This is a genomic window from Shinella sp. SUS2, assembly GCF_001262505.1.
In the GTDB taxonomy this organism is placed as follows: domain Bacteria; phylum Pseudomonadota; class Alphaproteobacteria; order Rhizobiales; family Rhizobiaceae; genus Shinella.
This window is the reverse complement of the sequence record NZ_KQ410737.1, coordinates 1-54,008: the sequence shown is the minus strand read 5'-3', so window position 1 is coordinate 54,008 and position 54,008 is coordinate 1. Positions and strand designations below refer to the sequence as shown.

The window sequence follows — 54,008 nt, the reverse complement described above, 5'->3', positions numbered from 1 at the left end:
CTGCAGCAGGAACTCGATTTCCTGTCGAACCGCGTCATGGAGCCGAACGTCTTCTTCACGGGGCGCTTTCTCGCTCCTGCCATGCCGCGCCTTGAGGATCGCACCGTGCGCCTTTCCGTGTTGCGCGACGAGGGCGCCGGACGCAGCCGCATGCGCTTCCTCATGCCCTTTTCCGTCGAGAAGCCGGGCTTTTCCATCGGCTCGAGCATCCTGCGCGCCTGGGCAAATCCGTTCGGGCCGCTCGGGACGCCCCTCGTCGATGCTGAGGATGCCGCCGAAACGCTGGACAACGTGCTGGAAGCCCTTGGCGGTGCCGGCAGCGGCCTGCCAGGCATCCTCGTCCTGCCGGACCTGCGCCTCAACGGTGCCTTCGCGCAGCTGATGCGTGCCGTCGCCATCGGCCGGAACCTTCCCGTCACCGTCACCGATACCTATCGCCGCCCGATGCTGGAGAGCCTGCTCGACGGTCAGACCTATCTGCAGCACGCCATCTCGCCGGAGCACTTCCGCGAGTTGCGCCGGCAATGGCGCAAGCTCGATGCGATGGGCGCACTTTTCTACAACGTCGCCCGCCAACCCGCCGACATCCGGTTGCGCATGGAGGAATTCCTGCTGCTCGAAGCCTCGGGCTGGAAGGGGCGCGGCCGCACGGCGATGATCAACGATCGTTACCGTGCCGCCTTTGCCCGCGAGGCGATCAGCAACCTTGCCGAGACCGACGGCGTGCGCATCCACACGCTCGACCTCGACGGCCGGGCCATCGCCTCGATGATCGTCTTCATGATGGGCGGGGAGGCCTATACGTGGAAGACCGCCTATGACGAGGAGTTCGCCAAGTTCTCGCCCGGCAAGCTGCTGGTGGCGGAACTGACGGAGTGGCATCTCGACGACGCCAATATCGCCCGGTCGGATTCCTGCGCGGTGCCGGATCACCCGGTCATGAGCCGCTTCTGGGAAGAGCGAGAGGACATGGGCACGCTCGTCGTCGGCCTGCAGCAGAATCGCGACCGTGACGTGCGCCAGGTGGCGACGCAGCTTCACCTCTATCGCAACACGCGCAATGTCGCGCGGCTGCTCCGCGAGAAGATTCGTGCGCTCGCGCGCCGCTGAGGCCTTTCCGGTCCAGTCGGCGGCTTGACGTTCCGAGCCTCTGAAAAACTAGGCGGCGAAGGGTGTTTCTTCCGCTGCGCGCTTGCGCAGGATATGGCGGATGACCTTGCCCGAGGTCGTCAGCGGCAGGGCATCGACGAAGTCCACCTCGCGCGGGTATTCGTGCATGGAAAGACGCGATTTCACCCAGTCGCGGATATCGTTTGCAAGGGCGTCCGACGGCGCGTTTCCGGGGCGCAGCATCACATAGGCCTTGACGATTTCCGTGCGCACCGGATCAGGCTTGCCCACGGCAGCGGCGAGCTGCACGGCCGGATGTCCGGCAAGGCAATCCTCGATCTCGCTCGGCCCGATGCGGTAGCCGGAGGAGGTGATGACGTCATCGTCGCGGCCGAAGAAGGTGACGTAACCCTCTTCGTCCATGCGGCCGAGGTCGCCGGTCGTCATCCAGCCGCCAATGAATTTTTCCGTCGTTGCCTTCTCGTTCTTCCAGTAGCCGAGGAACATGACGGGATCGGGTCGCCTTACCGCGACCTGGCCGACGGTGCCGCGCGGCGCTTCCCGGCCGTTCGCATCGATGATGGCAACGACATGGCCGGGCACCGGCTTGCCGATCGGCCCGGGTCGCGACACGTCGAGCTTGCCGATCGAGCCGAGCACAATGTTGCACTCCGTCTGGCCGTAGAACTCGTTGACGGTGATGCCGAGCGTGTCGCGGACCCATTCCCAGGTCTCGCGGCCGAGCGATTCACCGGCCGAGCCGATGGTGCGCAGGTTCAGCCGGTACTTTTCGTGCGGATTGGCGACTGTTTTCATCAGCCGCAGCGCCGTCGGTGGGATGAACGCATTGCGTACATTCATGTCCTGCATGATGCGGTAGGCCATGTCGGGGTCGAATTTCTGGCCCGGCGAGGAGACGACGGGCACGCCGAGCAGCAGCGCCGGCAGGAGCACGTTGAGAAGTCCGCCTGCCCAGGCCCAGTCCGATGGCGTCCAGATGCGGTCGCCCGGCTGCGGCAGGAACTCGTGATGCATCTGAAAACCCGGCACATGACCGAGCAGCACGCGATGGCCGTGCAGCGCCCCCTTCGGTGGCCCCGTCGTGCCAGACGTGTAGATCATCATCGCCGGGTCGTCCGGGCCGCTGTCGACGGCTGCGAAAGGGCCGGCATGGCGGGCGATGAGCTCTTCGAACGATTTTGCCGAGGCGTCCTTGCCCGGCTCGGTGGTGATCACCAGATCCAGCGTCGGCAGCTCGGCCCGGATCGGCTTCAGGCGTTCCAGGCCGAAGCGATTGGTGACGATTGCCTTTGCCTCGGCATTCTTCAGACGGAAGGACAGCGCATCGGCGCCGAAGAGAAGGGCGAGCGGCAGGGCGATGGCGCCGAGCTTGTAGATTGCCAGATGCGCTATGACCGTCTCGAAACCCTGCGGCAGCAGGATGGCGACACGATCCCCGACCGTTACCCCTTCTGCCGCTAGGGCGACGGCAAAGGCGTCAGACCGCGCGGCCAGTTCACCGTAGGTTAGAGAGAGTGGTGGGGCGTCGGGCAGGAAGTGCTCAAGGCAGACCCGGTCGGGGGCATGCGCCGCCCACGCATTGGAAACCGCGGTGCCTATATTGAAGCGCCCGGGGATCTGCCAGCGGAAATCCCGGTAAAGCGCATCATAGGTCGGTCTCTCGGCGAGCATCCGGCGTCACTCCAGTTTGCTGCATTGCACCTAGCATTCCGGAGGGGCCGCCGGCAATGGCGGCTTTTCGCGTATGTCAGAGCCAGGAGAGGCGGTTGTCCACTTCACTGACCTCCTTGACGGCGGCGGCAATCGCGACGGCCCTGCCCGCCTCTTCCGCGGAGCCGATGCTGCCGGAAAGAATGATGCGCGTGCCCTTGCAGGTCACGGTGACGTCGGAGGCATCCACGTCGCCCGCGATGGACAGTGCGTCCGCTACCGCCGTCTCCAGCCAGGCCGGGTGGGGACCATCGAAATGTTCGGGCGGTTCGCCCTTGAAGGTACCTTCCTTGAAGACCATGTCGCACTCCTCTTGCTCGGCGTCTGCATGAAAACGCGGGATGAACCTGTTTGTTCTTTGCGGCTGAAGGAAGGATGGGCCTTGCTCGCTATCGGCGGCCTTGCCCCCAAAATGGTTGAGACCCAAGAGCGTGCACATCGCTCTCGGGTCCCCCTCCGCAACCACATCCGGGGGTGTCTGTCGTTGCACGGGGTAAATGCGGTTCTGCAAAATTTGTTCCCGCTAAAAAGCAAATTTTTTGAAGGACTAGATGCAAACCTGATTCTATCGATTGCGCACAGCTAGATGTTGAAGGCGGTGGATATCTCGTGCTCCTCGCCGATGCAGGGCGGCAGAACGCCTTCTGCCGGCATTCGTCGGCCGCCTCTTGGTCGAGCCCCCAGGCCAGCACATCCAGGGGGCGCGGCCGGATCGTGGCTATCGGGCTTTGGCGTAGATCATGAGCGCGAAGCCCGCACCCATGCCGATGTAGCAGATCCAGGTCAGGATTTCCTGCCAGCGCTTCGGGCGCAGGCGATCGATCTCCTCCTCGCCCGGCCCGCCATGGCGTGTCTGAAGCCCGAACAGGCCGAGCGTACGATGCGTCGCCTCATGGTCGATCCGGGTGTTTCGTATTGTGCCACCCAGGATGCGTCCCAGGAGGTAGCGCTTCATGCCCACGACGAATGAGCCGAAGAAGAACGTGTTCAGGGTGAAGGAGAACGCCAGGACGATGGCAAGCCCTATGATGAACAAGGTCCAGTCGCCCATATACCCTCCATTCCGCGCGGTTGTCGGGCCTGAACGTGCGAAAATCCTCGCGCGTTCCTTCCCGGTTGTCTAAGGAACACGGCTGATCCAGTCGGCCTATTCACTGGCACCAGGTACTTTCTTCCCGGAATAGGAGGCGACCTTGAGCCACGGTGTGTACCCGTATGCGTTGAGGTCATTAGACTTTATCAACGAGACGAAGCAACGTTGCTTGTCGGGGCGTGCCCCGTGTGATTTCCTTCTCCAATCTGAACGGGGAGGGGACGATGCCGGTACCGGACGATCTTGACAACGATCATCACAAGCTCATTTCCACGATTCGCCAGGACATCGCCGTCAATCAGGGGCAGGCAAACCGGCGGCAGGCGGTCAGCAAAAATTTTCACGTCTACCTGGAACTCTATTTTCAAGGGAAACACGATCAGGCCGTGCGCGCCTATTGCGCTTCTAAGCGCATCGAGACCCGCCGGTCTGACGGGTCGCAGGTCGATCCGAGAAATGGCAATTCCGACGATCCCTGCATCTATTACCAAGAACATGCAGCCACCATGGTGAATGAAGTCTGCGGGCAGATGCGGCAGCGCTGGCAACGCAACAACAACAACAATACCGTCTTCATCGCTGGGCATCAGAATATGGCGAACATCCAGGGAAGGCGCATCGACGGATATTCGTATGAGATGTCCTATTGGTACGACTATGGCGACATCTACATCGCCTTCCATTGTTATCCCAACTAGTTGGAGCGGGGGGCTGCATCCGCCAGGGCTCTGAAAGGTACCGGTGGCGGATATCGCCAGACCGACATTCGCAAGGACGGCACGGGCCTGTGGGGCGGTCTGTGATGTTTTCACGGGGATGACGGCGGAGATAAACGGGGACCCGCAAGACGGGCTGGGAATAGAGCGGGCCGATAGCCTGGTTCACCTGTTGAACGCCGAATATAGTGCTACGCACAAGGGGACGAGACATTGAGGAACATCATTGCCATCGCCTGCATCTTGATTGCCACCGCGTCACTTGCGAGCTGCGCTGGGCGCCAATGCAGCGATTGGCCGGGGACGTGCATCATTCAGTGATGGTAGCCTTAAGGGCACGACATGCTGAGTGGCTAGGCGGCTGTGCATGAAAGACTTCTTCAAGTGGATACCTGAGAGCGGCTTGGAGCCGTGGTTTGAAACGGCTCCCTATCAACCCAGGCGCCTGGTGCCGGTTGCTTCTGAGGGGGCGTCCGCTTGTTGTTCCATAACGTTCGCAGCAGGAGAGGTGATGAGCTCGTCGTTAGCTCACCGGTCACCGCCAAACGTTCTCCGACGAATCTGTCTTTCTTTTGGTCTTCGTTGTGGCGTCAGTGGAGGCACGACGGTAAGGCCGGCACTCCAGAGCAAAGTGCGTCACGGGCGATGCAGGGCAATATCTGGTCTTATGAGTGCGCACTGCATTGAGCATCTTGTCTTCCTCAACCAGATGCTCATAGGTCTCCATGATTGCATTTTCAGGACGGGCATCAAATTTCATGAATGACAAAACCCGCGATGCCTTAACCGGCATGTACTTCACGGTCGATGATCTCGACGGGACCTATGGTACCGGACAAGTCGTTCGGCTTGCCGCCGATGGCATCTATTTCGTACGCTTTGACGGCAACGAGGTGACCTTGCCCTTGGAACTCGCGTCTCTTGGCGAGATGCTGGAAACAACGGATGAGGGCTACAAACTCTGGCGGTTCTTCGACACAATCGATGAACGAGGAAAATGGATTGAGTGGCTGGACGCGCCGTCGAAGCCGAGAGTGGTTTCGCTTGTGAAGCCCGTTAAAGATTAAGCGGTGAGCCCATAGATGCGAATATCCGGGGCGAGCCGGTTTGTGCGTAGCCCTTAAGTGGACACCTAGCCATCGGCGTTGCACAAAAACGCGGCCATCGCGCCACGCTTGCCCTTCAATTTGGAGGCATCCGATACGTCATGCCGCCATGCTTCGCCTTGTACTTGTAGAAGGTTGCATCCGAGATGTCGTGCTTGCGGCATACATCGACCGTCTTCGCGCCCGCCTCCTGCGCCTTCAATATCCCGATGATCTGTTCTTCCGCGAAGCATGAACGCTTCATTCGTTCGTCTCCTCGTTGTGACGAACGAGGCTGCCACAATGCAGCGCTCACGGCCTGCGGAAGGTTGCAGCAACTCGATTGGCGAGGAGTGCCATTGGCATGCTGACGAAACCGGCTGATTCGCTCGACGATGAAGACGAAACCGAGAACAAAAGTGTCCAAGAAAATCGGCTGAGGGATTCTCTCGGGTGTCTAGGCCAACTTTATATAGGAAAAACAATGCAAAAAAATGCTTATGGTGCCCCATGCCGGAATCGAACCAGCACTCCTTTCGGAACTCGATTTTGAGTCGAGCGCGTCTACCAGTTCCGCCAATGGGGCACGGCACTTGCAGCCATCGCCGTTTACACGAAGCGCTCGCGGGCGGCAACCGGCAAATCCCCGTATGCGGACAATCACTTGTTTGTGCGGGTGATTTACAAAGCCGCCTCACCTGATAGAACTCGGCGCCGTTTCGCCGGTACCCCGCTGGCCCGATTGGACGACCCTGATGACGGCATCTCTCGACCTTTCCCGCAAGGCATCCGCAGGCCTCCTGACGCTCGGCATGGCGGCGACCGTCGGCGGTGCGCTCGCTTTCGAGCATATCGGTGGCTATATTCCCTGTGCGCTCTGCCTGCTGCAGCGTGATCCCTACTACTACGGTATCCCCGTTGCGGTCGCCGCCCTCCTGTCGGCCCTCTTCGGTGGCCCGGCCTGGCTGACGCGGCTGCTGCTCGCGATCGCCGGTATCATGATGCTCGTCGGCGCGGGCATGGGTGTCTATCACGCGGGCGTCGAATGGGGATTCTGGGAGGGGCCTGCGACCTGCGCGACCTCCGCGCAGGGCGTTACGCAGAATGCCGGCGATCTCCTCTCCGATCTCAACGCCAAGCATGGGCCGTCCTGCACGGAAGCCTCCTTCCGGCTCCTCGGCCTCTCCTTTGCCGGGTGGAATGTGATCGCAAGCCTCATCCTCGCCGCGATCGCCTTTTCAGGCGTGCGGTCGGCGAAAGCGTGATATCCCCGCAGCCCGGGCGCAAATGCCTGTTGGTGCCGCAAAAACGCCAGGCGTTTCTGCGGTTTCGGCATCAGGGCTGCAGTTCGACGTCCCAGTAGAGATAGTCCATCCAGCTTTCGTGCAGATAGTTGGGTGGAAACAGTCGCCCGTTGTTGTGCAGATCCTGAACCGTCGGCTGGTAGGGCTTCTGATGCGGGTGCATGCCCGCCTGCTTCGGCAGCTTGCTGCCTTTTCTCAGATTACACGGGGAGCAGGCCGCGACCACGTTGCACCAGGTCGTCTCGCCGCCATGGGCACGCGGGATGACATGGTCGAAGGTCAGGTCGTCCGGCGACCCGCAGTACTGGCATTCGAACCTGTCGCGCAGGAACACGTTGAACCGGGTGAAGGCCGGATGACGTGACGGCTGCACGTATGTTTTCAGGCACACGACGCTTGGCAGGCGCATCGTGAAACTCGGGGACGACACCGAATGCTCGTATTCGGCGATGATGTTTACGCGGTCAAGAAACACGGCCTTGATCGCGTCCTGCCAGGACCAGAGCGACAAGGGGTAATAACTCAGCGGCCTGTAGTCAGCATTCAGTACAAGGGCTGGCAGGGCCTGTGGTGAAACAGAAATCGTCAAGGGCTTCTCCTGATCGATTCGGCATCTGCCCTTCTATATTAGGCCCGTTGTTACAGCATTGTGAAGCGGGAAAGGAAAAGCGAAAACAAGCAATTTCGTGACGGCTCAGCCTTCGAGCACCGGAGCCGCCTCACGCCGCATCTCCCGGGAATAATAGGCCCAGAACAGCCGGGCCGAGACGCCGCGCCAGGGCGACCAGCTTTCTGCGATCCGGTCGAGTTCCTGCGGGCTCGGGCGTACCGCGAGGCCGAGCGCATGGGCGACCGCATTCTGCAGAGCGATATCGCCGGAGGGGAAGATATCCGGATGGCCGCCGCAGAAGAGCAGGTAGACATCCGCCGTCCAGCGCCCGATGCCCTTGATCGCGGTCAGCTTCCGGGCCGCCGAAGTTGCCTCCATATGGCAGATCGCATCGAGGTCGAGTTCGGCGCGATCGACGGCATCAGCGGCGCGGCGCAGTGTCTCCGCCTTGGCGCGCGACAGGCCCACGGTGCGACAGTCCTCGTCGGAAAGGCCGAGGATGTGATGGGGGGTGATGTCGCCGGCCGTCTCCTCGAGCCGGCGCCAGATGGCATCGGCGCTGGCGCGCGAGACCATCTGCGCGACGATGATGCCGGCAAGGCCGCGATAGCCGGGCGAAAGGCGGCGAAGCGGCACGGGGCCGGCCTTGTCGATGACGGTGAAAAGACGTGCATCGAGCAAAGCGAGATCGACGAGACCCGCCGCGACATCCGCATCCGTCCTGATCATGTGCAACTGCATTTTCTTAAGAGGCCTCGATCCTTGCTGCCACCGCGGCCTTGGCGGTTTGGGTCCTCAATTGTCCGCGTAGCCCTGCCGTAGAACGCTGCGCAGCTTTGCCCGGCATGCCTTGGTGGCGTAACGCACTTCTTCGTGCCAGAAGACCCCATGCAAACTGCTTTGTCAAAACGTCGTGTCTTCCGATTTGCGCCGAGCCCGAATGGCCTTCTGCATCTCGGTCATGCGCTGTCGGCGATCCTCAACCATGACCTGGCTGCGGCCTGCGGCGGGCGCTTCCTCCTGCGCATCGAAGACATCGATCCCGCCCGGTCGCGGCCCGAATTCGAGGCGGCGATCTATCGCGACCTCGCTTGGCTGGACCTTGACTGGGAAAGGCCGGTGCGGCGCCAGTCGGAGCACCTTGCCTTCTATGGTGAGGCGCTGGAACGGCTGAAGGCCATGGGCGTGCTCTATCCGGGCTTCCTCAGCCGTGGCGAGGTGAAGGCGCGGGTTCTGGCGCAGGAGGCTGAGGGCGGGACATGGCCGCGCGATCCGGACGGTGCGCCGCTCTACCCGACGGACGAGCGTTCGCTCGATCGGGATCAGGCGCTTGGCTGGATTGCGGCGGGTCGCCAGCACGCCTGGAGGCTCGATATGGGCAAGGCGCTGGCGCTCGTGCCGGAGGCGTTGACCTGGTCGGAGGCGGGTGAGGGGCCGGAGGGAGAGACCGGTATCGTTACGGCGAGGCCGGAACGCTGGGGCGATGTCATCCTCTCGCGGCCGGATGCTCCGGCGAGCTACCATCTTGCCGTGGTGCTCGACGATGCGGTGCAGGGTATCACCGACGTGGTGCGCGGGCAGGATCTCTTTCATGCGACGGCGGTGCATCGCCTCCTGCAAAGCCTGCTCGGCCTGCAGGCGCCCTCCTACCGGCATCATGGGCTGGTGCCGGGGCCGGATGGACGGAAACTGTCCAAGAGCAATGAGGATACCGGCCTTGCGGCCTACCGGGAACGGGGCATCTCACCTGCCGGCATTCGCGCCCTGCTCGCGGGCTATGGCTTCGTCCTCCATTGAATCCTCCTCGGGCTGCGGTGGCTTGCGGACGCCGCGGACCTTGTCGAGGATCAGGTGCTTCACCCGGTACTTCATCAGGGCCGCGTTGATTTCAGCACCGATGATGAAGATCGCCCCGACGATGTAGAGGAAGACCAGCGCGATCATGATCGAGGCGAGACCGGCATAGGTCGAGACGTAATTGGCGAAGGTGGTGAGGTAGGAGGCGAAGGCATAGGCGCCGATGCCCCAGGCGATGAGTGTCACCAGGATGCCGGGCAGCACGTCGGCGATCTTGCGCCGGCCGGCGGGCAGCCACAGATGGGCGATCAGAAGGCCGGAGAGCAGCACCAGGATGGTGCCGAACAGTCCCCAGCTTTCCACCCAGGAATAGACGTAGGTCAGCCAGGGCAGCCAGTCGCCCGTCGCCCGCACGGCAAGGGGCGCCGCGACGAGCACGATGCTGAGGACCGCCAGCGCCAGAACGCCGGCGATGACGAAGCCGAGACTGGCAAGGCGCGTCACGTACCAGTAGCGCGTCTCGGCTACCCGGTACGCGCGGTTGAGCGAGACGCGCAGCGCCTCCACGCCGTTCGAGGCGAAGTAGGCGGCGGCGAGCACGGAGACCGTGAGCAGGCCGCCGCGCGGGATCGTGAGCACCGCGACGACCTCGCGTGAGATCGGTGCGGCGATCGATTCCGGCCAGGTATCGAAGATGAGATGCACGGCGGTTTCGGCGAACTGGTCGGCGCCGAGGAAGGAGCCGAGCGCCGTGCCGAAGATCAGGAAGGGGAAGATCGCCAGCAGCGTCGACAGCGCGACATGGCTCGCCATCGCCCAGCCGTCGTCCTCGGAAAAATGCCAGATCGCGTCGAAGACGACCTTGTAGGCAAGACGGATGGCGGTCGGCATCGGCAATCTCAGGTCCTCGTGGCCGTCTTCGGCCGTCTCTCTCATTGTTTGCCCGGGTATAACCCCTTACACCGGGGTCGGTTCAAGGGCGGCCCGGATTCAATGGCTTGCCACGCCGGCGCGGGATGGCGATGGCGGTGCGCTGGTGGTGAATATGGGAAACACGAGCAGATTTGTACAGGAAACCGACATGCCTTCTTCGAATGCGACAACGCCGCCGAGCATCATCGTGACGGGATGCTCCTCGGGCATCGGTGCTTATTGCGCCCGGGCGCTGAAGGCGGAGGGCTGGCGGGTCTTTGCGACGGTACGCCGGCAGGAAGACCTCGCAGGCCTAGAGGCCGACGGCATTGAGGCTCTCCTGATGGACTATACGCAGCCGGAGTCGATCGCTGCGCTCGTCGAGACCGTGCTGGCACGCACCGGCGGCCGGCTCGACGCGCTCTTCAACAACGGTGCCTATGGCCAGGCCGGTGCCGTCGAGGACCTGCCGGTCGAGGCGCTGCGCCTACAGTTCGAGACCAATGTCTTCGGCTGGCACGATCTGACGCGGCGGGTGATTCCCGTCATGCGCGGGCAGGGGGGCGGGCGCATCGTGCAGTGCTCGTCGATCCTCGGCATCGTGCCCTATCGCTGGCGCGGCGCCTACAATGCCTCGAAATTCGCGCTCGAAGCGCTGTCGCTGACGCTGCGCATGGAGCTTGCGGGCTCGGGCGTGCATGTCAGTCTCATTGAGCCGGGGCCGATCACCTCGCGCTTCACGGCCAATGCACTAGTCCACATCGAGCGCAACATCGATCTCGAAAACTCTGTACATGCGGACGAGTATCGCCGCCAGTTGCAGCGGCTGCGCGGCGAGGCAAAGCCGGCGCGCGGAAAGCTTGGACCTGAGGCAGTGCATGCGGTGCTGCGCCATGCGCTGACGGCAAAAGCACCGCGGCCGCACTACATCGTGACGACGCCGGCCAAGCAGGGCGCTCTTCTGAAGAAGCTGCTGCCGGCCGCGCTCTTCTACCGGATCATCGGCAGGCTCGGCTGACGCGTCGCGGCGTCGCAGGGGGCTCGCCAGCAAAAAGCGTGCACTTTGTGCGAAATGCCCTATTTGAATAGGGCTGACGGAAATCAAATCGGATCGTTGGCATGTCTTCCTTCCTCACCTTCATGACCCTGCTCGTCATGGGCCTCGTCGCCATCGTGCTGGTGCGCGGTCTCGTCAACATGGCCAAGGGCGGCAGCGGCAACACCTCGAACAAGCTGATGCAGCTTCGCGTGCTCTTGCAGGCGATCGCGATCGTCCTCATCATGCTGACGCTCTGGATCACGGGCGGCGGGCGCTGAGGGGGATCATGGTCAAGCTCAACAAGATCTACACGCGCACGGGCGACGACGGCACGACCGGCCTCGTTGCCGGGCCACGCCGCAAGAAGCACGACTTGCGGGTCGAATCCTATGGCGAGGTTGACGAGGCGAATTCCTGCATCGGCCTCGTGCGCCAGCATCTGGCAGACCATCCGGATCTCGACGCGATGCTGATGCGCATCCAGAACGATCTCTTCGATCTCGGCGCTGACCTTGCGACGCCGGAGACCGGGAAAAAACTCGACTATGAGCCGCTGCGCATCGCGCAGGTGCAGGTGGACCGGCTGGAGACGGAAATCGACCTGCTCAATGCCGATCTCGAGCCGCTGCGCTCCTTCGTCCTGCCGGGCGGCACGCCGGCCGCGGCGGCGCTGCATCTTGCGCGCACCGTCGCGCGGCGGGCCGAACGGCGCGTCGTTGCCCTGCAGGATATCGAGGGCGAGGCGGTCTCGGCCGCGGCTGCAGCCTATATCAACCGGCTCTCCGACTTCCTCTTCGTTGCGGCGCGCTGGGTCAACGAGAAGGGCCGGACGGACATATTGTGGGTTCCGGGCAAGAACAGGTAAGCTCGCTTCCAGCAAGCCTTGGGAAGGGGATCCATGTTCATACCGCTGCACGACGCGAACGCCCTCAAATACATCAAGGTGCAGTATGTCACGATCAGCCTGATCGTGATCAATGTCGTCGTCTGGCTGGTGACGGGGCTTGCCTCCACGCAGGCCTTTTCGGATGCGACGGTCGTCAGCCTCGGTTATATCCCGGCTGTCGTCTTCGATTTCGCCGATCTGGAGCCAAGCCTGGTGCTGGTTCCGGAGGACGCGACCTACATCACCTATGCGTTCCTGCACGGTGATTTCATGCATCTTGCCTCGAACATGCTGTTCCTCTGGGTGTTCGGCGACAATGTCGAGGATGCGCTCGGACACTTCCGCTTCCTGCTCTTCTACCTGCTCTGCGCGGCGGCGGGAGCGCTTGTGCACGGTCTGGTGCAACCGGATTCGGAGGCGCCGCTGATCGGTGCTTCGGGTGCGATATCCGGTGTGGTGGCGGCCTATTTCCTGCTGCATCCGAAAGTGCGCGTCTGGGTGCTTGTGTTCTTCCGTATTCCCCTGCCGCTGCCGGCAGTCATTCCGCTTGCCTTCTGGATCGCCCAGCAGTTTTACATGCTGGTGGTTGACGGCGACAGCGGTGTTTCCTGGGGCGCCCATGTCGGCGGCATCCTCGCCGGCGCGCTTCTGGTGCTCGTGCTGCGGCGGCGGGGTGTGCCGCTGTTCGACCGCACCATCGTCACGCCAAAGGCGGTGCGGCATGTCGAGGCGACGCCCGTTGCTGCCGAGGAAACTGCCGTGCGCCCCTCCGTGCCGCCGACCCATTGGGGACGGTGAGCATGTCGTTCTGAGAAAATTGACGTGAACGTAAAGGCAATTTATAACCCGCCCGTTTTCACGCCGGGAGGGGCCGTGGCGCATTGTAATTGGGAAAAAAACGCGTATCGATGTCGCCAACCGACAATCAGGGCGCCTTTGAAAGGCGCATTTTCCCTCGCGGGCATTTGAAGGAAGGAAGCCATGAAGATCTTGGTCCCTGTAAAGCGGGTCGTTGATTACAACGTGAAGATTCGCGTGAAGTCGGACGGCTCGGGTGTCGAGCTTGCCAATGTGAAGATGTCGATGAACCCGTTCGACGAAATCTCCGTGGAAGAGGCTTTGCGGCTGAAGGAAGCCGGCAAGGCCGAGGAAGTGGTCGTCGTTTCGATCGGCCCGGCCAAGGCCGAGGAAACGCTGCGCACCGCGCTCGCCATGGGCGCGGACCGCGCCGTGCTGGTCGAGACGGAAGATGCCGTCGAGCCGCTCGCCGTCGCCAAGATCCTCAAGGGGGTTGCCGAAGCCGAACAGCCCGGCCTCGTCATCGTCGGCAAGCAGGCGATCGACGACGATTCGAACCAGACCGGCCAGATGCTGTCGGCCCTGCTCGGCTGGGCACAGGCGACCTTCGCCTCCAAGGTCGAGATCGGCAACGGCTCGGCGCAGGTCACCCGTGAAGTCGACGGCGGTCTCCAGACGATCGAAGTCAAGCTTCCAGCCGTCGTGACCACCGACCTTCGCCTCAACGAGCCGCGTTATGCCTCGCTGCCGAACATCATGAAGGCGAAGAAGAAGCCGCTCGACAAGAAGACGCCGGCCGATTTCGGCGTCGATACCGCCCCGCGCCTGAAGGTGCTGAAGACCGAGGAACCGTCGGGCCGCAAGGCCGGCGTCAAGGTCAAGTCGGTCGCCGAGCTGGTCGAAAAGCTCAAGACCGAAGCCGGCGTGCTCTAAGGCAGGAAAGGGAGAACATTACCATGGCCATTCTTCTTCTGGCAGATCACGACAATGCACATCTTTCCGACCAGACCGCCAAGGCGCTGACAGCAGCCTCCAAGATCGGCTCCGACGTGCATGTGCTCGTCGCCGGTTCCGGCGCCAAGGCTGCGGCCGAACAGGCTGCAAAGCTCTCTGGCGTTTCCAAGGTCCTGCTCGCCGACGACCAGAACCTTGCCAACAACCTGGCAGAGCCGCTGGCAGCGCTCATCGTCTCGCTTGCCGGTAACTATGAGGCCATCGTCTCGGCCGCCACCTCGGTCGGCAAGAACGTTCTGCCGCGCGTTGCCGCCCTGCTCGACGTCGCACAGGTCTCCGAGATCGTCGAGGTCGTCTCGTCTGACACGTTCAAGCGTCCGATCTATGCGGGCAATGCCATCCAGACGGTTCAGTCCACCGATGCCAAGAAGGTGATCACGGTCCGCACCGCATCCTTCGCCGCTGCGGGTGAGGGTGGAAGCGCCTCTGTCGAGACGGTCTCGGCCGCATCGAACCCGGGCCTTTCGACCCACGTCAAGGATGCCCTGTCCTCGTCGGATCGTCCGGAGCTGACCTCGGCCAAGATCATCATCTCGGGCGGGCGTGCGCTCGGTTCGTCGGAAAAGTTCCAGGAAGTCATTCTTCCGGTTGCCGACAAGCTTGGTGCGGCTGTCGGTGCCTCGCGCGCGGCCGTCGATGCGGGCTATGCGCCCAACGACTGGCAGGTCGGGCAGACGGGCAAGGTGGTTGCGCCGCAGCTCTACATCGCCTGCGGCATCTCGGGCGCCATCCAGCACCTTGCCGGCATGAAGGATTCGAAGGTCATCGTCGCCATCAACAAGGACGAGGAAGCGCCGATCTTCCAGGTCGCGGACTACGGCCTCGTCGCCGATCTCTTCGAAGCTCTGCCCGAACTCGAAAAGGCGCTTTGAGCCAGCTTCGACCCGGCTGTTTGCGACGATGATTTCACTGGAAAAATGCGTCGCGGCGCTTTATCACTTCACCGGGCCGGCTTGACCGGCCCGGTGTTTTTTTGCCTGCGCCTAGGGGCGCAGACGGTGTGATGGGGCGATTGGCGCTATGATCAAGAACGTCGGTATTGTCGGTGCGGGCCAGATGGGATGCGGTATCGCGCACGTCTCTGCCATGGCCGGATACAAGGTCCACATCTACGACCTGTCGCCGGAGCGTGTCGAAACCGGGCTTGCCACGATCAACGGCAATCTTGCCCGCCAGGTCTCCTCCGGCAAGATGACCGACGAGGAGCGCAAGGACGCACTCGCCCTGATCAAGGGATCCTCCGATATCAACGACCTCTCCGACGCCGATCTCGTCATCGAGGCGGCGACAGAGGACGAGACCGTCAAGCGCAAGATCTACGGCCAGGTCTGTTCCGTCCTGAAGCCGGAAGCGATCCTCGCCACCAACACCTCTTCGCTGTCGATCACGCGGCTCGCGTCTGCCACCGACCGTCCGGAGCGCTTCATGGGTATCCACTTCATGAATCCGGTTCCGGTCATGAAGCTGGTCGAGCTCGTGCGCGGCATTGCGACCGAAGAGGGCACGTTCTCCGCCGCAAAGGAATTTGTCGCCAAGCTCGACAAGACGATCACCGTCGCGGAGGATTTCCCGGCCTTCATCGTCAACCGCATCCTGTTGCCGATGATCAATGAGGCGATCTATACGCTTTACGAAGGCGTCGGTTCGGTGGAAGCCATCGATACCGCGATGAGGCTCGGCGCCAACCATCCGATGGGTCCGCTGCAGCTTGCCGATTTCATCGGCCTCGACACGTGCCTGTCGATCATGCAGGTGCTGCATGACGGCCTCGCCGATTCGAAGTACCGCCCCTGCCCGCTGCTGGTGAAGTATGTCGAGGCCGGCTGGCTCGGCCGCAAGTCCGGACGCGGCTTCTACGATTATCGCGGCGAAGTCCCTGTCCCGACGCGCTGAGCAGCGGGACATTTCCCAAGCTTGCCCTTTCAGGGAAAAATGTTTCGTCTGCCGCAAGTGCTGCGGCAGGCCATACCTCGGATCGGGAGCGGCCGGTCGCTATTGTCTGCCCGAATTCAGGTTCCATTCGGGGTTTTTCAGATGAAACGTTTGCTCCTTCTCGGCGTGGCTCTCCTTGGCCTTGCCGCTCCGTTCTCCGCGCAGGCCGCCGACAAGCTGCTCAACGCCTCCTATGACGTGGCGCGTGAGCTTTTCGCTGCCGAGAACGAAGCCTTCGTGAAGGGGCATCCGGGTGTCACCGTCGACCAGTCGCATGGCGGCACCTCCAAGCAGGCGCGCGCCATCGTCGAAGGTCTGGAGGCGGATGTCGTGACCTTCAACCAGGTGACGGATATCGACTTCCTCGTGAAGAACGGCTTTGTCGCCGAAGGCTGGCAGCAGAAATTCCCGAACAACGCTTCGCCCTTCTACTCTTTCCCGTCCTTCCTCGTTCGCGCCGGCAACCCGAAGAACATCAAGGACTGGTCGGACCTTGCCCGTGACGACGTGAAGGTCATCTTCCCGAACCCGAAGACCTCGGGCAATGCGCGCTACACCTATCTTGCAGCGACCGCCTATGCCAAGGAAGCCTTCAACAACGATCCGGCCAAGGTCGAGGAGTTCGTCACCAAGATCTTCGACAACGTTCCGGTCTTCGACACGGGCGGCCGCGCGGCGACGACGACCTTCGTCGAGCGCGAAATCGGCGATGTCATCATCACCTTCGAGGCGGAAACCAAGTCGATCGCCAAGCAATATGGCGAGGACAAGTTCCAGAGCGTCGTACCCTCCGTCTCGCTGCTTGCCGAGTTCCCGGTCGCCATCGTCGACAAGGTGGCCGACGCCAAGGGCAGCCGTGAGCTTGCAAAGTCCTACCTCGATTTCCTTTATGCGCCAGAGGGCCAGAAGATCGCTGCCGAATTCGGCCATCGCGTCCATGACCAGACGGTCGCTGCCGAGTTCAAGGGCCAGTTCCCGGAAATCCGCCTCGTGAATGTCGATGACGTCTTCGGCGGCTGGAAGAAGATCTCCGAGGAGCACTTCGCCGAAGGCGGCGTGCTGGACAAGATCTACGGCAGCCGTTGATCCATCGACCTTCGTTTTATCGCAACCGGCGGCCGAAAGTCCGCCGGTTGTGGCATGAAAAGTGTTCGCACAAATCCGGCCGGATGATCGCGCTCCGCACTTTTCCTGGATCAGCTTGAGAAAGGAAGCGCCTCTTGAGACGGCGTGTACTGCCCGGATTGCCGCTCGCGCTCGGCATAACTCTCGTCTATGTGGCGATCATCGTCGTGCTGCCGCTGGCTGCGCTCGTCTTCAAGGCGGCCAGCCTTGGGCCGGAGGACTACTGGCGCATCATCTCGTCGGACCGCGCTTTTGCGAGCTACCGGGTCACGGTGCTCTGCGCGCTGGCAGCAACCGCGTTCAACCTCGTCTTCGGCCTATCGCTCGCCTGGGTGCTGGTGCGTTACCGCTTTCCCGGTCGCCGGCTGGTCGATGCGCTTGTCGATCTGCCGTTCGCGCTGCCCACCGCCGTTGCGGGTATCGCGCTTACCACGCTCTTCGCGACCAACGGCTGGTTCGGCGGACCGCTCTCGCTTCTCGGTATCAAGGTCGCCTATACGCCGCTCGGCATCATCGTCGCCATGAGCTTCACCAGCATTCCCTTCATCGTGCGCACGGTGCAGCCGGTGCTGGAGGAACTGGATCCGGCGCTGGAGGAGGCGGGGCAGACGCTCGGGGCGAGCGACCTGTCGATCTTCACCGGCGTCATCCTGCCGCTCCTCACGCCGGCGCTTCTGGCCGGTGTCTCGCTCTCCTTCGCCCGCAGCCTTGGGGAATTCGGGGCCATCATCTTCATTGCCGGCAACCAGCCGTTCTCAACGGAGATCACCGCGCTGCTCGCTTTCATCCGGCTTGAGGAATACGACTATCCGGCCTCGGCCGCCATCGCCTCCGTCATGCTGCTGACGGCCTTCGTCATGCTGGCGATCACCAACCTCATGCAGGCCCGCGCCCTGCGCTATACGGCAAGGGGCTGACCATGGTGCACCCTGGAAAAGGCACGCCGCCCCGCGTCGGTGACAATCCGGTCTTCCGCCGCTCGCTCCTCGCCTTCGTGCTCGTGTTGGTCGCGCTGATGATCGTCGCGCCGCTCGTCGTCATCGCCGTCGAGGCTTTTTCACGCGGTGTCGGTTATTTTGCCGCCTCGATTGCCGATCCGGACACGCGGCACGCCATCCTGCTGACGGTCGTCACAGCGCTGATCGCGGTGCCGATCAACACGGCTTTCGGCGTTGCGGCGGCATGGGCCATCACCAAGCACGATTTCCGCGGCAAGCGGCTGCTCACTGTCGTTATCGAACTGCCCTTCTCCGTATCGCCCATCGTTGCGGGCGTCTCCTATCTCTTCGTCTATGGTCTGCAGGGCCTGTTCGGACCGGCTCTGCAATCGATGGAGATCAAGATCCTCTTCGCGCTGCCGGGCATCGTGCTGGCCAGCATGTTCGTGACCGCGCCCTTCGTGGCGCGCGAACTGATCCCGCTGATGCAGGCGCAGGGCCGCGACCTAGAGGAGGCGGCGACGTCACTGGGGGCAAGCGGCTGGCGCACATTCTTCTCCGTCACACTGCCGAACATCAAGTGGGCGCTGCTCTATGGTGTCGTGCTTTGCAATTCGCGCGTGATGGGCGAGTTCGGTGCCGTTTCCGTCGTCTCGGGCAACATCCGCGGCCAGACGAACACGCTGCCGCTGCACATCGAGCTGCTCTATCACGACTACAACGCGGCCGGTTCCTTTGCCGCCGCATCCATTCTCGCCGGCCTTGCCATCGTTACGCTCGTCGCCAAGGTGGCGCTGGAGCGGCAGGGCGCAGGCCGCGTGCAGCGCCCCTCTCAGCTGGCCGGCGCCGACAGCATCACCCCGGAGGTAAAACCGTGAAGATCCGCCTTACCAATGTGGTCAAGGAGTTCCAGACCTTTCGCGCCGTGCACGGCGTGTCGCTCGATATCGAAAGCGGCGAGCTGGTGGCGCTACTCGGCCCGTCCGGCTCCGGCAAGACGACGATCCTGCGCATGGTTGCCGGCCTCGAATATGCCGATGGCGGTGCGATCTATTTCGGCGATGAGAATGCGACGGACATTCCGGTGCGCGAGCGCGGCGTCGGTTTCGTCTTCCAGCACTATGCCCTCTTCCCGCATATGACCGTCGGCGAGAACATCGCCTTCGGCATGAAGGTCTCCAAGGTCAAGCGCTCGCCCGACGCGATCGCCAAACGTGTTGCGGAACTGCTCGATCTCGTGCAGCTCGGTGGCCTCAAGGACCGTTTCCCCGGCCAGATCTCCGGTGGCCAGCGCCAGCGTGTGGCGCTCGCCCGGGCGCTCGCCGTCGATCCCCGCGTTTTGCTGCTCGACGAGCCATTTGGTGCGCTTGATGCCAATGTGCGGCGGGACCTGCGCCGCTGGCTTCGGAAAATCCATGACGAACTGGGCATCACCACGCTCTTCGTCACACACGATCAGGAAGAGGCGCTCGACCTTGCCGACCGGGTCGTCATCCTGAACAAGGGCAAGATCGTGCAGGAGGGCACGCCCGAGGCGGTCTGCCGCAACCCGGCCGATGCCTTCGTGATGAATTTCCTCGGCGATGCGAACCGGCTCGATGCGGAGATCCGCGGCGGCAAGGCCTATGTCGGCGACGTGGCCTTCGAGGCGGGCGGTGTGGCCGATGGCAGCGGCCAGATCCTGTTCCGCCCGGCCGACGTCACCTGGCGTGAGGATGGGCAGGGCATCGCTGCGAAGATCGTGCGGGTCATCGACCGGCCGGACTCACGCCGCGTGCTGGCGCTGACGGGCAGTGGTCAGCCGGTCGAGTTTGATACGGCGCCGGAATTCCCGCACCGCAAGGGCGAAGCGGGTTTCCTCGACATCCGCCGGTCGCGCGCCTATCCAGCGGCGTGAGCGAAACCTTCTCGCGATGCCTCAGCTTTTCGGCGCAGCAAGCGCGGCTTTGATCAAGGCCTTGGCGTCGTCGCTGTCCCAGGCGGCGGGGCCGTTCATTGCCGAGATCAAGCAGCCCTTGTCATCCATCAGCAGTGTGACCGGCAGGCCGAAGGCGAGGCCTTCCTTCTTCAGGGTGTTGAACACGCCCATCGAGGCATCACGATAATAGCCGAGGTCGTTGACGCCTGTTTCGGTGAGGAAGGTTTTCGGCTTTTCGTCATCGCCCGTGTCGATGTTGATCGCCACGACCTCGAACTTGTCGCTGCCGAGCTCCTTTTCGAGCGCGTTGAGTGCCGGCATTTCCTCACGGCACGGCACGCACCAGGTGGCCCAGAGGTTGACGAGCAGGGTCTTGCCGGAAAAATCGGCGATCGTCTTCTTCTTGCCGTCGGGGCCGTCGAACACGAGATCGGGCAGCGCGCGATGCTCGTCGACCGTGCGCATGGCGGCGACCTGTCCCTTGGAAAAGGGTGTCAGGGCTTCGGCCTTCGCTGCGGTGGCCGTGCAGGCGGCGGGATCGGCGGAAGCGACCGCGCCATTGCCAGACAGGCTTTCCTTCACGTATATCGCTGCACCACCGGCGAGAAGTCCGGCGAGCCCGGCAATGGCGATCAGTTTTCCTGCCGGCAGGCCGAGTTTCTTCTTCACTGTCATTTCACTCTCCAGGACGGGACCCATGGCTGACGGCACTTCCGAGACGAAATCCTCGAACCAGATGTGGGGCGGCCGTTTCGCCTCGGGACCGGATGCAATCATGGAGGAGATAAATGCCTCCATCGGCTTCGACAAGAAGCTTTACGCTCAGGACATCCGCGGCTCAAAGGCGCATGCCGAAATGCTTAGCCACCAGGGCATCATTTCGGCGGACGATAAGGAAAAGATCGTTCACGGTCTCGACACGATCTTGTCAGAGATCGAAAGCGGCAATTTCGAGTTCTCGCGCCGCCTGGAAGACATTCACATGAATGTCGAGGCGCGGCTGGCGACGCTGATCGGTCCCGCCGCCGGACGCCTCCACACCGCCCGCTCGCGCAACGACCAGGTGGCGCTCGATTTCCGTCTGTGGGTGAAGGAAGAGCTGCAGAAGACGGAGAAGGCGCTGACGGGCCTCATCGCGGCCTTCCTCGACCGTGCCGAGGAGCACGCCGAAACCGTCATGCCTGGCTTCACCCACCTTCAGACCGCCCAACCCGTTACCTTCGGCCATCATTGCATGGCCTATGTCGAGATGTTCGGCCGCGACCGCCAGCGGGTGCGCCACGCCATCGAGCACCTCGATGAAAGCCCGATCGGTGCCGCCGCGCTTGCCGGCACGGGCTACAATATCGACCGACACATGACGGCGAAGGCGCTCGGCTTCCGCGAGCCGACCCGCAATTCCATCGATACCGTGTCGGACCGCGATTTCGCCCTGGAGTTCCTGTCGATTGCGGCGATTGCCGGCGTTCATCTGTCACGCCTCGCCGAAGAGATCGTCATCTGGTCGACGCCGCAGTTCGGTTTCATCCGCCTGTCGGATGCCTTCTCCACCGGCTCCTCGATCATGCCGCAGAAGAAGAACCCGGATGCCGCCGAGCTGGTGCGTGCCAAGACCGGCCGCATCAACGGTTCGCTGATCGCACTCCTGACCGTCATGAAGGGTCTGCCGCTCGCCTATTCCAAGGACATGCAGGAAGACAAGGAACAGGTCTTCGACGCTGCCGAGAGCATCGAGCTGGCCATTGCCGCGATGACCGGCATGGTGCGCGACATGACCATTCGTACCGACAGGATGAAGGCGGCGGCCGGCTCCGGTTATTCCACTGCCACCGATCTTGCCGACTGGCTGGTGCGGGAAGCGGGACTTCCCTTCCGCGATGCCCATCATGTGACGGGCCGCGCCGTGGCGCTGGCCGAGAGCAAGGGCTGCGACCTTTCCGACCTGTCGCTCGAGGAGCTGCAGGCGATCCATGCCGCCATCACCGCTGACATCTTCAACGTCTTGACGGTCGAGGCCTCGGTCGCCAGCCGCAAGAGTTTTGGTGGTACCGCCCCTCTGGAGGTCCGCAAGCAGATCGCCTGGTGGCGGCAGCGCAACTGATCAGATTGCTTGCAGGACTCATCAGTAGATTAAGGGTGCACAAGGGCGGGCGAATTCGCTAAGGATGATGCCCACCCGATCACCGGCATTTCCAGGGAACGCTTCATGACACGCATCGACATCGGCAGGCTGGCTCTCGCGCTCTGCCTTTCCGCGGCGGTTCTGACCGCCTGTGGTCGCAAGGGCGATCTCGACCTGCCGGGCGGGGCTCAACCGGTCGTGAAGACCGTCGATGGCAAGAAGGTCGAGCAGGTCGAAGACAAGCCTTTCATCCTCGACCCCCTTCTCTAGTTTTGACGCAGTTCCCAACGCAAGGCCGCCGCGCGGTTTTGCCGGAACTGCCCCTGTTTAACGGACGAGACCTGTGAACCATTTCGAGCATCGCGACGGCATCCTCCATGCGGAGGACGTGCCGGTTCCGGAAATCGCCAAGACGGTCGGCACGCCCTTCTACGTCTATTCGACGGCGACGCTGGAGCGTCACTACAAGGTCTTCGCCAAGGCCTTCGACGGTGTCGATGCCATGGTGTGCTACGCTATGAAGGCGAACTCGAACCAGGCGGTGCTGAAAACGCTTGCCCGGCTTGGCGCCGGCATCGACGTGGTCTCGGAAGGCGAACTGCGCCGGGCGCTGGCCGCCGGCGTTCCTGCCTCGCGCATCATGTTCTCCGGCGTCGGCAAGACGCCGCGCGAGATGGATCTGGCGCTTGAGGTCGGCATCTACTGCTTCAACGTCGAATCCGAGCCCGAGCTTGAGGTGCTGAATGCCCGCGCCGTGAAGGCCGGCAAGGTTGCGCACGTCTCCTTCCGCATCAATCCAGACGTCGACGCCCGCACGCATGCCAAGATCTCGACGGGCAAGAAGGAAAACAAGTTCGGCATTTCCTGGGAACGCGCCCGCGCCGTCTATGCCCGCGCCGCCAGCCTGCCGGGCATCAAGGTGACCGGTATCGACATGCATATCGGCAGCCAGATCACCGAGTTGCAACCCTTCGAAGATGCCTTCAAGCTCCTGCGCGAACTCGTCGATACGCTGCGCGCCGACGGACACACGATCGATCACGTCGATGTCGGCGGTGGTCTCGGGATTCCCTACAAGACGGACAATGCGCCGCCGCCGCTTCCGGATGCCTATGCCGAAATCGTCAAGAACCAGCTCAAGGGCCTGAACTGCAAGATCGTCACCGAGCCTGGCCGGTTGATAGTCGGCAATGCCGGCATCCTCGTCACCGAGGTGATCTACGTGAAGGATGGCGGCGAGAAGACTTTCGTCATCGTCGATGCGGCCATGAACGACCTCATCCGCCCGACGCTCTACGAGGCCTGGCACGAGATCCAGCCGGTCGTCATTTCGGCGGCCAGCGCGCCGCGCATCCGGGCGGACGTGGTGGGTCCAGTCTGCGAGACCGGTGACTATCTGGCGCAGGACCGAGAGATGGCGCAGCCGAAGCCCGGCGATCTCATTGCCGTCGGGTCCGCCGGTGCCTATGGCGCCGTGCAGGCGGGCACCTATAACAGCCGTCTGCTGGTACCGGAAGTGCTGGTCAACGGGGCCGAGTTCCATGTCGTGCGGCCACGCCTCAGCTATGACGACCTGATCGGCCTCGATTCGCTTCCGGACTGGCTCGCCTGACCTTCGCAAGTGCTAAACCAGGCTGCGCGCGCGATCACGATTTTGCGTGCGCCCTCGTCTTCGCCACAAAGCATGTTATCTTTTGGCGGTGACAACCTGCAGCGGAGAGCGGCGATCGATGGCGATTGACACGCAAGGACAGCGCGAGACGGAAGCGGCCGGCAACCCGGTGGCCCGACGGCTTGCGGGCAAACGCCTTGCCGCCCAGACCATCCTCTATCTGGAGGCGCTCGCCCCGCGGGTGCTGCCGATCCTGCTTCTCGTCGCGGCGTTTCTCGCGCTGACCTGGTTCGGCTATTTTCGCCATGTTCCCACCTGGCTGCATCTTGCGACGCTGGCCGGCTTCGCGCTTGGTCTTGCCGGTCTGCTCATTCGCCTGCGCGGTATCGGCTGGCCTTCGATTGACAGGGCCTATCGCATGCTGGAGGCGCGCAATGCGCTGGCTCACCAGGCGATCCGGGTGCAGGAAGATCGGCCGGCCGGTGGCGGTGCCGTTGCCGAAGCGCTGTGGCGCGAGCACCAGAGCCGTATGGCACGGATGATCGGCGCGCTCAGGACCGGTGCGCCTGAGCCGGACATTGCCCGTCATGACCGCCATGCCCTGCGCGCCGTGCCGCTGCTCCTTGTCGCCATCGCCTTTGCCTTCTCCTATTCCAATCGCGGTGGTCTTCTGGCGGATGTGGTTACCCTTCGCGCGCCTGCCGAGACCGCGCCGGATGTGCGCATCGACGCCTGGGTGACGCCGCCGGCGCACACGTCGCGTGCACCCATTTTCCTGACCGGCAGCACGCAGGGCCAGCCGGGCGAGGCTGCCACGGGCGAGATTCGCATTCCGCAGTTCAGCGAATTGACCGTGCGCGTTACGGGTGGCGGCGGCGATGAGCCGGTGAGCTACCAGGTGACGGGCGAGGCCACGGCGACGGCCATACGCCCGGAGGCGGAAAAGCCGAAGGATGAAAAGGCCGAGGGCCCGAAGGCCGAAGCGAAGGTGCCGGTTGCTGCGGCCAATGGCGCCAAGACCATGCGCTACAAAATTCTGAAGGACGGCACGCTCTCGGTCGCCGGCCAGACCTGGGCGTTTGCGGTCATTCCGGACCGCGTTCCGGAAATCGCCTTCGATGGTATTCCGAAAAAGACCGTCGCGTCGGCGCTGGAGATTAGCTTCGTCGCCAAGGACGACTACGGAATCCAGGAGGCTCATGCGGAGATCGTGCCGGTCGAGCAGCCGAAGGATGCACGTCCGCTCTATACGCTGCCGGAGTACCGCCTTGACCTGCCGCGCCGCGCCGCGCGCGCCGCCAAGGGCACGACAAGCCGCAACCTGTCCGAACATCCGCTCTCCGGCAAGCGCGTGAAGATCACGCTTGTTGCCAGGGATGCCGCCGGGCAGGAAGGGCGCAGTCAGCCCGTGGAGATGATCCTGCCGGCCAGGAATTTCTTCGAGCCGCTGGCCGGGGCCGTCGCCGAACAGCGGCAGGTCTTCGCACTTGATGCGAACCAGCTGCCGCATGCCATCGCGCTCAACGAGGCGCTGACGATCCGGCCGGAAGAGACGATCCCCAACCTCACGCATTACCTGCTGCTGCAATCGGCCAATGCGCGCATGAAGCTTTCCCGCACGGACGACCAGATGCGCGAGACGGCGGACTATCTCTGGGAAATCGCCCTTGGCATCGAGGACGGGAACTTGTCTTTGGCTGATCGCCGGCTGCGCGAGGCGCAGAAGGCGCTCTCCGAGGCGCTGGAGCGCAATGCCTCCGACGAGGAGATCGCTGCGCTCATGAAGGAGCTGCGTGAGGCGATGCAGGCCTATATGGAGGAGCTTGCCCGCCAGGCGGCCAAGAATGGCCAGATGCAGCAGAACGCCCAGCAGCAGGGCCAGATCCTGCGGCAGCAGGATTTGCAGCGCATGATGGATCAGATCGAGAATCTGGCCCGGTCCGGCGCGCGTGACCAGGCCCAGCAGATGCTCTCCGAACTGCAGCGCATGATGAACAACCTGCAGGCCGGTCGGCCGCAGCAGGGTCAGCAAGGCCAGCAGAACGACGCGATGCGCCAGCAGATGGACAAGCTCGGCCAGCTGATGCAGCAGCAGCAGAAATTGATGGAGCAGACCTTCCAGTTCGATCAGGCGTTGCGCGACCGCCAGCAGCGCGGCGATCCGATGCCGGGCGAGGGCGAGGAAGGCCAGCAGCAACAGCAGCCGGGCGACAATGGCGCCGGTCAGCAGTCGACCGACCAGATGACGGCCGATCAGCTTCGTGAGGCGCTGAAGAAGCTTCAGGAGCAGCAGGATGGGCTCGGCAAGCAGCTCGGGGAGATCCAGGAGGCGCTGAAGGGCATGGGGCTTGAACCTGGCGAAGGCTTTGGTCAGGCCGGTCGTGAGATGAAGGGTGCTTCCGAAGCGCTGGGCGAGGGGCAGGGCGAATCGGCCGTTGGTAGCCAGGGCCGTGCACTGGAGGCACTCCGCCAGGGCGCGCAGAACATGATGAGCCAGATGCAGGCCATGGGGCAAGGGCAAGGCCAGGGGCCGGGCGAAGGCATACCGCAGGCCGGGCGCAACGGCCGCGACCCGCTGGGCCGAGAGCGCGCACTCAACGGACAGGGCCCCGACTTCGGCGGGCCGACCAAGGTTCCGGAAGAAATCGATATCCAGCGGGCGCGTGAAATTCTGGAAGAGATCCGTCGCCGTCTGGGTACCGGATCTGCGCCCGGTTTTGAACGGGATTATCTGGAGCGGCTGCTCGGAATCCGTTGAGGCGTGGTCAGGCGGCGAGTGCCGTTGCCACGGCGCGGCGGATGTCGGGCAGGCTGAATGGCTTGCTCACCACATCGACGATCTTCGAGGCAAGGTCGTCTGCCCGCTCGCGCTGTTCGGCATAGCCGGTCATCAGCAGGATTTTCAGCGCCGGATGGGCGGCTGACGCCTTGTGGGCGAGTTCGATGCCGTCCATCACAGGCATGCGGATATCGGACAGGAGGAGATCGAAACCGCCATCCGTCAGGGCGTCGAGCCCGGCTGCACCGTCCGGCGCTTCGACGGTCTCGTGGCCGTCCATGCGCAACGCCCGCGCCACGAAGGTGCGGAGCGAATCCTCGTCTTCGGTGATCAGGATCTTGGCCATCGGTTCCCCTTTCGGTCCGTTCATCCGGCCTTGTTCCGAGGGAACGGTAGGCCGGAGCGGTGCGCCGATTTCCGGTGCCGCTCCTTGAGTGAAAAGACCAGACTTTCCTTGTCGATCGGTAAACGGCCGATGGGGGAATCTGCGGTCAGGACAGCCTCAGGCGTCCGCGTCGCCCGTCACGATGCCGACGAAGGGCAGTTCGCGGAAGGCATAGGCGACGTCCATGCCGTAGCCGACGACGAAATGATCCGGGCATTCGAAACCGACATAATCGGCTTCGAGGTCGGTCTTGCGCTTCTCGCGCTTGTCGAGCAACACGGCGATGGTGACGTTCTTGGCGCCGCGCTCGTACATCAGTTCCTTGGCGAAGCTGAGCGTGCGGCCGGATTCGAGGATATCGTCGATCAGGAGGATGTCACGGCCGTGTACGTCGCTATCGATGTCCTTGATGACCTTCACGCCCTGCGAAACGGTGCCGGCGCCGTAGCTCGACAGCGTGATGAACTCGACTTCCGGGGCAAGGCCGGCGGCGTGGAGGGCACGGGTGAGGTCGGCTGCGAAGATGAACGAGCCCTTGAGGACGGCGATGACGAGAAGGTCTTTCGTCGGCCCGCTGGCGATATCTGCCGCCAGTTCTTCGTTGCGCTTGGCGATCGTAGCGGCGTCGTAGAGCGTTTCGATCTTCTTTCCGCGGACAATCTGCATCGCGAGGCGGCTCCTTGGTCGTAGGCAGATCCGGCAAACCCGATGGTTTTGCGTGCGGAACTGGGAGAAACAAAGGAGCCGATTAGCACAGTCAGCGAGCGGGCGCACCCTCGGCGGCAAGCGAAACCAAGACTTTCGGTACTTTTCCGCCACTGTGCGGAATGCGCAACGCGAAGGTCTCGCTGGCACCTGGGGCGAGTGCGGCAGTTTCGAGCGAGAGACGGTGGCGGAGCGTCTTGCCAGCGCCTTCGAAGACGATGTCGACCGGCGGGACGGCGGCAGTGGTGTTGCCGCCATTGGTGAGGCGGCCATAGACGGCAAGCACCTTCATGCCGTTGCGGTCGTCGACTGTCGTGATGACGTCGGCTATGCGCAGGGTCTCGCCCGGCTCGTTCTCAGGGAGTGCGGCCTTCAGGGCGGAGAGCCCGCCGGCATAGGCAAAGACGAAGATGAAGGCTGTCGCCACGAGGCCGGCAAAGGCACGGCCCGGAAGAAACTGCAGGCCAGCCTCGCACAGCCGGGCACTGGCCGTGGCGATGCGGAGCAGCAGGTGATGTGGCTGTTCGGCAGATGGTGCAGGGCGGGCGGCGCGGCGATTGTCGTTGCTGGTGCGGGTGGCAGTGCTGCGAATGACGACGAAATCGGCGTCGACCACTTCGAGACGTGCCGGAAACGGCTTTGCATTCCTGCGGGCTGGTGTCTTCGGTTCTGGCGGCAGAAGGTCGATCCGGCCCTTCGCCTTGCGTCTTGCCCTGAAGGCGTTCATCGCGACCTCCTCGTTCCGCCTGCGCCCTTCCGCGCAAAATCATCGGCGAAAAGTCGGGCATTGAATGAAATCCTTACCAAACGTAAACCATACTGGTTAATGCTTCGGAAACCCGACCGTGAAAGAGCCGTTTTCCTGTGCGACCTCGCCAGCGAACCTGCTTCGGCGGGCAAGGGTAACCCGCTTCTAGAACCGGATTGATCATTGATTCACTTCGAGAATGTCGGACTGCGCTATGGGATGGGCCCGGAAATTCTCCGCGACCTGACCTTCGATATTCCGCGCCGGTCTTTCCAGTTTCTCACGGGGCCTTCCGGCGCCGGCAAGACGACGCTGCTGCGTCTTCTCTTCCTCTCCCTGCAGCCGACGCGCGGTATCATTCGCACCTTCGACCGGGAGATTTCCACCATTCCGCGCGACGAGCTGCCGATGTTGCGTCGGCGTATCGGCATCGTCTTTCAGGATTTTCGCCTGCTCGATCATCTCACGACCTATGAGAATGTCGCCCTTCCGCTGCGCGTGCGTGGCAAGGAGGAGGCGAGTTATCGCGCCGACGTGCTGGAACTCTTGAAATGGGTCGGGCTCGGGGAGCGAATCAACGTGCTGCCGCCGGTGTTGTCGGGCGGGGAAAAGCAGCGCGCGGCCATTGCCCGCGCCCTCATCGACCGGCCGGAACTGCTGCTTGCCGACGAGCCGACCGGCAATGTCGATCCGCCGATGGCCCGCCGGCTGCTGAGCCTCTTCCTTGAGTTGAACCGTCTCGGCACCGCCGTGGTGATCGCCACGCACGACCTGTCGCTGATGGACCAGGTGGAGGCCCGGCGCATGATCCTCTCGCAGGGACGGCTCGATATCTATGACTGACGCGCCGCACGATACCGCCCAGGACGCCCAGCCGGCGCGCCGGCCGGAAATGAAAGTGCGCCCGACGGCACCCATCGTGCCGCAGGCGAACGTGTCCGGCAACGCGCTGATGCTCGTCATCGCCATCATGGCCTTTCTGGCCTGCCTCACCTTTGGCGCGGTCAGCATGGTGCGGGCGACGGCGGCGAGCTGGCAGAGCCAGATCTCCCGCGAGATCACCATCCAGATCAAGCCCGACGACAATCTCGACATGGAGAAGGCGCTGACGGATGCGCGTGACCTCGCGCTGACCTTCTCCGGCACGCGCGACGGCACGATCGTCGACAAGACGGCGACGGCGCGGCTGCTCGAACCCTGGCTTGGGGAAGGGCTGAACATCGACGAACTGCCGGTGCCGCGTCTCGTCATCGTGACCATCGATGAGCAGAGCCCGCCGGATTTCATGGCAATGCGGGCAGCACTGGCGCAGAAGATCCCGACGGCCTTCCTCGACGACCACCGTACCTGGGTCGATCGCCTCGTCGCCATGGCGCGCACGACGGCCTTCATCGGTACCGGCGTGCTGGTGCTGGTCTTTTCCGCCATGGTGTTGACCGTTATCTTCGCAACGCGTGGCGCGCTTTCCGGTAACCGGCACATTGTCGAAGTGCTGCATTTCGTCGGCGCGGAGGCAAGCTTTGTCGCGTCCGAGTTCCAGAAGCATTTCCTGAAGATCAGCCTGAAGGGTTCGGTGGCCGGCGGGTTCCTGGCAGCCTTGTTCTTTGCCGTCGCCGGCTTCTGGCAGGGGCGCTCCATCGCGACCCCCCAGAGCGACCAGGCGACGGCCCTGTTCGGCACCTTCTCCATGGGGTTCACGGGTTATCTCGGCATTGCCGGCACGATTGTCGTCATCGCGCTGCTGACGACGCTGACGGCCCGTTTCACCGTCATGCGGACCATCCACGAGATCGACCAGATCCGTTCCGACCCATCTCGCACCGACCAACTGCCCGACCCATGAGCCGGCCCAGACGAACCGCTGCCGCGAAACGGACCATCGGTTGCCGCAATCACGTTCTATGGACGGAATCATGAACGCGCTTGAACGGGCAAAACCGGGTCTGCCGCAGGGCGTCCGGTCGGAGGGGGAGGGGCGGCGGCGCAAGGGCCCCGTCCGCCTTGCCGTGCGTGCGCTGCTCGCACTCATCCTGCTTGCCGCCGTGGCGGGTACCGGCGGCTTCCTCTATTTTGCCGAAACCGTCGCTGCGCTGGAAGCGCCGAGCGATCCGAAGGCCGATGCCATCGTGGTGTTGACCGGCGGCTACCAGCGTATCGATCGGGCAATCGGCCTGCTCAAGCAGGGAGCCGGGCAGCGGCTGCTGATCTCCGGCGTCAACCCCGCCACCAGCGGCAACCAGATCCGCAAACTCACCCAGAGCTCGTCGGCGCTTTTCGAATGCTGCGTCGACATGGGCTACGAGGCGGTGGATACGATCGGCAACGCCAACGAGACGGCGCGCTGGATCAGCGATCACCAGTTCCGCCGCGTGCTCGTCGTCACCAACAACTACCATATGCCGCGCAGCCTGCTGGAGTTGAAGGTCATCGATCCCCGAACGGAGTTCATCGCCTATCCGGTCGTCAATTCGGACCTGAAGAACGGCAACTGGCTGCGCCAGCCGGGCGTCGTGAAGGCGATGTTGTCGGAGTACCTCAAGTACAGCCTCGCGCATATCCGTGCCTTTGCAGGGGCGGGCAACTGGTCCGGCCTTCGTGGTGACATGGCGGGCCTTTCCGGTGGTTGAGATCGCTGCAACGGGAGTTTCCCCGTCCTTGAATATCGTGTAGGGCGAAGGAACGCGTCCCGCTGACAGGCTGCCCGATGATCGCTTTCCGTTCCGTCCTCTTCAATACCCTCTTCTACCTGAACCTCATCTTACAGATGATCATCATGACGCCGGCCTATTTCCTGCTGCCGCGCAAAAAGGCCTATGGCGTCGCCAAGAACTGGGCGAGGAGCAATCACTGGCTCTTCGACAAGGTCGTCGGTACGACGTTCGAGATCGAAGGATTGGAGAATATCCCGGCCGATGGCGGTTACATCTTCGCACCGAAGCACCAGTCCTTCTGGGATGCCTATGCGCTGCTGCCCTGGCTCGACGATCCCTTCTACATCCTCAAGCGCGAGCTGACCTGGATTCCGCTCTTTGGCTGGTATCTGAAGAAGCAGCGCATGGTGCCGGTCGATCGCAGTGCGCGTGGCAAGGTCATGGCCGCCGTCATGCAGCGCACCAAGGAAGAGATGAATTCCGGCCGCCAGCTCATCATCTATCCGGAAGGCACCCGTCGCCCACCGGGCGCGACACCGGAATACAAATACGGCATCGCTCGCCTCTACCGGGATCTGCAGGTGCCTGTCGTGCCCGTCGTCATGCATCCGGGCCTGTTCTGGCCGCGCCGCAAGTTCGTCCGTTATCCCGGCCACTTCAAGGTGCGTATCCTGCCGGCGATCGCGCCGGGCATGGATCCCGATGCCTTTCTCGCCCATCTCGTCGAGGTGATGGAGACGGCGAGCGATCGGCTGCTGGTGGAAACCGTCGCGGAAAATCCTAACCTGCCTCTGCCGCCGACGGCAGAGCAGCGGCTGGCGGAGCTGAAGGCGCACACCGCCTGATCAGGCGAGGCCTTGCGTGTGGAGGTTTTCCGCGGTGCGGCCGACGTCCTCCAGCCAATGGTCGCGGATACCCATGGCGCGCAGATGCGTCAGCGTGTTGCGCACATAGTCGATGTTGTGGCCGGACTTGCCGATGGCAGCGCTGACGGTCGTCGCCGCCTCCTCAATGGAGAGCGAGCCGGCGAACTGGTGATGGGCACGGTCGCAGATGTAAGCGAGCGTCGAGACGCGCCGGCCGTCGCCCAGCGTCGCGGCAAGCGTGCGCTCCTTGTAGACATGGGTCACCAGTTCCCGCTCGCGCAGGTAGTCGACCACGGCCTCCTGGCTTGCGGGGGCGATGCGGAAGGCAACGCCGCGGCAGGAGCCGCCGCGATCGAGGCCCAGCACGAGGCCGGGCTTGGTCTCGGTACCGCGATGGACCCAGGAGCGCACGCAGAGCGAACGGCGGAAGCCGAAGAGATGGGCCGGCTGCTGTTCCTCGAATTCGAAGCCCGGATTCCACATCAGCGAACCGTAGCCAAAAACCCAGAATTCGTTCATATCCACCGTCACCTGGACCATCTCTCAAAAAGCCGCCGCAATTGCCGGCTTTGACGCGCTTGCGGGCAAATCATGTCCGCCACCATTGGAGAACAGCATGGCATCGTCAAGCCACGCCGGCACATCCGGCGTCACGCGCAAACTCGTCCGGCTCGCCGTTGCCGTCGTTCTCGTCGTCGCGCTCTATACGGGCGGATGGTTCTACGCCGCAAGCTGGTTGAAGGACACGCTGGATCGGCAGCTCACTGCATCCGCACAGGGCATGCATTCGGCCTCGTGCAGCAACCTTTCCGTCCGCGGCTTCCCGTTCCGCATCGGCCTGTTCTGCGACGCGGTCGGTATCGACGATCGCCCGGCGGGTCTTTCGGCGTCCTTCGGCGCACTTCGCTCGGCTGCGCAGGTCTATCGCCCCGGCCATGCGGTCGTCGAGCTCGACGGGCCGGCGCAGGTGCGCGTGACGCCCGATCTCGTCTTCGACGCAAACTGGGACCTCATGCGGGCAAGCGGCACTGCCTGGACGAACGGGCTCGATCGCGCCTCGGTCGCATATGACGGGCTGAAGGGCCGGCTCAACGTGCCCTCGGAGGCCGTGTCGCTTGGCGTGACGGCTGCCCACGGCGAAAAGCACATCCGCCAGTCGGGCGGTGCGCTCGATGTCGCCGCCTCCTTCGACGCGCTCTCGCTCGATCTTGGCGACAGGGTGCTGCCGCCGCTTGATGTTGCGGCCGACATGACGATTGCCGATGCGGCGACATGGATTTCCGCCGAAGGGCCGCCGGCTGGTGCGCCGCTCGGCGCGAATGTGGAGCTGCGCCGCCTGTCGCTCGACCTCGGTGACGGCAAGGTGGCGAGCCTTTCCGGCCCGCTCAGGGTGGGCGACGATGGGTATCTCTCGGGTACGCTCGATCTCGACATTGCCGGCATCACGGTCTGGCGCGACCGGATTTCCGAGGCCTTTCCGGAGATCGCGGAAACGGCGACGCAGGTCGCACAGGTGATCGAAGGCCTCTCGAAGGGTGGCGACCGGGCCGTGGTAAAACTCAATGTGCAGGAAGGGACCGTTTATCTTGGCCTCTTCCCGATCGCCTTCATCCCGCCGGTCTGACGCCTCGTTCCGGCGGGATCCCGCGGAAAATGCTCAGCCCTTCTTGTCGGCGACCGGCCGGCCGAAGTTCGGTGCGGATGTGTCCTGACCCGCATCGATGATCGAGCGGCGGATGGCGCGGGTGCGCGTGAACAGGTCGAAGAGCTTTTCGCCGTCGCCCCAGCGAATGGCGCGCTGCAGATAGGCGAGGTCCTCGGAAAAACGCGCCAGCATTTCAAGGATCGCGTCCTTGTTATGCAGGCAGACGTCCCGCCACATGGTCGGATCCGAGGCGGCGAGGCGGGTGAAATCGCGGAAGCCCGAGGCCGAGTATTTGATGACTTCCGATTCCGTCACGGTCTCGAGGTCGTCGGCTGTGCCGACGATGTTGTAGGCGATGATATGCGGCAGGTGCGAGACGATGGCGAGCACCTTGTCGTGATGCTCCGTATCCATTTCATCGACCTTCGAGCCGAGGGCTTCCCAGAAGGCGGCGAGCCGGCGCTTGGCTTCCTTGTCTGTGCCGTGCACGGGCGTGAGGATGCACCAGCGGTTCTGGAAGAGTTCGGCAAAGCCGGCGTCCGGACCGGAATGCTCGGTGCCTGCCAGCGGGTGGCCGGGGATAAAATGTACGTTCTTCGGCATATGCGGCAGCATCTGTGCGACGACCGAGGCCTTGGTGGAGCCGACATCGGTGACGATGGCGCCGGACTTCAGGTGAGGAGCGATGTCCTCCGCGACCTTGCCGGAGGCGCCGACGGGCACCGACACGATGACGAGATCGGCGTCTTCGACGGCTTTGCCGGCGTCGTGGACGTAATCGGTGCCGAGCTCGAGTTCGCGGGCGCGGTCGAGCGTCTCCTGGCTGCGGCTCGAAATGGTGACGGTCTTGGCAAGGCCCTTCGCCTTGACGGCGCGGGCGATGGAAGAGCCGATGAGGCCGATGCCGATCAGCGCGATCTTGTCGAAATGTCCGTCCGTCATGCCCTTCGCCCTTCGTTTCCGCGTGGGCCCGCTCTAGCGGGCGGGCCGGCATTTGTCGAGGGGATCAGCGTTGGGCGCGCTCGCGCGTCGTCGGCACGCCGTGTGGGGCGAGTACGGGCACGAAGACGCGGCGTGAGGCGCGTGCGGCAACGGGCAAGCCCTGGTAGAGTCGCTTCTGGGCCTCGACGATGATGACGCCGGAAAACATCGGCCAGAGCGTTCGGCCTAGCCGCTCGAAGGCGCCTCGTAGTTTCTGCACGCTGCGCAGTTTGGAAGGCGGAAAGAACAGCGCCTCGGCCGAGGCGCCGGGTGTGAAGTTGGTCTCGCGCAACAGCGCGGTCAGCTGGCGGCGCGAATAGGGCCGGCCGGAGCCGAAGGGCGTGTGCTCCATGCGTGCCCAGACGCCGCGCCGGTTCGGCACGACGATGACGAGCCGCCCGCCGGGGGCCAGCACGCGCCAGAGTTCCTTCATCGTCTCGCGCGGGTTTTCCGCAAACTCCAGCGAATGCACCATCAGAACACGATCGACCGAAGCGTCCGGTAGTGGCAGTTCTTCGTCGAAGACCAGGGCCGTGGAGGAGAGCTCACTCGGCGGCCAGTTCACCGCACCCTGGCCCGCCGGCATGAAGGCGAAGGTACGCTCCGTATCGGCGCGGAACCGTTCCAGATAGGGCACGGCATAGCCGAGCCCGACCAGCCGTTCGTCCGGCAGGCGCGCCCAGAGCGAAGCGAGTGCCATCGCGATCGAATGATCGGCGAGGCGCCCGAGCGGCGAGTGGTAGAATTCGCGAAGGTCGACAATATCGGCATGCATGACCTGAATGTGCGCGATGGGCCGGTGGACTTCAAGGCCGATTGCCTTACATTCCCGCCGACCGCTCAGCCAATGCGATGAGGAATGCATCATGATCCCGCTGGAAATAGACCTCTTTCCCTGCCGCAGCGACAATTTCGGCGTGCTGCTGCATGATCCGGCAACGGGGGCAACCGCGAGCATCGACGCACCGGAGGAAAAGCCGATCCTCGACGCGCTCGCCCGCCGCGGCTGGGCGCTCAGCCACATTTTTACGACGCACCATCACAACGACCATGTCGAGGCCAATCTTGCGCTGAAGGAGCGTTTCGGTGTGACGATCATCGGTCCGGTGCGCGAGACGATCCCGGGTATCGATCGCAAGGTGGATGGTGGCGACAGTTTTGACTTCGCCGGCCGGCGGGTCGAGGTCATCCTGACGCCGGGGCATACGGCAGGACATATCTGTTTCCATCTGCCGGCGGAAAAGCTGCTCTTTGCGGCTGACACGCTTTTCGCGCTCGGCTGCGGCCGGCTCTTCGAGGGCACGCCGGCGCAGATGTGGGAGTCGCTGTCCAAGCTCGCCGTGCTGCCGGACGAAACGACCGTCTATTTCGGCCATGAATACACGCTCTCCAATGCGCGTTTTGCCAGGACCGTCGATCCGGACAATGCCGTGCTTGCAAGCCGCGTGGCGGAAATCGAGGCGATCAGGGCGGCTGGCGGCTTTACCGCGCCGACGACCATCGGCCTCGAAAAGGCAACCAATCCCTTCCTGAGGGCTGCCGAACCCTCGATCCGCCGCCATCTCGGCATGGCGGAAGCGCGTGACGCCGAGGTCTTTGCGGAAATCCGTGCGCGCAAGGACCGGTTCTGATGACGCCGCAGGATATCATTGCCCGGCTCGGTATGGAGCGCCACCCGGAAGGCGGCTGGTATGTGCAGACCTTTCGCGACACAGCGGGTGGCACGCGCGGGCATTCGACGGCGATCTACTACCTCCTGGAGCGGGGTGAACGCTCGCACTGGCATCGGGTGGTGGATGCGGTCGAGGTCTGGCACCATTATGCCGGTGGGCCGCTGGCGCTTTCGGTGAGCGACGGTATGGAGCGGGCGGAGGCTCAGGTGCTCGGGCCGGATCTTGCGGCCGGTGAGCGGCCGCAGATCATCGTGCCGGCGAACTGGTGGCAATCGGCCGAGCCGCTCGGCGATTGGACGCTGGTTGGCTGCACGGTCTCGCCGGGCTTCCTCTTCTCATCCTTTGAGATCGCGCCTCCCGGCTGGGAGCCGGGTGCCTGATCAGGCCAGGCTTGCTGCGGTCTTGCGGAAGATCATGTCCTTGGCGGCGAGGATGGCACCGCCCGTCACCAGCAGGCAGGCAAGGCCGATGCGCCAGGATGGTTCGGCAAAGCCGCTGAGAATCAGCACGAGCGTCGAGAGCAGCGGTGCGGCATAGCTTGCGGCCCCGAGGATCTGGATGTCGCCGTTCTTGACGCCGAAATCCCAGGCATAGAAGGCAGCGCCGACCGGCAGCAGGCCGAGCCCGGCGATGGCGAGCCATTCGAAGCCCGTCTGCGGCCAGACGGTGGTTTCCAGCATCAGGTGGCAGGCAAGCGAAAGAAGGGCGGTTGCGAGGCAGAAGCCGGTTACCACATCCGTCGAGACCGCCTCGAAGCGGCGGGTGAGCAGCGAGTAGCCCGACCAGGTGAAGGCACAGAGAAAGGCTGCTCCATAGCCGATGAGGTAGGCCTCGTCGAAGGCGAAGCCGTTGCGGCCGACGATGAGCACCGTGCCGCCGAGGCCGAGAAACGCGCCGACGACATGGTTCCACTTCAGCTTTTCACCCGGCAGCAGCGCCGAGCCGACGACGATGAGGAGCGGCCAGAGATAGGCGATGAGGCCGGCTTCCACGGCTGGCGCGTTGCGCAGCGCGGTGAAATATAGGAAGTGATAGCCGAAGAGGCCGAGGATGCCCGTGATCCAGACCTTCGCCGGCTGCCGAAGCAGCCTGGCGCGCTCCGGCCGGGCGATGAGCACGAGCATGCCGGGCAGGCTTCCGATGAGGAAGCAGACGGCCGAGAGCTGGAAAGGTGGCATCTTGCCGGAGGCCGCGGTGAAGAGCGCGAGCAGCGACCACATCAGGATCGCCGAAAAGCCAATCAGGGTTGCACGCGTCTTCAAGGCCGATCACTCCGGTCGTCCGACCGGAGCCATGTGTCAACCGCCGAAGCGCGTGGCCGAGACGGTGACAGGGCCGAGCTTGGTCGGAATCTGCACATAGACCGGAGCATATACCTTCGCTCCCTCGGCCTTGGCAAACCAGATTTCCATCGTCTTCAGCTTGCGCAGATATTCCACGTCGTCACGGCCTTTCTTGTAGCCGGATTTCGGGACGAAGCGGATGCCGCAGACGACGACCTCCCCCTCGAAGCCCTTGGTGGAATAGGGCTTGGTGCCCTTGGAGCTCAGCTTCAGGTCGAGGCGGCTTTCGCCGTCGAAGATCGGCAACGTCTTCGGGCAGATACGGCTTCCTTCCGGGATGATGAGGCCGGAGATCGGGTCGAGCACGGCGCGCATGTCGGCGGTGGAGACGGGCACCCAGTTCTTCGGCTTGCGCCGCGGCGGCGTCATGCTGGCGGCGATGACATTGCCGTTGTGGAAGGTCACGTCGATGGCGCGGCTGCGCTTGCCGCTCTTGTAGTTCACCGAATAGTTCGTGGCGTGCAGCCGGCCGCGGCTGACGGTGCCGGAAACCGATGTCGTACCCTTGGTGCTCGAGAAGATATCGGCAAGGCCGGCCGATTGCATGCTGCCGGAAATCGTGTAGCGGTTGCCGTTGAAGGCCGAGCGGAAGGTGGCGGTGGCCACAGGCAGGCCGGACAAGCGGATGCTGTAATCCGTGCGGTGCTCGATTTCCGCCGACGAAAGCGGCGTCGCGCCACCCGCCAGGGCAACCGACATGACTGCGCCTGCAACCCAAACCCGCCCGTTCATCTTCACGACTCCCATTGAGACGCTCCGCCTAGTCTGCCATTGCGGCGATTCTACGCCGTGGCAAAAGCCCGATCCATTTGCTCTTGCCTGCAAATCATGGCCCTTGGCAACTGAATTCCCGATGAACGGCAGGTTTGGCTTGACGTCGGCGTCGCGTGTGACTATAGAACCGCAACTTTCCAAAAAGGCCAGACGGACTGCGGCCGGTTTCGGTGCCGGAAACGTATTGTCCTGAACCAAGAAAAATAGGTGTACCATGTCCCGTAGTTGCGAATTGACCGGCAAGGGCGTCCAGTCGGGCAACAATGTGAGCCACGCAAACAACAAGACGAAGCGCAAGTTCCTGCCGAACCTGTGCAATGTCACGCTGATTTCCGATGCCCTCGGCCAGCGTTTCCGTCTTCGCGTTTCCGCTGCTGCCCTCCGCTCGGTCGAGCACCGCGGTGGCCTCGACGCCTTCCTTCTGAAGGCTGAAGAGAACGAACTGTCGATGCGCGCTCGCCTGCTGCGCCGCCAGATCGCCAAGAAGACCGCTGCTGCTGTCGCTGCCTGATTTCAGGCCCTAAGCTGCGCTGCTTTTATTGAGGCTTGACCGGGTTCCGGCCAGGCCTCAATGCTGTGTGCATAGCGTGGCGCAAAAAGCGCAATTCCGGGCGCAACTCCTGGAATTGCTTCATCCACTCCAGCTGGTGGCATCACCCAGGGTAAAAAAATGCAAGCGAACCGCATTACGATTCTCTATGTCCTCCTGATGACGGCCGTCGTCGTCGCGTCAAACGTGCTCGTGCAATACCCGCTCTCAGGCGAACTGTTCGGCATCGCCCTCGGCGATCTCCTGACCTATGGCGCCTTCACCTATCCGGTCGCCTTCCTCATCACGGACCTCACCAACCGCCAGTTCGGGCCGCGTGTCGCGCGCCGTGTCGTTGCGGCCGGTTTCCTCGTGGCAGTGGTGTTCTCCTTCGCGGTCGCCTCGCCGCGTATCGCGATCGCGTCCGGCTCGGCTTTCCTGTTCGGCCAGTTGCTCGACATCTCCGTCTTCAACCAGCTCCGCCGGCAGGCCTGGTGGCGCGCGCCGCTGATCGCCTCGCTGATCGGCTCGCTGCTGGATACGATCCTGTTCTTTTCCCTCGCCTTCGCGCCGGCCTTTTCCATCTTCGGACCGAACGATGCCTTTGCCATCGAATGGGCGCCGGTACTGGGTGTTCTCACCGCGGAAGCTCCGCGCTGGGTATCCTGGGCGTTCGGGGACTTTACGGTAAAGATGCTGGTCGGTATCGCCATGCTGCTGCCCTATGGCGCGCTGATGAGCAGGCTGAAGCCGATGCCGGGTGTTGAAAAGACCACTTGAGACGAGTGGAAATGGTGAATGAAGAAGAGCCGTCCGGCGTTTGCAGGGCGGCTCTTTACTTTTCCGGAAGCAGGCGGAACTCCAGCATGAGGTTGCGCTGGAGAATGGAGTGGTTGTCGTCGGAAACGACGATGAGGCGGATGTCGTCATCCGCCATGGCGACGACGTCCAGTCCTTCCATGTTGTCGATCTGGTGGCTGAGATCGACGTCGATCAGCACGTCGCCATCGACCACGGCGCCGGGGCGGATCTTTTGACCCTCGATCCGGCGGATGCGCATGCCGATGCCGTCAGAGAGGCGGAAGCGGCGCTCCAGCAACAGGAGGTCGCCATTCGGCAGGAAGGCGCCGTCGGTGATGTCCCACGGGTCGTTGCGGGTGACCGCGAAGATACCGGCGCGCGGGCCGCCGAGTACGGCGGCGAAGACGTTCCCATCGGCGTCGAGGCTGCGTTCCGTGACGGTGACCGGTACCGCACCGAGCGGCCCCGCCTCCGGCGACATTGCCAGCGTCTCCATGCCGCGGTTGCTGCGCAGCTCGCGCAGGGGAAAGGGCAGGGCGAGGCGGCGTGCAGGCCTTTCCTCCATGAAGCCCGGATCGGGGTAGGTATCTATACGGTGGAGGTTCTCGAAGCTCACCAGTACCTCACCCTTGCCGAGGGCAAGGCCTTCGGCGTCCATCTGGTACTTAACGTTCTCGTCCTGGCCCTTGTCGTTGAGCATCGAACGGGCCTTGAGATCGGCAAGACCGCTCAGCCGGCCTTCAGCGTCCCGCTCGATGCGGCCGGTGAGCCAGTGGCCGGTATCAAGCACGGCGACGAAATCCTGGCGGTCGGGGCGAAAGCGGATCGCCGAGACCGCGCCAAGCAGGGGATTGCTGGACGAATAGCTGATGCCGCCGAGGAATTCGAGCTTGCCGAAGGTGCGTTGGTCAGAGCTGAAGGTGAAATGTGTGATGGTGTTGCTGGTGACCGGTAGCTCGACGGCCTCCCCCGTTGCAGCCTTCGGCAACGGCAGCGAAAGCGCGATGGTGGCGGAGAGGAGCTGGAGACCTCGCAAAAGGCCTCCGTTACGCCGCTGCGCCGCTGCTTCAGCCGGCACGGCGGCGGCCGGCAGGGCGTCGGCTGGTGGCCTCGTCGGCGAAGAGCGAGGCGAGCTGTTCCGTCATGGCGCCAGCCAGTTCGTCGGCATCGACGATCGTCACGGCGCGGCGATAGTAGCGTGTCACGTCGTGGCCGATGCCGATGGCGAGAAGTTCGACCGGCGAGCGGGTCTCGATCTGGTCGATGACGGCGCGCAGGTGCCGCTCCAGATAATTGCCGGGGTTCACTGAAAGTGTCGAATCATCGACCGGCGCACCATCCGAGATCATCATCAGGATACGGCGCTGCTCCGGGCGGGCGAGTAGGCGGTCGTGTGCCCAGATCAGCGCCTCGCCGTCGATGTTTTCCTTCAGCAGGCCTTCGCGCATCATCAGGCCGAGATTGCGCCTTGCACGGCGCCACGGGGCGTCGGCGCCCTTGTAGACGATGTGGCGCAGGTCGTTGAGGCGGCCGGGCGATTGCGGCTTGCCGCTGCCGAGCCATTTCTCGCGTGACTGGCCGCCCTTCCACGCCTTGGTGGTGAAGCCGAGGATCTCGACCTTCACGCCGCAGCGCTCCAGCGTGCGGGCCAGGATGTCGGCGCAGGTGGCAGCGACGGTGATCGGCCGGCCGCGCATCGAGCCGGAATTGTCGATGAGGAGCGTCACGACCGTATCGCGGAAGGTGGTGTCCTTCTCACGCTTGAACGAGAGCGGCTGCATCGGATCGATGATGATGCGTTGCAGGCGGGCGCTGTCGAGGTAGCCCTCCTCGAGGTCGAACTCCCAGGCGCGGTTCTGCTGCGCCATCAAGCGGCGCTGCAGGCGGTTGGCGAGGCGGCCGACCGCGCCCTGAAGGTGGGCAAGCTGTTTGTCGAGGAAGGCGCGCAGGCGGTCGAGTTCGGCCTCGTCGCAGAGTTCCTCCGCGGTGATCGTCTCGTCGAATTCCTGTGTGAAGACCGAATAGTCGACCTTCTCGTTGAAGTCGGTAAAGGGATGGTTCGGGCGGCGGACCTCGCCCGGCGTTTCGCTGTCGTCGCCGTCGTCATCGACGAGGTCGTCGTCGGAGATTTCCGCGCCGTCCATCTCGCCTTCGTCCATCTGCTCGTCGGACGTCTCGTTCTCGTCGGCAGGTGCGGCGTCGTCGCCAGCGTCTTCCTGGCTCTCGTTGTCTTCCTGTTCGTCGCTGCGCGGCTGATTCTCGTCCTCGGGCGTCTCCGAATCGTCAGGCTCGGTTTCGTCCTCGCCATACTGTTCTGCGACGTTCATCGAGGCGAGCATATTGCGCACCACGCGGGAAAAGGCCTGCTGGTCGTTGATGGCGGCGGTCAGGCCGTCCATGTCCTTGCCGGCCTTGTCGGTGATGAAGTCGCGCCAGAGGTCCAGCACCTTGCCGGCGGAGGCAGGCGGGGCCTGGCCCGTGAGTTTTTCACGCACAATGAGCGCGACGGCCTCTTCGAGGGGCGCATCTGCCTGACGGGTGATCGCGCCGAAATTCGCCTTGGCGTATTTCTCCGTCAGCATGGTGGTGAGGTTCTGCGCCATGCCCGGCATGCGGTTGGAGCCGATGGCCTCGACGCGTGCCTGTTCGACCGCGTCGAAGATCGCGCGGGCGTCGGCACCCTGCGGCGACATGGTGGCGTGGATGCGAGCGTCGTGGCAGGCCTTGCGCAGCGCCATCGAATCACCGAGGCCGCGGGTGATCGCGACTTCGGTGGGCGAGGGACGCTTCGTCAGTTCCGGCAGGCGAATGCGCTCGCCAGTCATTCCGGGCCGCTCGTTGGCGAAGGTGACCTCCACCTCGCCATCGCCGGAGACGGCGCGGACGCAACCGCTCACGGCGCGGCGGAACGGCTCCATGTCGACCACGCCGCCGGGCCTCGGCTTCGAATTGTCTCCGCGAGCTGCCATGCGCTTCTACCGGGCCCTAGGCCGTCGCCTCCAGCACGATGTTGGCGGCACTTTCCTTCAGCTCCACACCGAAGGCGCGCTGATAGAGTTCCGCGACCAGCGTCCGTTCCAGCTCGTCACATTTGTTGAGGAAGGTGACACGGAAGGCAAAGGCGAGATCACCGAAGATCTCGGCGTTTTCACCCCAGGTGATGACCGTACGCGGGCTCATCACAGTCGAGAGGTCGCCGTTGATGAAGGCGGCGCGGGTGAGATCGGCAACGCGAACCATGCGCGAGATCGTGTCACGGCCGTCCTTGCCGGAGGCCAGGCGCTTCACCTTGGCGGCGACGATGCTGACTTCGTGATCGTGCGGCAGGTAGTTCAGCGTGGTGACGATCGACCAGCGGTCCATCTGTGCCTGGTTGATCTGCTGCGTGCCGTGATAGAGGCCCGTCGTATCGCCGAGGCCGACCGTGTTGGCCGTCGCGAACAGGCGGAAGGCGGGGTGCGGGCGGATGACGCGGCTCTGGTCGAGCAGGGTCAGGCGGCCGGCGGATTCCAGCACGCGCTGGATGACGAACATCACATCCGGGCGGCCGGCGTCGTATTCGTCGAAGACGAGCGCGACATTGTGCTGGTAGGCCCAGGGCAGGATGCCGTCCTTGAATTCGGTGACCTGCAAGCCGTCCTTGACGACGATCGCGTCCTTACCGACGAGGTCGATACGGCTGACATGGCTGTCGAGGTTGACGCGCACGCACGGCCAGTTGAGGCGCGCGGCGACCTGCTCGATATGGGTCGACTTGCCCGTGCCGTGGTAGCCGGAGACCATGACGCGGCGATTGTGCGCAAAGCCCGCGAGAATGGCGAGGGTGGTTTCCCGGTCGAACAGGTAGTCCGGGTCGAGGTCCGGTACGTAAGCGTCCGCCTTGGAGTAGGCCGGGACCTTGAGGTCCGTATCAATGCCGAAAACCTCCCGAACGGATACCGTGGTATCGGGGAGGTTGGAAATATCGAGATCCATCTTGCTCATCACGTCTCCGCGGGCGGTGGGTTTGCCTCCACCCCAATATCCTAGTGCACGCCGACTGCGCCTTTGCCTGATAGCATCGTGCGAAACCGGGCGATTCCGTCCGGCCGCAAAATGCTCTAGCAGAAGCCGGCCTGCTTTAACAATTGATATGCTTGGATGACCGCGCGAAAACGCTCTTCCGAGCCTCTATCTCCGCCATTTGCATCGGGGTGATGCTTTTTGACAAGGGCTTTGTAGGCGGTCTTGATATCCTGTGCTGTCGCATCGGCGGAAAGACCGAGTGTATCATAGGCCTTCGCCTCCAGCGTTTTCAGCTTTCTCGCGCGCGGCTCCATCTGCGGCCGGCGGCCTTTGCCTTCGGGGAAAAAGCCGAAGGGGTCGCGGATGCGCTGATTTGCCCCGGCGGAACCCGAGCGTGCCGTGCCCTGCGCGGGGCCGTTCTTGGCGGCCTTGTTGACGCCGATCGTCCAGGTCGGACGGTGACCGGTGATCGCCTCCTTCTGGTAGCGGGCGATCTCGCCGTCGGAGAGGCCGGAGAAGTAATTGTAACCCTTGTTGTATTCCTTGACGTGCTCGAAGCAGAACATGAAATACTGGCCTTCGGCATTGCGGCCGACGGGCGCGCGATGCACGGCATTCTCTTCGCAGCCATCCCACTGACAGGTCGGCGCGGAACGTTCCGGACGCTCCATGCGCCGCTTCGTGCGGATGCGGTCGAAGTATTTGGAATCGAGTTTCATGGCCCCATTATGGGGTTCAGGATGGCCTGCAACAAGAATTGACAAAGCGGATTGTTGCTGGCTTTGTGGAACCATTTTGTGCATTGCGGCGCACGGTTTCCGCCGCCGAAGGTCTGCCATGTCCATGAAGTCCAGCATCACCGAAAAGCTGACCGCGGCCTTCGCGCCGGAGCGGCTCGATGTCCTCAACGAGAGTCACCTGCATGCCGGCCATCAACCGGATTTTAACGGCGAGGGGGAAACGCATATGCGCGTGCGCATCGTCGCTTCCGCCTTTGCCGGCATGAGCCGCGTGGCGCGCCACCGGGCGATCAACGATCTGGTGAAGGCGGAGTTCGATGCGGGCCTGCATGCCCTGGCCGTCGAGGCGGCGGCACCTGGGGAGGCAACCCGCTGGTGATCAGGTCCGCGGCGCTTCCGGCTCGACCGGACGGACGCGCAGCTTGGTGATGCGGTTCTTCACCCGCTTCATGACGATGAAGCGCTTGCCGTAGAAGGTGAAGGCCTGGCGCTCTTCCGGGATCGATTTCGATTCGTGAATGACGAGGCCGGCAATGGTCGTTGCTTCCTCGTCGGGGAGGTTCCAGTCGAAGGCGCGGTTGAGGTCGCGGATCGTCACGCCGCCGTCGACGACGAGCGAACCGTCCGCCTCCTGCCGCACGCCCTGCATGTCGACATCCTTCTCGTCGGAGATATCGCCGACAATTTCCTTCAGAATGTCTTGCAGGGTGACGAGGCCCTGCACCTCGCCATATTCGTCGACCACGGTCGCGAAATGCTCCTTGCGGCGCAGGAATGCGGCAAGCTGCTCCTTGAGCGTCGTGGTGTCGGGCACGAACCAGGGTTTTTGCGCCACCCGGGTGATGTCGAGGTTCTTCGGCTCAATACCCGGCTCCGCCAGCGCGCGCAAAAGATCCTTGGCGTGCACGACGCCGACGATGTTGTCGACGGAGCCCGCCCAGAGCGGCATGCGCGTATAAGGGCTTTCCAGCACGGCCTTGACGATCTCCTCTGGTGGATCGCCGGCGTTCAGCGCCCGCATCGTCGTGCGATGGACCATGATGTCGGAGACCTCGAGCGCATCGAGGTCGAGCATGCCGGAGGATTTTTCCCGATCGGACTTTGCCGCTGCGCCGTCGCGGGCAGACTGGCCGTTCCGGCGGTCTCCCTCCGCTTCGCGCGCGTCCTGATGTCTGCGCCAGAGCGCGGCGATCGAACGGCGCCAGCGGAAAAGAACCACAACGAGAACAATGAGGCCGAGCAGCAGAATGACCAGCGGCCAGGAGACGGGAGCGAGCGCGGCGGGCGTGTCGCTGTTCATTTCGGCAGCTTTTCCTTGAGGAAAGCGATGACCTCGGATTGCGGCACGTCGTCGGCGACGAAGGACTGGCCGACGCCGCGCGTCAGGATGAAGGTGAGCTTGCCGCCCTTGACCTTCTTGTCCTGGGCGATGGCGTCCATCAGCACGTCCGCCGGCGGCAGGCCGCCCGCGATCTGGTTCATGGCGGTCGGCAGGCCAACGTCGGCGAGATGTGCCTCCACACGCTTGCCGTCGTCGGGGCTGGCAAGGTTCATGCGGGCGGAAAACTGATAGGCAAGCACCATGCCGATCGAGACGCCCTCGCCGTGCACGAGGCGGGCGCTATCATACTGCGTCGCCGCCTCCAGCGCATGGCCGAAGGTATGGCCGAGATTGAGCAAAGCGCGCTGGCCGTTCTCCCGCTCGTCCGCGGCAACGACGTCGGCTTTGGCCTGGCAGCTCGTGGCGATCGCCTCGATGCGGGCCTCGCCGCCGGCAAAGACGGCACGCCAGTTCTTTTCCAGCCAGGCGAAAAAGTCCGGTTTGTCGATCAGGCCGTATTTGGCGACTTCAGCATAGCCGGCGCGGAATTCACGCAGGGACAGCGTATCGAGTACATCCGTATCGGCGAGTACCAGGTCCGGTTGGTGGAAGACGCCGATGAGGTTCTTGCCGTGTGGCGAGTTGATGCCGGTCTTGCCGCCGACGGAGGAATCGACCTGCGCGAGCAGCGAGGTCGGAACCTGAATGAAGCGCGAACCACGGCGCGCGATACCGGCGGCAAAGCCGGTGAGGTCGCCGATGACGCCGCCGCCGAGCGCCACGACCGCGTCGTTGCGCTCGATGCGGGCGGCGAGCACGCTGTCGCAGACGCTGATCAGGTGTTCGAAGCTCTTCGTCTTCTCGCCGGCCGGCAGCACGAGAGAGACGGCCTCGATGCCCTCCGCCTTCAGCGCGGCCATGAAATTGTCGAGATAGAGGGGGGCGACATGCGCGTCTGTGACGACGGCGATCTTGCGGCCCTTGAGGCGGCTGGCGATCTCGCGGCCGGCGGCGGCGATGAGGCCGGGGCCAATCAGGATATCATAGGAACGGTCGCCCAGATCGACCCGGACGGTACGGCGGGCGTTGGCAGGTGCAGTCGCAGTCATTGTCATCTCGTCAGGCTTTCTTGGCAGCGGCGGTGATCGCGGCGAGCACCTCCTCCACCATGGTTTCCTTCTTCACATCACGCGACAGGACCGTGAGATCGGCCTGTGCATAGATCGGATAGCGGGCGTTCATGAGGTTTTCGAGCGTCTGGCGCGGGTTTTCCGTTTTCAGCAGCGGGCGGGTGTCGCGCTTGTTGACGCGCTCCCAGAGGACGTCGAGGTCTGCGTTCAGCCAAACCGAGAGTCCACCACGCTTGATGTGCTTGCGTGTGTTCTCATTGATATAGGCGCCGCCGCCGGTCGATACGACCCGCGGGCCGGAGCGCAGCAGGCGCTTGATGACGCGGGTCTCCAGCGCGCGGAACTCCGCTTCGCCATAGGCCGCGAACAGGTCGGTGATCGACATGCGCGAGACGCGCTCAATTTCATGGTCGCTGTCGATGAAGGGAATGCCGAGCGCTTGCGCGGTCATGCGGCCGATCGCCGACTTGCCGGCGCCCATCAGGCCGATCAGCACGAGGTTACGCTTGCCGAGCACGGCGCGGGCCGCCTCGGCAAGCGTGGGGGCAAGCGTGAGAGGGGGCTGGTCGGTCAGCTCGGTCATTCGCGTTTTCCGGGGTTTCGTCCCTTTCCGTATCGACAAAAGCGCTGGAAGCGTCAAGCCTCGGCGCGGATCCATCGCTTGCGCCGGGCCGTGGCCGGCCTTGCACTCGGCCTATGGTGGGGCGATATAGGGACCATCGTCCCGGAGAGTGCCATGCCGACCCTGTTCCGATTCCTGTTCTTCTGCGCCGTGATCGCCGGCTCGATCTATGGCTCGATGGTGGCGCTGGTGACGTTCGTGGAGCCGACAGAGCGCGAGGTAACGATCCGCATTCCCTCCGAACGGGTGAACTCGCAACAATGAGGGACCCATCCGCCCTTCAGGTCGAGTCCTTTCTCGAGATGATGAGCGCCGAGCGCGGCGCGGCGACGAACACGTTGCAATCCTACGAGCGGGACCTGGAGGATGCGCGTTCCTTCCTCAACGAGCGGAGCGTGCGCCTGGTTGAGGCGGCTCCGGATGATTTGCGCGCTTATCTTGCCCATCTCGCCCGGCAGGGCTTTGCGGCGTCCTCTCAGGCCCGACGGCTCTCGGCGCTGCGGCAGTTCTTCAAGTTTCTTTATGGCGAGGGGCTGCGCGGCGATGACCCGACCGGCATTCTCGACGCACCCCGCAAGGGTCGGTCGCTGCCGAAGACGCTGAGTGTCGAGGATGTCGGCCGCCTGATCGCCCGTGCGGAGGTCGAGGCGGCGGAGCCGGGCAACACGCTTCTGCTGCGCCGCCGCATGCATCTTCTGGTGGAGCTTCTTTATGCAACCGGTCTGCGCGTCAGCGAGCTCGTCTCGCTCCCGGCCAGCGTGCTGGCGCAGACCGGTCGTTTCCTCATCGTGAAGGGCAAGGGCAACAAGGAGCGGCTGGTGCCGTTGTCGCGCGCCGCCGTTGCAGCTCTCGAAACCTATCGCGAAGCGCTGGCCGCCGATATCGGCGATGATCCGGCTGCGGGCGCCTTCCTGTTTCCGGCAAAGAGCAAGGAGGGGCATCTTCCGCGCCAGGTGTTTGCCCGCGACCTGAAGGCGCTGGCCGGGCGAGCGGGAATCCGGGCCTCGACGCTCTCGCCACACGTGTTGCGCCATGCTTTCGCCAGCCATCTCCTGCAGAACGGCGCGGACCTGCGCGCGGTGCAGGAACTGCTCGGCCATCAGGACATTTCGACGACACAAATCTATACGCATGTGCTGGAAGAACGGCTCCACCAGCTCGTTCAGACCCATCACCCCCTTGCCAAACAGGCAAAAAAACCGGATTAGGACCCCTCTTCATGCCACTGGCCCTTGGCCGACGGCATCCTGACGCGGTTTGAGCAAACGATCGGAAACGCATCTCATGCACAACTACCTCGATTTCGAAAAGCCCATCTCGGATCTCGAAGGCAAGATCCACGAGCTCCGCAAGCTCGCCGAGGAAGATGAGAGCATCGACACGACGGATGAGGTCGGCCGGCTGGAAGTGCGCGCCCGGGAGGCGATGGCCGATATCTATGCGAAGCTGACGCCCTGGCAGAAGACGCAGGTTGCGCGCCATCCCCAGCGCCCGCATTTCCTCGATTTCGCCGCCCAGCTCTTCGAAGAGTTCACCCCGCTTGCCGGTGACCGCAAGTTCGCCGAGGACGAGGCGATCCAGGCTGGCCTCGGTCGTTTCAACGGTGAGGCCGTCGCCATCATCGGGCAGGAAAAGGGCAACGACACCAAGTCGCGCCTCAAGCACAATTTCGGCAGTGCTCGGCCGGAAGGCTACCGCAAGGCGATCCGCGTCATGGAAATGGCAGACCGCTTCGGCCTGCCGATCATCACGCTGATCGACACGGCGGGCGCCTATCCCGGCATCGGCGCGGAAGAGCGCGGCCAGGCCGAAGCCATCGCCCGCTCCACTGAAATGTGCCTCAATGTCCGCGTGCCGATCGTTTCGGTGGTGCTGGGCGAGGGCGGTTCGGGCGGTGCCATCGCGATCGCCACCGGCGACCGCGTCTATATGCTGGAACATGCGATCTACAGCGTGATCTCGCCGGAAGGCGCCGCCTCCATCCTCTGGCGTGATTCCACGCGGGCCAAGGAAGCGGCCAGCAACATGAAGATCACCGCCGAGGATCTGAAAACCTTCGGCATCATTGACGGGATCATCCAGGAGCCTGTTGGTGGCGCGCACCGCGATCCGCAGGGTGTTATCGCCCGCACCGGCGACGTCATTGCGGCTGCGCTCAAGGATCTTTCGGCAAAGCCGGGCGACCAGCTGCGAAAGGATCGCCGCCAGCGTTACCTTAACATCGGCCGCCAGCTCTGAGCGGATTCTTGCCGATCGGCGGCTTTCGCCCCATCTCGGCCATAATCCTTGTGTCTGAAACGGTGCGGCGTGCCGGCAGCCTCGCAAAAGAATTTCCGGTTAACACTTTATGAAGTATAAGCCGGTTACCACTGCGCGTCCGCCCGCCGGCGCGACGGCTTGCGATCTCGTGATTGTTGACGGACCTCTGGAATGCGCCTGACTGCTCTTGCCGCCGTATCGCTTCTTGCTGTGGCCGCCGCCGGCTGCACCAACGAGACGCTCGACACGTTCGATAAAGTCGACGTCGATATCACCAAGGTTTCCAAGAAGACCGACTACCAGCTTTCCTCGGCGGTGCTCGGCAAGCTTTCCTCGATGAACATCGACCGGTCTTCGCCGATGATGCTGCGCATCTTCAAGGAAGAGGGCCGGCTGGAGTTGTGGAAGGCCGACCGCTCGAACCGCTACCAGCTGGTGCGCAACTACAAGATCTGCGCCTGGTCGGGCAAACTCGGGCCGAAGATGAAGGAAGGCGACCGTCAGGCGCCGGAAGGGTTTTATCCGCTTTCCAAGGCGAACATGAACCCGAACTCGAGCTATTTCCTGGCCATCAATACCGGCTTTCCGAATGCCTTTGACCGCGCCAACAAGGCGAGCGGCACGCATTTGATGATCCACGGCGCCTGTTCGTCGTCCGGCTGCTACTCGATGACCGACGAGCAGATGGTCGAGATCTTCGCCTTCGCGCGTGATGCCTTCAATGGCGGACAGTCGACGATCCAGCTCCAGGCGTTCCCGTTCCGCATGACCGCGGAAAACATGGCGCGCCACCGCGACAATCCGAATATCGACTTCTGGAAGATGTTGAAGGTCGGTTACGACCATTTCGAGCTGACCAAGCGTCCGCCGGAGGTCAATGTCTGCGAGAAGAGGTACGTCTTCAACCAGCAGGCCGACAAAGCCTTCTCGCCGGTGGGTGCCTGTCCGGCGATGACGACGCCGGCGAGCCTTGAAGTGGCGCTCGGCAGCTACAACAAGACCTACGCGGCAGCCTATGCCAAGGCCATGCAGAAATATGACGGCACGGTCTGGGTCGAGCCTTCGGAAGCCCAGCGCAAGGCGATCGTCGCCGACCAGCGCAAAGGGCGTGAACTCGCCTATGCGCCGACCGGCAATTCGCTCGATGCCGGCAAGCTGATGACCACCCGCGAAATCGCCGAGCAGAAGCGTAAGGTCGAAGAGGCCGAAAAGCGCAAGGTCGAGGCAGCGGAGCGCGCGGTTCGCGAGGCCGAAGAGGCGAAGCTTGCGGCGGAACAGGCGAAGATCAAGGAAGCGGAAGCCTTCGCTGCCGATGTCGCGGCTGAAAAAGCCGAGAAACAGGCGCGGGGCGCGGGCGCACTACCAGTGCCGGAAGAAAATCCGGGCGTTGCCGCCGTCGAGAAGAAGGACGTAAAACCCTTCTGGAAGTTCTGGAACAACAAGGCCGAGCCGCGCAAGGCTGAGCCTGTTGCCGAGGTGACCGAGCAGAGCCAGCAGGATGCGGGTCGGCAGGCAGTACAGAAGACGGAGAACACCGTCGTCGCGACCACCGGCCAGCCTGTTCAAAAGCCGGTTGCTGGTGCCGATGCGCTGCCGGTGCCGGAAGAAAATCCGAGCGTTCAGGTCGTCGAAAAGGCGGCGGAAAAGCCGTTCTGGAAGTTCTGGCAGAAATGACCGCGCCAGGGACCGGCGTCGATGCCGAGGTCTACGACCTGCGCGGCCTGAAATGCCCACTGCCGGTGATGAAGACGCGCAAACGCCTTTCGACGATGAATGCCGGCAGCGTGCTCTGGGTGGAGACCACCGACCCGCTGGCCGTCATCGACATTCCCCATTTCTGCCACGAGGATGGCCACGCGCTCGAAGCAAGCGAGCGCGTCGAAGCGGGGCATCGTTTCCTGATCCGCAAGAAGGCGTGAACCTGCGGCTTCGTGTTTTTCCGCTCGATTGATCTGGTTTCGAATGACGGGTGCCATTCGCCCGTACATTGTTGGCCGTTCAAGCTGTCCCCGGGTCTTAATGGCTCTCGGCGACTTCCGTCGTTCCGTCGCCGCGCCCGAGCAGGTCGTCGATACGCTTGCGCTCGACCTCGAACTGGGTAAGGGCCTTGCCCTCTAGCGACTTGCCGCCGGGCAGGCGGATCTTCAACGCGTCCACCTTGTTGCCGTTGACGATCATCTCGTAATGCAGGTGCGGGCCGGTCGAAAGACCGGTCGAGCCGACATAGCCGATAACCTGGCCTTGGCGGACCTTGACGCCGGGCTTGATGCCCTTGGCGATGGCGTTCTGGTGATTGTACGACGAGACATAGCCATTGGCATGGCGGATCAGCGTCTGGTTGCCGTAGCCGCCGGAATCCCAGCCTGCCTTCTCGACGACACCGTTGCCGGCCGCGATGATGGGTGTGCCGCGCGGTGCCGACCAGTCGACACCGGTATGCATGCGCGAAAAGCCGAGGATCGGGTGGCGCCGCATACCGAAGCCGGAGCGGAATGTGCCGTTCGGGACCGGGTTGCGCAGCAGGAACTGCCGGATGCTCTTGCCGTTCTCGTCGTAATAGTCGACGGAATCGTCTTCCGGGTTCTGGAAGCGGTAGACGCGGGTTTCCGTGTCGCCGAACTTGGCATCGAGGAAGAGGATTTCCGATTCCTCGGTGGCCGCGCCGTTCTGGTCGGTGACGGAGAAAAAGGCTTCGAGTGAATCCGTCGGTCGCAGCTGCGCCTGGAAATCGACATTGCTGGCAAGGACACGGATGACCTCCGCCGTCATGTCCTTGCCCATGCCGTAGGAAAGCGCGGCGCGATAGATGCCGTCATAGACGCGTGGCAGGTCGCGTCCCGCGATGATGGCGGGCCTGTCGTCGTCGTCGAAGGCGGTGGCGACGGCGTCGAGCACCGGCGGCTCCGTTCCGTTGACGAAGCGGCCTTGGTCGTCAAGTGCGGCGGTCGTCACATGGCGGCCGCGCGAATAGACGCTGGCGCGCACGATGCTGGCTTCCTTGCCCTTCTGCACGATGCAGATGCGCAGCACGTCGCCCTCGGCCAGCTGCTTGCTGCCCAGCGGGCTTTCGAGATAGGCGGAAAGGTCTTCGGCCTGGGCCTTCGTGTAGCCGGCGGCCGTCATGATCTCGCCGATATCGGCGGCGCGGCGCACGGGGATGACGTCGTCGGCATATTCGGTATCGTCGGGCGTCAGCGTATCGAAGGTCGAGACGCTCATGTTCTCTTCGACGATGCGGGCCGTCAGGCCCTGCAGGAGGTCGAGATCGGACGAGTCCGAGGCGAAGCGCTGCGGATCCACATAGTAGAGGGAGGCGACCTGCGTGCTGCCGTCCGTCAGCACCGAGCCGTTGGTGCGCACATTCTCTTCGACCTCCTCGATCGACATCTGGTCGGCATAGTCGAGCGCCGAGCCGCCGGTCGGAAAGGCGTCGGTCTGCAGCGCGACCTCCGATTCGACATCCGAACCATAGATCGTACCCATGCGCGAGGCGGGCGCTGCATCCTTGCCATTGGTGGAGAAGATCGCGAGCGGGTCGAAGCGCGGATAGTCCTCACTCGTCGCGTGGTTCGCGGCGAGCGCCATCTTCACATGGGCGAAGGGCTGCCGGCGCACCACTTCCTTCTCGCCGTCATGGATCACGGTGGAGATTTCCATGATCTTCTTGTCAGCCGGCTTGGCGACGATGGCCGTCTCGACCACGCGTTCGCCGCGCTTTGCCGTTTCGCCGGACTTGCTGGTCTGGTTCGCCGTGCCGAGGGCCGCAAAGGCTTCGGCCGGAATGGCGAGCTGCTGGCGCCCGTCGAGCGCGGCGAACAGCGCGACACCCATCAGGATGGAGGAGGTGATACCGGTCAGGAACGTGCCGGAGAGCCAGCGCAGCGAGATTTCCCGGCGGTCGGGCGCCTTGCGTCCGTCGGCGAGAATCGGCGGTTCATTGCCGAGGGATCGGATCATGTTCCGGTCAGTGGTCATGCCGATTGCGCTTCGCCCTGTGTCGCGGTCTGTTTTCAGCGCGGGACCATGCACGCAGGAAGGCATGCGAGTCAAATCACGCTCGTTCTTGTGACCTCCTCTAGAGTGCCGGAATGTGAAAATCTGAGGGCAAGTCGGGGCAAACGCCTTTTCTTCCGCCGGAAAACCCTGAAAATCCGGGGGAATCGCACGGCGGACGTATCTTTCTGCCGATTTTTTCAAAAAACTGTCACATGCCCTGTTGACGGTTCAAAAGTGTGGGCCTATAACCCGGCCATCGAACGAGAGCGGCGGCGCTTCTGGCGGCCGACGAGCTCGCTCTAGGGTTTCCTGA

58 protein-coding genes, 1 tRNA gene and 1 pseudogene (1 of these 60 running past the window's edge) are annotated in these 54,008 nt (G+C 63.4%); 35 read left to right on the top strand and 25 right to left on the bottom strand.

The window, feature by feature from the left end; genetic code table 11:
- Positions 1-1,110, top strand: the 3' portion of a protein-coding gene (locus AKG11_RS22540; protein WP_082342596.1) for a GNAT family N-acetyltransferase. Its footprint begins 159 nt before the window's first position; the window shows 1,110 of its 1,269 coding nt (coding positions 160-1,269); its start codon lies beyond the left edge, outside the window; the stop codon is at positions 1,108-1,110.
- A 48-nt stretch (positions 1,111-1,158) separates the two neighbouring features.
- On the opposite strand, the gene AKG11_RS22535 is transcribed toward AKG11_RS22540, so the two are convergent.
- The 3 genes from AKG11_RS22535 to AKG11_RS22525 form a co-directional block, all read right to left on the bottom strand.
- Positions 1,159-2,802, bottom strand: a complete 1,644-nt coding sequence (locus tag AKG11_RS22535) for an AMP-binding protein (protein ID WP_050745512.1) — start codon at positions 2,800-2,802, stop codon at positions 1,159-1,161.
- Between the two features lie 76 nt (positions 2,803-2,878).
- Positions 2,879-3,142, bottom strand: a complete 264-nt coding sequence (locus AKG11_RS22530) for a BON domain-containing protein (protein WP_050745511.1) — start codon at positions 3,140-3,142, stop codon at positions 2,879-2,881.
- Between the two features lie 417 nt (positions 3,143-3,559).
- A complete protein-coding gene (locus tag AKG11_RS22525; protein ID WP_050745510.1) occupies positions 3,560-3,892 on the bottom strand; it encodes a hypothetical protein in 333 nt (110 codons plus the stop codon).
- Positions 3,893-4,158: 266 nt separating this feature from the next.
- On the opposite strand from AKG11_RS22525, the gene AKG11_RS22520 reads away from it, so the two are divergent.
- Together AKG11_RS22520 and AKG11_RS22515 are read left to right on the top strand one after the other, a co-directional pair.
- Positions 4,159-4,632, top strand: a complete 474-nt coding sequence (locus tag AKG11_RS22520; protein ID WP_024271136.1) for a hypothetical protein — start codon at positions 4,159-4,161, stop codon at positions 4,630-4,632.
- 776 nt (positions 4,633-5,408) lie between these two features.
- On the top strand, positions 5,409-5,717 hold the full coding sequence (locus AKG11_RS22515) for a hypothetical protein (protein WP_037408539.1): 309 nt from the start codon (positions 5,409-5,411) through the stop codon (positions 5,715-5,717).
- 113 nt (positions 5,718-5,830) lie between these two features.
- Here the strand turns inward: AKG11_RS22515 and AKG11_RS22510 are convergent.
- Positions 5,831-6,000, bottom strand: a pseudogene (locus AKG11_RS22510) (transposase); the annotation flags it as partial.
- Between the two features lie 236 nt (positions 6,001-6,236).
- A tRNA-Leu gene (locus AKG11_RS22505) sits at positions 6,237-6,321 on the bottom strand.
- 166 nt (positions 6,322-6,487) lie between these two features.
- On the opposite strand from AKG11_RS22505, the gene AKG11_RS22500 reads away from it, so the two are divergent.
- Positions 6,488-7,000, top strand: coding sequence for a disulfide bond formation protein B (locus AKG11_RS22500; protein ID WP_371260135.1), 513 nt, complete (start codon positions 6,488-6,490; stop codon positions 6,998-7,000).
- A gap of 70 nt (positions 7,001-7,070) precedes the next feature.
- Here the strand turns inward: AKG11_RS22500 and AKG11_RS22495 are convergent, their stop codons facing one another.
- Positions 7,071-7,628 (bottom strand): HNH endonuclease, encoded by a 558-nt coding sequence (locus tag AKG11_RS22495; protein WP_024271138.1) that lies wholly within the window; start codon positions 7,626-7,628, stop codon positions 7,071-7,073.
- 105 nt (positions 7,629-7,733) lie between these two features.
- Positions 7,734-8,384: a DNA-3-methyladenine glycosylase family protein gene (locus tag AKG11_RS22490; RefSeq protein WP_050745508.1), complete on the bottom strand. Its 651-nt coding sequence runs from the start codon at positions 8,382-8,384 to the stop codon at positions 7,734-7,736.
- Positions 8,385-8,537: 153 nt separating this feature from the next.
- On the opposite strand from AKG11_RS22490, the gene gluQRS reads away from it, so the two are divergent.
- Complete coding sequence (gluQRS, locus tag AKG11_RS22485) at positions 8,538-9,446, top strand: tRNA glutamyl-Q(34) synthetase GluQRS (RefSeq protein ID WP_050745507.1); 909 nt, start codon at positions 8,538-8,540, stop codon at positions 9,444-9,446.
- On the opposite strand, the gene AKG11_RS22480 is transcribed toward gluQRS, so the two are convergent.
- A complete protein-coding gene (locus tag AKG11_RS22480; RefSeq protein WP_050745506.1) occupies positions 9,393-10,337 on the bottom strand; it encodes a YihY/virulence factor BrkB family protein in 945 nt (314 codons plus the stop codon). The two genes, gluQRS and AKG11_RS22480, sit on opposite strands and share 54 nt — an antisense overlap.
- 190 nt (positions 10,338-10,527) lie before the next feature.
- On the opposite strand from AKG11_RS22480, the gene AKG11_RS22475 reads away from it, so the two are divergent.
- From AKG11_RS22475 to AKG11_RS22425, 11 genes are all read left to right on the top strand, one after another.
- The gene (locus AKG11_RS22475) at positions 10,528-11,376 is read left to right on the top strand and encodes an SDR family oxidoreductase (protein WP_050745505.1); all 849 of its coding nucleotides are present in this window, start codon (positions 10,528-10,530) and stop codon (positions 11,374-11,376) included.
- A gap of 101 nt (positions 11,377-11,477) precedes the next feature.
- Positions 11,478-11,675, top strand: a complete 198-nt coding sequence (locus tag AKG11_RS22470; protein WP_023514935.1) for a twin transmembrane helix small protein — start codon at positions 11,478-11,480, stop codon at positions 11,673-11,675.
- An 8-nt stretch (positions 11,676-11,683) separates the two neighbouring features.
- The gene (locus AKG11_RS22465) at positions 11,684-12,262 is read left to right on the top strand and encodes a cob(I)yrinic acid a,c-diamide adenosyltransferase (RefSeq protein WP_023514936.1); all 579 of its coding nucleotides are present in this window, start codon (positions 11,684-11,686) and stop codon (positions 12,260-12,262) included.
- A gap of 33 nt (positions 12,263-12,295) precedes the next feature.
- Entirely contained in the window at positions 12,296-13,081 is a 786-nt protein-coding gene (locus tag AKG11_RS22460; protein WP_050745504.1) for a rhomboid family intramembrane serine protease, read from the top strand.
- Between the two features lie 183 nt (positions 13,082-13,264).
- Complete coding sequence (locus AKG11_RS22455; protein WP_050745503.1) at positions 13,265-14,014, top strand: electron transfer flavoprotein subunit beta/FixA family protein; 750 nt, start codon at positions 13,265-13,267, stop codon at positions 14,012-14,014.
- A gap of 23 nt (positions 14,015-14,037) precedes the next feature.
- Positions 14,038-14,967 (top strand): electron transfer flavoprotein subunit alpha/FixB family protein, encoded by a 930-nt coding sequence (locus AKG11_RS22450; RefSeq protein ID WP_050745502.1) that lies wholly within the window; start codon positions 14,038-14,040, stop codon positions 14,965-14,967.
- Positions 14,968-15,115: 148 nt separating this feature from the next.
- Positions 15,116-15,988 carry a 3-hydroxybutyryl-CoA dehydrogenase gene (locus AKG11_RS22445; protein WP_023515809.1) on the top strand — a complete coding sequence of 291 codons (873 nt, stop codon included), beginning with the start codon at positions 15,116-15,118 and terminating at the stop codon, positions 15,986-15,988.
- Positions 15,989-16,129: 141 nt separating this feature from the next.
- Positions 16,130-17,113 carry a sulfate ABC transporter substrate-binding protein gene (locus tag AKG11_RS22440; RefSeq protein ID WP_050745501.1) on the top strand — a complete coding sequence of 328 codons (984 nt, stop codon included), beginning with the start codon at positions 16,130-16,132 and terminating at the stop codon, positions 17,111-17,113.
- Between the two features lie 134 nt (positions 17,114-17,247).
- A complete protein-coding gene (gene cysT, locus AKG11_RS22435; protein ID WP_023515807.1) occupies positions 17,248-18,069 on the top strand; it encodes a sulfate ABC transporter permease subunit CysT in 822 nt (273 codons plus the stop codon).
- A gap of 2 nt (positions 18,070-18,071) precedes the next feature.
- Positions 18,072-18,968 (top strand): sulfate ABC transporter permease subunit CysW, encoded by an 897-nt coding sequence (gene cysW / locus AKG11_RS22430; RefSeq protein ID WP_023515806.1) that lies wholly within the window; start codon positions 18,072-18,074, stop codon positions 18,966-18,968.
- Positions 18,965-19,987 (top strand): sulfate/molybdate ABC transporter ATP-binding protein, encoded by a 1,023-nt coding sequence (locus AKG11_RS22425; protein WP_023515805.1) that lies wholly within the window; start codon positions 18,965-18,967, stop codon positions 19,985-19,987. The genes cysW and AKG11_RS22425 overlap by 4 nt, the downstream gene beginning before the upstream one ends.
- Positions 19,988-20,008: 21 nt before the next feature.
- On the opposite strand, the gene AKG11_RS22420 is transcribed toward AKG11_RS22425, so the two are convergent.
- Complete coding sequence (locus AKG11_RS22420) at positions 20,009-20,683, bottom strand: thiol:disulfide interchange protein TlpA (RefSeq protein ID WP_023513171.1); 675 nt, start codon at positions 20,681-20,683, stop codon at positions 20,009-20,011.
- 22 nt (positions 20,684-20,705) lie between these two features.
- On the opposite strand from AKG11_RS22420, the gene argH reads away from it, so the two are divergent.
- The 4 genes from argH to AKG11_RS22400 all read left to right on the top strand — a co-directional run bounded on the left by argH (position 20,706) and on the right by AKG11_RS22400 (position 26,500).
- Positions 20,706-22,109 carry an argininosuccinate lyase gene (gene argH / locus AKG11_RS22415; protein WP_023513172.1) on the top strand — a complete coding sequence of 468 codons (1,404 nt, stop codon included), beginning with the start codon at positions 20,706-20,708 and terminating at the stop codon, positions 22,107-22,109.
- A 105-nt stretch (positions 22,110-22,214) separates the two neighbouring features.
- Positions 22,215-22,400 (top strand): LPS translocon maturation chaperone LptM, encoded by a 186-nt coding sequence (locus tag AKG11_RS22410; RefSeq protein WP_023513173.1) that lies wholly within the window; start codon positions 22,215-22,217, stop codon positions 22,398-22,400.
- Positions 22,401-22,473: 73 nt separating this feature from the next.
- A complete protein-coding gene (gene lysA / locus AKG11_RS22405; protein ID WP_050745500.1) occupies positions 22,474-23,742 on the top strand; it encodes a diaminopimelate decarboxylase in 1,269 nt (422 codons plus the stop codon).
- A gap of 118 nt (positions 23,743-23,860) precedes the next feature.
- Positions 23,861-26,500 (top strand): TIGR02302 family protein, encoded by a 2,640-nt coding sequence (locus AKG11_RS22400; RefSeq protein WP_050745499.1) that lies wholly within the window; start codon positions 23,861-23,863, stop codon positions 26,498-26,500.
- 7 nt (positions 26,501-26,507) lie between these two features.
- Here AKG11_RS22400 and AKG11_RS22395 read toward each other — a convergent pair whose 3' ends face one another.
- The 3 genes from AKG11_RS22395 to AKG11_RS22385 form a co-directional block, all read right to left on the bottom strand.
- Positions 26,508-26,867: a response regulator gene (locus AKG11_RS22395; protein WP_023513176.1), complete on the bottom strand. Its 360-nt coding sequence runs from the start codon at positions 26,865-26,867 to the stop codon at positions 26,508-26,510.
- Positions 26,868-27,023: 156 nt separating this feature from the next.
- Positions 27,024-27,572 (bottom strand): hypoxanthine phosphoribosyltransferase, encoded by a 549-nt coding sequence (hpt, locus tag AKG11_RS22390; protein WP_023513177.1) that lies wholly within the window; start codon positions 27,570-27,572, stop codon positions 27,024-27,026.
- 91 nt (positions 27,573-27,663) lie between these two features.
- Positions 27,664-28,338 carry a hypothetical protein gene (locus AKG11_RS22385; protein WP_050745498.1) on the bottom strand — a complete coding sequence of 225 codons (675 nt, stop codon included), beginning with the start codon at positions 28,336-28,338 and terminating at the stop codon, positions 27,664-27,666.
- A 204-nt stretch (positions 28,339-28,542) separates the two neighbouring features.
- Between AKG11_RS22385 and ftsE the strand changes: the two genes are divergently transcribed.
- The 4 genes from ftsE (at position 28,543) to AKG11_RS22365 (ending at position 31,855) form a co-directional block, all read left to right on the top strand.
- Positions 28,543-29,202, top strand: coding sequence for a cell division ATP-binding protein FtsE (gene ftsE, locus AKG11_RS22380; RefSeq protein ID WP_023513179.1), 660 nt, complete (start codon positions 28,543-28,545; stop codon positions 29,200-29,202).
- Positions 29,195-30,202, top strand: coding sequence for a cell division protein FtsX (locus AKG11_RS22375; protein WP_023513180.1), 1,008 nt, complete (start codon positions 29,195-29,197; stop codon positions 30,200-30,202). Before ftsE ends, AKG11_RS22375 begins: the two co-directional genes overlap by 8 nt.
- Positions 30,203-30,272: 70 nt before the next feature.
- A complete protein-coding gene (locus AKG11_RS22370; protein WP_050745590.1) occupies positions 30,273-30,986 on the top strand; it encodes a YdcF family protein in 714 nt (237 codons plus the stop codon).
- Between the two features lie 77 nt (positions 30,987-31,063).
- Positions 31,064-31,855: a lysophospholipid acyltransferase family protein gene (locus tag AKG11_RS22365; RefSeq protein ID WP_050745497.1), complete on the top strand. Its 792-nt coding sequence runs from the start codon at positions 31,064-31,066 to the stop codon at positions 31,853-31,855.
- Here AKG11_RS22365 and AKG11_RS22360 read toward each other — a convergent pair whose 3' ends face one another.
- On the bottom strand, positions 31,856-32,407 hold the full coding sequence (locus AKG11_RS22360; protein ID WP_050745589.1) for a gamma-glutamylcyclotransferase: 552 nt from the start codon (positions 32,405-32,407) through the stop codon (positions 31,856-31,858).
- An 85-nt stretch (positions 32,408-32,492) separates the two neighbouring features.
- Here AKG11_RS22360 and AKG11_RS22355 point away from each other — a divergent pair, with 85 nt between their 5' ends.
- The gene (locus AKG11_RS22355) at positions 32,493-33,500 is read left to right on the top strand and encodes a DUF2125 domain-containing protein (protein ID WP_050745496.1); all 1,008 of its coding nucleotides are present in this window, start codon (positions 32,493-32,495) and stop codon (positions 33,498-33,500) included.
- Between the two features lie 33 nt (positions 33,501-33,533).
- On the opposite strand, the gene AKG11_RS22350 is transcribed toward AKG11_RS22355, so the two are convergent.
- Positions 33,534-34,463, bottom strand: coding sequence for a prephenate/arogenate dehydrogenase family protein (locus AKG11_RS22350; RefSeq protein ID WP_050745495.1), 930 nt, complete (start codon positions 34,461-34,463; stop codon positions 33,534-33,536).
- A 64-nt stretch (positions 34,464-34,527) separates the two neighbouring features.
- Positions 34,528-35,277, bottom strand: coding sequence for a class I SAM-dependent methyltransferase (locus tag AKG11_RS22345; RefSeq protein WP_050745588.1), 750 nt, complete (start codon positions 35,275-35,277; stop codon positions 34,528-34,530).
- 91 nt (positions 35,278-35,368) lie between these two features.
- Between AKG11_RS22345 and gloB the strand changes: the two genes are divergently transcribed.
- Together gloB and AKG11_RS22335 are read left to right on the top strand one after the other, a co-directional pair.
- Complete coding sequence (gene gloB / locus AKG11_RS22340) at positions 35,369-36,133, top strand: hydroxyacylglutathione hydrolase (protein WP_023513756.1); 765 nt, start codon at positions 35,369-35,371, stop codon at positions 36,131-36,133.
- Positions 36,133-36,555, top strand: coding sequence for a cupin domain-containing protein (locus AKG11_RS22335; RefSeq protein WP_050745494.1), 423 nt, complete (start codon positions 36,133-36,135; stop codon positions 36,553-36,555). Before gloB ends, AKG11_RS22335 begins: the two co-directional genes overlap by 1 nt.
- On the opposite strand, the gene AKG11_RS22330 is transcribed toward AKG11_RS22335, so the two are convergent.
- A complete protein-coding gene (locus tag AKG11_RS22330) occupies positions 36,556-37,437 on the bottom strand; it encodes an aromatic amino acid exporter YddG (protein ID WP_050745493.1) in 882 nt (293 codons plus the stop codon).
- Between the two features lie 36 nt (positions 37,438-37,473).
- Entirely contained in the window at positions 37,474-38,265 is a 792-nt protein-coding gene (locus AKG11_RS22325) for a DUF3108 domain-containing protein (RefSeq protein WP_371260132.1), read from the bottom strand.
- 241 nt (positions 38,266-38,506) lie between these two features.
- On the opposite strand from AKG11_RS22325, the gene rpmB reads away from it, so the two are divergent.
- Complete coding sequence (gene rpmB, locus AKG11_RS22320) at positions 38,507-38,803, top strand: 50S ribosomal protein L28 (RefSeq protein ID WP_024270157.1); 297 nt, start codon at positions 38,507-38,509, stop codon at positions 38,801-38,803.
- Positions 38,804-38,962: 159 nt separating this feature from the next.
- Positions 38,963-39,601 (top strand): VUT family protein, encoded by a 639-nt coding sequence (locus AKG11_RS22315; RefSeq protein ID WP_023516504.1) that lies wholly within the window; start codon positions 38,963-38,965, stop codon positions 39,599-39,601.
- A gap of 55 nt (positions 39,602-39,656) precedes the next feature.
- Here AKG11_RS22315 and AKG11_RS22310 read toward each other — a convergent pair whose 3' ends face one another.
- The 4 genes from AKG11_RS22310 to AKG11_RS22295 form a co-directional block, all read right to left on the bottom strand.
- Positions 39,657-40,658 carry an esterase-like activity of phytase family protein gene (locus AKG11_RS22310; protein WP_050745492.1) on the bottom strand — a complete coding sequence of 334 codons (1,002 nt, stop codon included), beginning with the start codon at positions 40,656-40,658 and terminating at the stop codon, positions 39,657-39,659.
- 31 nt (positions 40,659-40,689) lie between these two features.
- Entirely contained in the window at positions 40,690-42,591 is a 1,902-nt protein-coding gene (gene cobT, locus AKG11_RS22305; RefSeq protein ID WP_037405711.1) for a cobaltochelatase subunit CobT, read from the bottom strand.
- A 16-nt stretch (positions 42,592-42,607) separates the two neighbouring features.
- On the bottom strand, positions 42,608-43,606 hold the full coding sequence (gene cobS / locus AKG11_RS22300) for a cobaltochelatase subunit CobS (protein WP_050745491.1): 999 nt from the start codon (positions 43,604-43,606) through the stop codon (positions 42,608-42,610).
- Between the two features lie 116 nt (positions 43,607-43,722).
- A complete protein-coding gene (locus AKG11_RS22295; RefSeq protein ID WP_023515281.1) occupies positions 43,723-44,346 on the bottom strand; it encodes a J domain-containing protein in 624 nt (207 codons plus the stop codon).
- 118 nt (positions 44,347-44,464) lie between these two features.
- Between AKG11_RS22295 and AKG11_RS22290 the strand changes: the two genes are divergently transcribed.
- Positions 44,465-44,746 (top strand): BolA family protein, encoded by a 282-nt coding sequence (locus AKG11_RS22290; RefSeq protein WP_023515282.1) that lies wholly within the window; start codon positions 44,465-44,467, stop codon positions 44,744-44,746.
- Here AKG11_RS22290 and AKG11_RS22285 read toward each other — a convergent pair whose 3' ends face one another.
- The 3 genes from AKG11_RS22285 to AKG11_RS22275 are packed head-to-tail and all read right to left on the bottom strand — an operon-like array spanning position 44,747 to position 47,401.
- Entirely contained in the window at positions 44,747-45,667 is a 921-nt protein-coding gene (locus AKG11_RS22285; protein ID WP_023515283.1) for a transporter associated domain-containing protein, read from the bottom strand.
- A complete protein-coding gene (gene aroB, locus AKG11_RS22280) occupies positions 45,664-46,797 on the bottom strand; it encodes a 3-dehydroquinate synthase (protein WP_023515284.1) in 1,134 nt (377 codons plus the stop codon). The genes AKG11_RS22285 and aroB overlap by 4 nt, the downstream gene beginning before the upstream one ends.
- 10 nt (positions 46,798-46,807) lie before the next feature.
- The gene (locus tag AKG11_RS22275) at positions 46,808-47,401 is read right to left on the bottom strand and encodes a shikimate kinase (RefSeq protein ID WP_023515285.1); all 594 of its coding nucleotides are present in this window, start codon (positions 47,399-47,401) and stop codon (positions 46,808-46,810) included.
- Positions 47,402-47,554: 153 nt separating this feature from the next.
- On the opposite strand from AKG11_RS22275, the gene AKG11_RS34630 reads away from it, so the two are divergent.
- The 5 genes from AKG11_RS34630 (at position 47,555) to AKG11_RS22255 (ending at position 51,618) form a co-directional block, all read left to right on the top strand.
- On the top strand, positions 47,555-47,704 hold the full coding sequence (locus AKG11_RS34630) for a hypothetical protein (RefSeq protein WP_023515286.1): 150 nt from the start codon (positions 47,555-47,557) through the stop codon (positions 47,702-47,704).
- A complete protein-coding gene (gene xerD, locus AKG11_RS22270) occupies positions 47,701-48,648 on the top strand; it encodes a site-specific tyrosine recombinase XerD (RefSeq protein WP_023515287.1) in 948 nt (315 codons plus the stop codon). Before AKG11_RS34630 ends, xerD begins: the two co-directional genes overlap by 4 nt.
- 76 nt (positions 48,649-48,724) lie before the next feature.
- Entirely contained in the window at positions 48,725-49,678 is a 954-nt protein-coding gene (locus AKG11_RS22265) for an acetyl-CoA carboxylase carboxyltransferase subunit alpha (RefSeq protein WP_023515288.1), read from the top strand.
- A 192-nt stretch (positions 49,679-49,870) separates the two neighbouring features.
- Positions 49,871-51,373 (top strand): L,D-transpeptidase family protein, encoded by a 1,503-nt coding sequence (locus tag AKG11_RS22260; RefSeq protein WP_050745490.1) that lies wholly within the window; start codon positions 49,871-49,873, stop codon positions 51,371-51,373.
- Positions 51,370-51,618 carry a sulfurtransferase TusA family protein gene (locus AKG11_RS22255; RefSeq protein ID WP_050745489.1) on the top strand — a complete coding sequence of 83 codons (249 nt, stop codon included), beginning with the start codon at positions 51,370-51,372 and terminating at the stop codon, positions 51,616-51,618. The genes AKG11_RS22260 and AKG11_RS22255 overlap by 4 nt, the downstream gene beginning before the upstream one ends.
- Before the next feature lie 97 nt (positions 51,619-51,715).
- Here AKG11_RS22255 and AKG11_RS22250 read toward each other — a convergent pair whose 3' ends face one another.
- A complete protein-coding gene (locus AKG11_RS22250; protein WP_037405704.1) occupies positions 51,716-53,674 on the bottom strand; it encodes a M23 family metallopeptidase in 1,959 nt (652 codons plus the stop codon).
- Positions 53,675-54,008: the final 334 nt, after the last annotated feature.

What these genes read in the sequence shown, in the direction of transcription:
- AKG11_RS22315 (WP_023516504.1), top strand. Translation starts at nt 38,963, where the DNA reads ATGCAAGCGAACCGCATTACGATTCTCTATGTCCTCCTGATGACGGCC.
- AKG11_RS34630 (WP_023515286.1), top strand. Translation starts at nt 47,555, where the DNA reads ATGCCGACCCTGTTCCGATTCCTGTTCTTCTGCGCCGTGATCGCCGGC.
- AKG11_RS22350 (WP_050745495.1), bottom strand. Translation starts at nt 34,463, where the DNA reads ATGACGGACGGACATTTCGACAAGATCGCGCTGATCGGCATCGGCCTC.
- AKG11_RS22515 (WP_037408539.1), top strand. Translation starts at nt 5,409, where the DNA reads ATGAATGACAAAACCCGCGATGCCTTAACCGGCATGTACTTCACGGTC.
- AKG11_RS22325 (WP_371260132.1), bottom strand. Translation starts at nt 38,265, where the DNA reads ATGGGAGTCGTGAAGATGAACGGGCGGGTTTGGGTTGCAGGCGCAGTC.
- AKG11_RS22345 (WP_050745588.1), bottom strand. Translation starts at nt 35,277, where the DNA reads ATGCATGCCGATATTGTCGACCTTCGCGAATTCTACCACTCGCCGCTC.
- AKG11_RS22460 (WP_050745504.1), top strand. Translation starts at nt 12,296, where the DNA reads ATGTTCATACCGCTGCACGACGCGAACGCCCTCAAATACATCAAGGTG.
- AKG11_RS22520 (WP_024271136.1), top strand. Translation starts at nt 4,159, where the DNA reads ATGCCGGTACCGGACGATCTTGACAACGATCATCACAAGCTCATTTCC.
- AKG11_RS22450 (WP_050745502.1), top strand. Translation starts at nt 14,038, where the DNA reads ATGGCCATTCTTCTTCTGGCAGATCACGACAATGCACATCTTTCCGAC.
- AKG11_RS22525 (WP_050745510.1), bottom strand. Translation starts at nt 3,892, where the DNA reads ATGGGCGACTGGACCTTGTTCATCATAGGGCTTGCCATCGTCCTGGCG.
- AKG11_RS22445 (WP_023515809.1), top strand. Translation starts at nt 15,116, where the DNA reads ATGATCAAGAACGTCGGTATTGTCGGTGCGGGCCAGATGGGATGCGGT.
- cobS (WP_050745491.1), bottom strand. Translation starts at nt 43,606, where the DNA reads ATGAGCAAGATGGATCTCGATATTTCCAACCTCCCCGATACCACGGTA.
- xerD (WP_023515287.1), top strand. Translation starts at nt 47,701, where the DNA reads ATGAGGGACCCATCCGCCCTTCAGGTCGAGTCCTTTCTCGAGATGATG.
- AKG11_RS22400 (WP_050745499.1), top strand. Translation starts at nt 23,861, where the DNA reads ATGGCGATTGACACGCAAGGACAGCGCGAGACGGAAGCGGCCGGCAAC.
- AKG11_RS22290 (WP_023515282.1), top strand. Translation starts at nt 44,465, where the DNA reads ATGTCCATGAAGTCCAGCATCACCGAAAAGCTGACCGCGGCCTTCGCG.
- hpt (WP_023513177.1), bottom strand. Translation starts at nt 27,572, where the DNA reads ATGCAGATTGTCCGCGGAAAGAAGATCGAAACGCTCTACGACGCCGCT.
- AKG11_RS22455 (WP_050745503.1), top strand. Translation starts at nt 13,265, where the DNA reads ATGAAGATCTTGGTCCCTGTAAAGCGGGTCGTTGATTACAACGTGAAG.
- AKG11_RS22465 (WP_023514936.1), top strand. Translation starts at nt 11,684, where the DNA reads ATGGTCAAGCTCAACAAGATCTACACGCGCACGGGCGACGACGGCACG.
- AKG11_RS22385 (WP_050745498.1), bottom strand. Translation starts at nt 28,338, where the DNA reads ATGAACGCCTTCAGGGCAAGACGCAAGGCGAAGGGCCGGATCGACCTT.
- cobT (WP_037405711.1), bottom strand. Translation starts at nt 42,591, where the DNA reads ATGGCAGCTCGCGGAGACAATTCGAAGCCGAGGCCCGGCGGCGTGGTC.
- argH (WP_023513172.1), top strand. Translation starts at nt 20,706, where the DNA reads ATGGCTGACGGCACTTCCGAGACGAAATCCTCGAACCAGATGTGGGGC.
- AKG11_RS22365 (WP_050745497.1), top strand. Translation starts at nt 31,064, where the DNA reads ATGATCGCTTTCCGTTCCGTCCTCTTCAATACCCTCTTCTACCTGAAC.
- AKG11_RS22440 (WP_050745501.1), top strand. Translation starts at nt 16,130, where the DNA reads ATGAAACGTTTGCTCCTTCTCGGCGTGGCTCTCCTTGGCCTTGCCGCT.
- AKG11_RS22475 (WP_050745505.1), top strand. Translation starts at nt 10,528, where the DNA reads ATGCCTTCTTCGAATGCGACAACGCCGCCGAGCATCATCGTGACGGGA.
- rpmB (WP_024270157.1), top strand. Translation starts at nt 38,507, where the DNA reads ATGTCCCGTAGTTGCGAATTGACCGGCAAGGGCGTCCAGTCGGGCAAC.
- AKG11_RS22420 (WP_023513171.1), bottom strand. Translation starts at nt 20,683, where the DNA reads ATGACAGTGAAGAAGAAACTCGGCCTGCCGGCAGGAAAACTGATCGCC.
- AKG11_RS22535 (WP_050745512.1), bottom strand. Translation starts at nt 2,802, where the DNA reads ATGCTCGCCGAGAGACCGACCTATGATGCGCTTTACCGGGATTTCCGC.
- AKG11_RS22410 (WP_023513173.1), top strand. Translation starts at nt 22,215, where the DNA reads ATGACACGCATCGACATCGGCAGGCTGGCTCTCGCGCTCTGCCTTTCC.
- AKG11_RS22395 (WP_023513176.1), bottom strand. Translation starts at nt 26,867, where the DNA reads ATGGCCAAGATCCTGATCACCGAAGACGAGGATTCGCTCCGCACCTTC.
- gloB (WP_023513756.1), top strand. Translation starts at nt 35,369, where the DNA reads ATGATCCCGCTGGAAATAGACCTCTTTCCCTGCCGCAGCGACAATTTC.
- aroB (WP_023515284.1), bottom strand. Translation starts at nt 46,797, where the DNA reads ATGACTGCGACTGCACCTGCCAACGCCCGCCGTACCGTCCGGGTCGAT.
- AKG11_RS22375 (WP_023513180.1), top strand. Translation starts at nt 29,195, where the DNA reads ATGACTGACGCGCCGCACGATACCGCCCAGGACGCCCAGCCGGCGCGC.
- AKG11_RS22285 (WP_023515283.1), bottom strand. Translation starts at nt 45,667, where the DNA reads ATGAACAGCGACACGCCCGCCGCGCTCGCTCCCGTCTCCTGGCCGCTG.
- AKG11_RS22470 (WP_023514935.1), top strand. Translation starts at nt 11,478, where the DNA reads ATGTCTTCCTTCCTCACCTTCATGACCCTGCTCGTCATGGGCCTCGTC.
- AKG11_RS22370 (WP_050745590.1), top strand. Translation starts at nt 30,273, where the DNA reads ATGAACGCGCTTGAACGGGCAAAACCGGGTCTGCCGCAGGGCGTCCGG.
- AKG11_RS22335 (WP_050745494.1), top strand. Translation starts at nt 36,133, where the DNA reads ATGACGCCGCAGGATATCATTGCCCGGCTCGGTATGGAGCGCCACCCG.
- gluQRS (WP_050745507.1), top strand. Translation starts at nt 8,538, where the DNA reads ATGCAAACTGCTTTGTCAAAACGTCGTGTCTTCCGATTTGCGCCGAGC.
- AKG11_RS22480 (WP_050745506.1), bottom strand. Translation starts at nt 10,337, where the DNA reads ATGCCGACCGCCATCCGTCTTGCCTACAAGGTCGTCTTCGACGCGATC.
- cysW (WP_023515806.1), top strand. Translation starts at nt 18,072, where the DNA reads ATGGTGCACCCTGGAAAAGGCACGCCGCCCCGCGTCGGTGACAATCCG.
- AKG11_RS22530 (WP_050745511.1), bottom strand. Translation starts at nt 3,142, where the DNA reads ATGGTCTTCAAGGAAGGTACCTTCAAGGGCGAACCGCCCGAACATTTC.
- AKG11_RS22355 (WP_050745496.1), top strand. Translation starts at nt 32,493, where the DNA reads ATGGCATCGTCAAGCCACGCCGGCACATCCGGCGTCACGCGCAAACTC.
- AKG11_RS22265 (WP_023515288.1), top strand. Translation starts at nt 48,725, where the DNA reads ATGCACAACTACCTCGATTTCGAAAAGCCCATCTCGGATCTCGAAGGC.
- AKG11_RS22255 (WP_050745489.1), top strand. Translation starts at nt 51,370, where the DNA reads ATGACCGCGCCAGGGACCGGCGTCGATGCCGAGGTCTACGACCTGCGC.
- AKG11_RS22275 (WP_023515285.1), bottom strand. Translation starts at nt 47,401, where the DNA reads ATGACCGAGCTGACCGACCAGCCCCCTCTCACGCTTGCCCCCACGCTT.
- AKG11_RS22260 (WP_050745490.1), top strand. Translation starts at nt 49,871, where the DNA reads ATGCGCCTGACTGCTCTTGCCGCCGTATCGCTTCTTGCTGTGGCCGCC.
- AKG11_RS22295 (WP_023515281.1), bottom strand. Translation starts at nt 44,346, where the DNA reads ATGAAACTCGATTCCAAATACTTCGACCGCATCCGCACGAAGCGGCGC.
- AKG11_RS22250 (WP_037405704.1), bottom strand. Translation starts at nt 53,674, where the DNA reads ATGACCACTGACCGGAACATGATCCGATCCCTCGGCAATGAACCGCCG.